This is a genomic window from Candidatus Aeolococcus gillhamiae (assembly GCF_016464765.1).
Lineage (GTDB): Bacteria > Chloroflexota > Dormibacteria > Aeolococcales > Aeolococcaceae > Aeolococcus > Aeolococcus gillhamiae.
Window position 1 is genome coordinate 1 of sequence record NZ_JAEKNS010000100.1, and the last position, 55,604, is coordinate 55,604.

62 protein-coding genes and 1 tRNA gene (1 of these 63 running past the window's edge) are annotated in these 55,604 nt (G+C 69.7%); 22 read left to right on the forward strand and 41 right to left on the reverse strand.

The window, feature by feature from the left end; all coding sequences use genetic code 11:
- Window positions 1-264: 264 nt before the first annotated feature.
- From JF886_RS09465 to JF886_RS09475, 3 genes are read right to left on the reverse strand one after another with little or no spacing between them, the layout of a single operon-like run.
- Window positions 265-558, reverse strand: coding sequence for a hypothetical protein (locus JF886_RS09465; RefSeq protein WP_337311832.1), 294 nt, complete (start codon window positions 556-558; stop codon window positions 265-267).
- Complete coding sequence (dusB, locus tag JF886_RS09470; protein ID WP_337311834.1) at window positions 555-1,595, reverse strand: tRNA dihydrouridine synthase DusB; 1,041 nt, start codon at window positions 1,593-1,595, stop codon at window positions 555-557. Before dusB ends, JF886_RS09465 begins: the two co-directional genes overlap by 4 nt.
- 39 nt (window positions 1,596-1,634) lie before the next feature.
- The gene (locus tag JF886_RS09475; protein WP_337311836.1) at window positions 1,635-2,402 is read right to left on the reverse strand and encodes a type III pantothenate kinase; all 768 of its coding nucleotides are present in this window, start codon (window positions 2,400-2,402) and stop codon (window positions 1,635-1,637) included.
- A 53-nt stretch (window positions 2,403-2,455) separates the two neighbouring features.
- Between JF886_RS09475 and JF886_RS09480 the strand changes: the two genes are divergently transcribed.
- The 3 genes from JF886_RS09480 (at window position 2,456) to JF886_RS09490 (ending at window position 4,851) form a co-directional block, all read left to right on the forward strand.
- Window positions 2,456-3,313 (forward strand): ROK family protein, encoded by an 858-nt coding sequence (locus JF886_RS09480; RefSeq protein WP_337311838.1) that lies wholly within the window; start codon window positions 2,456-2,458, stop codon window positions 3,311-3,313.
- A 13-nt stretch (window positions 3,314-3,326) separates the two neighbouring features.
- The gene (locus tag JF886_RS09485; protein ID WP_337311841.1) at window positions 3,327-4,175 is read left to right on the forward strand and encodes a DegV family protein; all 849 of its coding nucleotides are present in this window, start codon (window positions 3,327-3,329) and stop codon (window positions 4,173-4,175) included.
- A gap of 148 nt (window positions 4,176-4,323) precedes the next feature.
- Window positions 4,324-4,851 (forward strand): cyclic nucleotide-binding domain-containing protein, encoded by a 528-nt coding sequence (locus JF886_RS09490; RefSeq protein WP_337311843.1) that lies wholly within the window; start codon window positions 4,324-4,326, stop codon window positions 4,849-4,851.
- Between the two features lie 5 nt (window positions 4,852-4,856).
- On the opposite strand, the gene JF886_RS09495 is transcribed toward JF886_RS09490, so the two are convergent.
- On the reverse strand, window positions 4,857-6,302 hold the full coding sequence (locus tag JF886_RS09495; protein ID WP_337311845.1) for a glycosyltransferase family 39 protein: 1,446 nt from the start codon (window positions 6,300-6,302) through the stop codon (window positions 4,857-4,859).
- 111 nt (window positions 6,303-6,413) lie between these two features.
- Between JF886_RS09495 and JF886_RS09500 the strand changes: the two genes are divergently transcribed.
- The gene (locus JF886_RS09500; RefSeq protein WP_337311847.1) at window positions 6,414-7,100 is read left to right on the forward strand and encodes a TetR/AcrR family transcriptional regulator; all 687 of its coding nucleotides are present in this window, start codon (window positions 6,414-6,416) and stop codon (window positions 7,098-7,100) included.
- Between the two features lie 48 nt (window positions 7,101-7,148).
- Window positions 7,149-7,520: a hypothetical protein gene (locus JF886_RS09505; RefSeq protein ID WP_337311849.1), complete on the forward strand. Its 372-nt coding sequence runs from the start codon at window positions 7,149-7,151 to the stop codon at window positions 7,518-7,520.
- Between the two features lie 3 nt (window positions 7,521-7,523).
- Here the strand turns inward: JF886_RS09505 and JF886_RS09510 are convergent, their stop codons facing one another.
- The 12 genes from JF886_RS09510 to JF886_RS09565 all read right to left on the reverse strand — a co-directional run bounded on the left by JF886_RS09510 (window position 7,524) and on the right by JF886_RS09565 (window position 20,922).
- A complete protein-coding gene (locus tag JF886_RS09510; protein ID WP_337311851.1) occupies window positions 7,524-8,957 on the reverse strand; it encodes a phytoene desaturase family protein in 1,434 nt (477 codons plus the stop codon).
- A gap of 8 nt (window positions 8,958-8,965) precedes the next feature.
- A complete protein-coding gene (locus tag JF886_RS09515) occupies window positions 8,966-9,736 on the reverse strand; it encodes a metallophosphoesterase (protein ID WP_337311853.1) in 771 nt (256 codons plus the stop codon).
- Window positions 9,737-9,751: 15 nt separating this feature from the next.
- On the reverse strand, window positions 9,752-11,326 hold the full coding sequence (gene argH / locus JF886_RS09520; RefSeq protein ID WP_337311855.1) for an argininosuccinate lyase: 1,575 nt from the start codon (window positions 11,324-11,326) through the stop codon (window positions 9,752-9,754).
- Complete coding sequence (locus tag JF886_RS09525) at window positions 11,326-12,582, reverse strand: argininosuccinate synthase (protein WP_337311857.1); 1,257 nt, start codon at window positions 12,580-12,582, stop codon at window positions 11,326-11,328. Before JF886_RS09525 ends, argH begins: the two co-directional genes overlap by 1 nt.
- Window positions 12,579-13,079, reverse strand: a complete 501-nt coding sequence (locus JF886_RS09530; RefSeq protein WP_337311859.1) for an arginine repressor — start codon at window positions 13,077-13,079, stop codon at window positions 12,579-12,581. Before JF886_RS09530 ends, JF886_RS09525 begins: the two co-directional genes overlap by 4 nt.
- Window positions 13,076-14,281 (reverse strand): acetylornithine transaminase, encoded by a 1,206-nt coding sequence (locus tag JF886_RS09535; RefSeq protein WP_337311861.1) that lies wholly within the window; start codon window positions 14,279-14,281, stop codon window positions 13,076-13,078. The genes JF886_RS09530 and JF886_RS09535 overlap by 4 nt, the downstream gene beginning before the upstream one ends.
- Window positions 14,278-15,150, reverse strand: a complete 873-nt coding sequence (argB, locus tag JF886_RS09540; protein WP_337311980.1) for an acetylglutamate kinase — start codon at window positions 15,148-15,150, stop codon at window positions 14,278-14,280. The genes JF886_RS09535 and argB overlap by 4 nt, the downstream gene beginning before the upstream one ends.
- 25 nt (window positions 15,151-15,175) lie before the next feature.
- Window positions 15,176-16,408, reverse strand: coding sequence for a bifunctional glutamate N-acetyltransferase/amino-acid acetyltransferase ArgJ (argJ, locus tag JF886_RS09545; protein WP_337311863.1), 1,233 nt, complete (start codon window positions 16,406-16,408; stop codon window positions 15,176-15,178).
- Window positions 16,399-17,424, reverse strand: coding sequence for an N-acetyl-gamma-glutamyl-phosphate reductase (argC, locus tag JF886_RS09550; protein ID WP_337311864.1), 1,026 nt, complete (start codon window positions 17,422-17,424; stop codon window positions 16,399-16,401). The genes argJ and argC overlap by 10 nt, the downstream gene beginning before the upstream one ends.
- A 29-nt stretch (window positions 17,425-17,453) precedes the next feature.
- Complete coding sequence (locus JF886_RS09555; RefSeq protein WP_337311865.1) at window positions 17,454-19,421, reverse strand: glycoside hydrolase family 15 protein; 1,968 nt, start codon at window positions 19,419-19,421, stop codon at window positions 17,454-17,456.
- Window positions 19,394-19,927 carry a tetratricopeptide repeat protein gene (locus JF886_RS09560; protein WP_337311867.1) on the reverse strand — a complete coding sequence of 178 codons (534 nt, stop codon included), beginning with the start codon at window positions 19,925-19,927 and terminating at the stop codon, window positions 19,394-19,396. The genes JF886_RS09555 and JF886_RS09560 overlap by 28 nt, the downstream gene beginning before the upstream one ends.
- Before the next feature lie 104 nt (window positions 19,928-20,031).
- Entirely contained in the window at window positions 20,032-20,922 is an 891-nt protein-coding gene (locus JF886_RS09565) for a tetratricopeptide repeat protein (protein WP_337311869.1), read from the reverse strand.
- A 79-nt stretch (window positions 20,923-21,001) separates the two neighbouring features.
- Between JF886_RS09565 and JF886_RS09570 the strand changes: the two genes are divergently transcribed.
- The 4 genes from JF886_RS09570 (at window position 21,002) to JF886_RS09585 (ending at window position 22,905) form a co-directional block, all read left to right on the forward strand.
- Complete coding sequence (locus JF886_RS09570) at window positions 21,002-21,838, forward strand: ParA family protein (RefSeq protein WP_337311871.1); 837 nt, start codon at window positions 21,002-21,004, stop codon at window positions 21,836-21,838.
- Window positions 21,838-22,131, forward strand: coding sequence for a hypothetical protein (locus JF886_RS09575; RefSeq protein WP_337311873.1), 294 nt, complete (start codon window positions 21,838-21,840; stop codon window positions 22,129-22,131). The genes JF886_RS09570 and JF886_RS09575 overlap by 1 nt, the downstream gene beginning before the upstream one ends.
- Window positions 22,132-22,144: 13 nt before the next feature.
- Complete coding sequence (locus JF886_RS09580; protein WP_337311875.1) at window positions 22,145-22,501, forward strand: YdeI/OmpD-associated family protein; 357 nt, start codon at window positions 22,145-22,147, stop codon at window positions 22,499-22,501.
- 155 nt (window positions 22,502-22,656) lie between these two features.
- Window positions 22,657-22,905, forward strand: coding sequence for a hypothetical protein (locus JF886_RS09585; protein WP_502711423.1), 249 nt, complete (start codon window positions 22,657-22,659; stop codon window positions 22,903-22,905).
- Here JF886_RS09585 and JF886_RS09590 read toward each other — a convergent pair.
- Window positions 22,896-24,743, reverse strand: coding sequence for an AMP-dependent synthetase/ligase (locus JF886_RS09590; RefSeq protein ID WP_337311877.1), 1,848 nt, complete (start codon window positions 24,741-24,743; stop codon window positions 22,896-22,898). The genes JF886_RS09585 and JF886_RS09590 overlap by 10 nt on opposite strands.
- Before the next feature lie 90 nt (window positions 24,744-24,833).
- Between JF886_RS09590 and JF886_RS09595 the strand changes: the two genes are divergently transcribed.
- Entirely contained in the window at window positions 24,834-25,121 is a 288-nt protein-coding gene (locus tag JF886_RS09595; protein ID WP_337311879.1) for a DUF503 domain-containing protein, read from the forward strand.
- 67 nt (window positions 25,122-25,188) lie between these two features.
- Here the strand turns inward: JF886_RS09595 and JF886_RS09600 are convergent, their stop codons facing one another.
- Window positions 25,189-27,207 (reverse strand): S53 family peptidase, encoded by a 2,019-nt coding sequence (locus tag JF886_RS09600; RefSeq protein ID WP_337311881.1) that lies wholly within the window; start codon window positions 27,205-27,207, stop codon window positions 25,189-25,191.
- 212 nt (window positions 27,208-27,419) lie between these two features.
- On the opposite strand from JF886_RS09600, the gene JF886_RS09605 reads away from it, so the two are divergent.
- Both JF886_RS09605 and thrC read left to right on the forward strand, forming a co-directional pair.
- A complete protein-coding gene (locus tag JF886_RS09605; protein WP_337311883.1) occupies window positions 27,420-29,855 on the forward strand; it encodes a DEAD/DEAH box helicase in 2,436 nt (811 codons plus the stop codon).
- Window positions 29,856-30,036: 181 nt separating this feature from the next.
- Window positions 30,037-31,329, forward strand: a complete 1,293-nt coding sequence (gene thrC / locus JF886_RS09610; protein ID WP_337311885.1) for a threonine synthase — start codon at window positions 30,037-30,039, stop codon at window positions 31,327-31,329.
- Between the two features lie 6 nt (window positions 31,330-31,335).
- Here the strand turns inward: thrC and JF886_RS09615 are convergent, their stop codons facing one another.
- Both JF886_RS09615 and JF886_RS09620 read right to left on the reverse strand, forming a co-directional pair.
- Window positions 31,336-31,809, reverse strand: coding sequence for a DUF7768 domain-containing protein (locus JF886_RS09615; RefSeq protein ID WP_337311887.1), 474 nt, complete (start codon window positions 31,807-31,809; stop codon window positions 31,336-31,338).
- A gap of 97 nt (window positions 31,810-31,906) precedes the next feature.
- Window positions 31,907-32,560: a uracil-DNA glycosylase gene (locus tag JF886_RS09620; RefSeq protein ID WP_337311889.1), complete on the reverse strand. Its 654-nt coding sequence runs from the start codon at window positions 32,558-32,560 to the stop codon at window positions 31,907-31,909.
- Between the two features lie 115 nt (window positions 32,561-32,675).
- On the opposite strand from JF886_RS09620, the gene JF886_RS09625 reads away from it, so the two are divergent.
- The 3 genes from JF886_RS09625 (at window position 32,676) to JF886_RS09635 (ending at window position 34,076) form a co-directional block, all read left to right on the forward strand.
- Window positions 32,676-33,041 (forward strand): hypothetical protein, encoded by a 366-nt coding sequence (locus JF886_RS09625; RefSeq protein ID WP_337311891.1) that lies wholly within the window; start codon window positions 32,676-32,678, stop codon window positions 33,039-33,041.
- Window positions 33,042-33,063: 22 nt separating this feature from the next.
- Complete coding sequence (locus tag JF886_RS09630) at window positions 33,064-33,945, forward strand: protein kinase family protein (protein ID WP_337311893.1); 882 nt, start codon at window positions 33,064-33,066, stop codon at window positions 33,943-33,945.
- Window positions 33,946-34,000: 55 nt separating this feature from the next.
- Window positions 34,001-34,076 (forward strand) — tRNA-Arg (locus tag JF886_RS09635).
- 30 nt (window positions 34,077-34,106) lie between these two features.
- Here JF886_RS09635 and JF886_RS09640 read toward each other — a convergent pair.
- Window positions 34,107-34,334, reverse strand: a complete 228-nt coding sequence (locus JF886_RS09640) for a hypothetical protein (RefSeq protein WP_337311895.1) — start codon at window positions 34,332-34,334, stop codon at window positions 34,107-34,109.
- A gap of 49 nt (window positions 34,335-34,383) precedes the next feature.
- Window positions 34,384-34,695: a hypothetical protein gene (locus tag JF886_RS09645; protein WP_337311896.1), complete on the reverse strand. Its 312-nt coding sequence runs from the start codon at window positions 34,693-34,695 to the stop codon at window positions 34,384-34,386.
- A gap of 131 nt (window positions 34,696-34,826) precedes the next feature.
- Here JF886_RS09645 and JF886_RS09650 point away from each other — a divergent pair, with 131 nt between their 5' ends.
- The gene (locus JF886_RS09650; RefSeq protein ID WP_337311898.1) at window positions 34,827-35,600 is read left to right on the forward strand and encodes a biotin--[acetyl-CoA-carboxylase] ligase; all 774 of its coding nucleotides are present in this window, start codon (window positions 34,827-34,829) and stop codon (window positions 35,598-35,600) included.
- A gap of 19 nt (window positions 35,601-35,619) precedes the next feature.
- On the opposite strand, the gene JF886_RS09655 is transcribed toward JF886_RS09650, so the two are convergent.
- The 16 genes from JF886_RS09655 to JF886_RS09730 form a co-directional block, all read right to left on the reverse strand.
- The gene (locus JF886_RS09655; protein WP_337311900.1) at window positions 35,620-36,120 is read right to left on the reverse strand and encodes a cupredoxin domain-containing protein; all 501 of its coding nucleotides are present in this window, start codon (window positions 36,118-36,120) and stop codon (window positions 35,620-35,622) included.
- Between the two features lie 115 nt (window positions 36,121-36,235).
- A complete protein-coding gene (locus tag JF886_RS09660) occupies window positions 36,236-37,075 on the reverse strand; it encodes a cytochrome c oxidase assembly protein (RefSeq protein ID WP_337311902.1) in 840 nt (279 codons plus the stop codon).
- A 46-nt stretch (window positions 37,076-37,121) separates the two neighbouring features.
- The gene (locus JF886_RS09665; RefSeq protein ID WP_337311903.1) at window positions 37,122-37,394 is read right to left on the reverse strand and encodes a hypothetical protein; all 273 of its coding nucleotides are present in this window, start codon (window positions 37,392-37,394) and stop codon (window positions 37,122-37,124) included.
- A 146-nt stretch (window positions 37,395-37,540) separates the two neighbouring features.
- On the reverse strand, window positions 37,541-38,458 hold the full coding sequence (locus tag JF886_RS09670; RefSeq protein WP_337311905.1) for a heme o synthase: 918 nt from the start codon (window positions 38,456-38,458) through the stop codon (window positions 37,541-37,543).
- The gene (locus tag JF886_RS09675; protein ID WP_337311906.1) at window positions 38,455-39,414 is read right to left on the reverse strand and encodes a COX15/CtaA family protein; all 960 of its coding nucleotides are present in this window, start codon (window positions 39,412-39,414) and stop codon (window positions 38,455-38,457) included. The genes JF886_RS09670 and JF886_RS09675 overlap by 4 nt, the downstream gene beginning before the upstream one ends.
- Window positions 39,411-41,066 (reverse strand): cytochrome c oxidase subunit I, encoded by a 1,656-nt coding sequence (gene ctaD, locus JF886_RS09680; RefSeq protein WP_337311908.1) that lies wholly within the window; start codon window positions 41,064-41,066, stop codon window positions 39,411-39,413. Before ctaD ends, JF886_RS09675 begins: the two co-directional genes overlap by 4 nt.
- A gap of 40 nt (window positions 41,067-41,106) precedes the next feature.
- Window positions 41,107-41,925 carry a cytochrome c oxidase subunit II gene (locus JF886_RS09685; protein WP_337311909.1) on the reverse strand — a complete coding sequence of 273 codons (819 nt, stop codon included), beginning with the start codon at window positions 41,923-41,925 and terminating at the stop codon, window positions 41,107-41,109.
- A 97-nt stretch (window positions 41,926-42,022) separates the two neighbouring features.
- Window positions 42,023-42,211 carry a hypothetical protein gene (locus JF886_RS09690; protein WP_337311911.1) on the reverse strand — a complete coding sequence of 63 codons (189 nt, stop codon included), beginning with the start codon at window positions 42,209-42,211 and terminating at the stop codon, window positions 42,023-42,025.
- Between the two features lie 8 nt (window positions 42,212-42,219).
- Entirely contained in the window at window positions 42,220-42,591 is a 372-nt protein-coding gene (locus JF886_RS09695) for a hypothetical protein (protein ID WP_337311913.1), read from the reverse strand.
- A gap of 11 nt (window positions 42,592-42,602) precedes the next feature.
- The gene (locus tag JF886_RS09700) at window positions 42,603-42,737 is read right to left on the reverse strand and encodes a hypothetical protein (protein ID WP_337311915.1); all 135 of its coding nucleotides are present in this window, start codon (window positions 42,735-42,737) and stop codon (window positions 42,603-42,605) included.
- 7 nt (window positions 42,738-42,744) lie between these two features.
- Complete coding sequence (locus JF886_RS09705) at window positions 42,745-42,867, reverse strand: hypothetical protein (protein ID WP_337311916.1); 123 nt, start codon at window positions 42,865-42,867, stop codon at window positions 42,745-42,747.
- A 14-nt stretch (window positions 42,868-42,881) separates the two neighbouring features.
- A complete protein-coding gene (locus JF886_RS09710; RefSeq protein ID WP_337311918.1) occupies window positions 42,882-43,883 on the reverse strand; it encodes a c-type cytochrome in 1,002 nt (333 codons plus the stop codon).
- Window positions 43,884-43,897: 14 nt separating this feature from the next.
- Window positions 43,898-44,410 (reverse strand): cytochrome b family protein, encoded by a 513-nt coding sequence (locus JF886_RS09715; RefSeq protein WP_337311920.1) that lies wholly within the window; start codon window positions 44,408-44,410, stop codon window positions 43,898-43,900.
- 84 nt (window positions 44,411-44,494) lie between these two features.
- Window positions 44,495-45,226 carry a cytochrome b N-terminal domain-containing protein gene (locus JF886_RS09720; protein ID WP_337311922.1) on the reverse strand — a complete coding sequence of 244 codons (732 nt, stop codon included), beginning with the start codon at window positions 45,224-45,226 and terminating at the stop codon, window positions 44,495-44,497.
- Window positions 45,227-45,266: 40 nt separating this feature from the next.
- Window positions 45,267-45,929 carry a QcrA and Rieske domain-containing protein gene (locus tag JF886_RS09725; RefSeq protein WP_337311924.1) on the reverse strand — a complete coding sequence of 221 codons (663 nt, stop codon included), beginning with the start codon at window positions 45,927-45,929 and terminating at the stop codon, window positions 45,267-45,269.
- 66 nt (window positions 45,930-45,995) lie between these two features.
- Window positions 45,996-46,133: a hypothetical protein gene (locus JF886_RS09730; RefSeq protein WP_337311926.1), complete on the reverse strand. Its 138-nt coding sequence runs from the start codon at window positions 46,131-46,133 to the stop codon at window positions 45,996-45,998.
- Between the two features lie 119 nt (window positions 46,134-46,252).
- Between JF886_RS09730 and JF886_RS09735 the strand changes: the two genes are divergently transcribed.
- Window positions 46,253-46,753 carry a hypothetical protein gene (locus tag JF886_RS09735; RefSeq protein WP_337311929.1) on the forward strand — a complete coding sequence of 167 codons (501 nt, stop codon included), beginning with the start codon at window positions 46,253-46,255 and terminating at the stop codon, window positions 46,751-46,753.
- Here JF886_RS09735 and JF886_RS09740 read toward each other — a convergent pair.
- On the reverse strand, window positions 46,746-47,171 hold the full coding sequence (locus tag JF886_RS09740; RefSeq protein ID WP_337311931.1) for a hypothetical protein: 426 nt from the start codon (window positions 47,169-47,171) through the stop codon (window positions 46,746-46,748). The genes JF886_RS09735 and JF886_RS09740 overlap by 8 nt on opposite strands.
- 101 nt (window positions 47,172-47,272) lie before the next feature.
- Between JF886_RS09740 and JF886_RS09745 the strand changes: the two genes are divergently transcribed.
- From JF886_RS09745 to accA, 3 genes are read left to right on the forward strand one after another with little or no spacing between them, the layout of a single operon-like run.
- Complete coding sequence (locus JF886_RS09745; protein WP_337311933.1) at window positions 47,273-48,298, forward strand: beta-ketoacyl-ACP synthase III; 1,026 nt, start codon at window positions 47,273-47,275, stop codon at window positions 48,296-48,298.
- Window positions 48,274-49,146, forward strand: a complete 873-nt coding sequence (locus JF886_RS09750) for an acetyl-CoA carboxylase carboxyltransferase subunit beta (RefSeq protein ID WP_337311935.1) — start codon at window positions 48,274-48,276, stop codon at window positions 49,144-49,146. Before JF886_RS09745 ends, JF886_RS09750 begins: the two co-directional genes overlap by 25 nt.
- Window positions 49,143-49,961 carry a carboxyltransferase subunit alpha gene (gene accA, locus JF886_RS09755; RefSeq protein WP_337311937.1) on the forward strand — a complete coding sequence of 273 codons (819 nt, stop codon included), beginning with the start codon at window positions 49,143-49,145 and terminating at the stop codon, window positions 49,959-49,961. The genes JF886_RS09750 and accA overlap by 4 nt, the downstream gene beginning before the upstream one ends.
- A 91-nt stretch (window positions 49,962-50,052) precedes the next feature.
- Here accA and JF886_RS09760 read toward each other — a convergent pair whose 3' ends face one another.
- Window positions 50,053-51,723, reverse strand: a complete 1,671-nt coding sequence (locus JF886_RS09760) for a DHA2 family efflux MFS transporter permease subunit (protein ID WP_337311939.1) — start codon at window positions 51,721-51,723, stop codon at window positions 50,053-50,055.
- A gap of 58 nt (window positions 51,724-51,781) precedes the next feature.
- Entirely contained in the window at window positions 51,782-53,308 is a 1,527-nt protein-coding gene (locus JF886_RS09765) for a GGDEF domain-containing protein (protein WP_337311941.1), read from the reverse strand.
- A 237-nt stretch (window positions 53,309-53,545) separates the two neighbouring features.
- Between JF886_RS09765 and JF886_RS09770 the strand changes: the two genes are divergently transcribed.
- Complete coding sequence (locus JF886_RS09770) at window positions 53,546-54,691, forward strand: metallophosphoesterase family protein (RefSeq protein ID WP_337311943.1); 1,146 nt, start codon at window positions 53,546-53,548, stop codon at window positions 54,689-54,691.
- Window positions 54,688-55,604 carry the 5' portion of an ATP-binding protein gene (locus JF886_RS09775; protein WP_337311945.1) on the forward strand. It continues 1,918 nt past the right edge of the window, so only the first 917 of its 2,835 coding nucleotides appear in the window; the start codon lies at window positions 54,688-54,690; its stop codon lies beyond the right edge, outside the window. The genes JF886_RS09770 and JF886_RS09775 overlap by 4 nt, the downstream gene beginning before the upstream one ends.

A 55,604-nucleotide genomic window follows, 5' to 3' on the forward strand; every position in this document is an offset into this window, starting at 1 on the left:
CGCGGCGCGCCGACGGTACTTGTTAGGGCCATGGTCCGCATCTGGCCTGTGTCGTGGCTGTTTTCTGGTTCTTGCATCCCGCGCGCTTGCTTCTTGTGGTGCTGGTTCGTCTGCATTACCTGAAGGGGTGGGGGACGTCGCGGAGAGAGCATTGCGCAGCAGCGAGGAGACCGCGTGGGCGAAGTCCACGGGCTCCGAAGCGCCCGCGAGCACCAGCGACCGGAGCGATGTCCCCATCCCCCTGGCTTTGATGCGATCCGGGTGCTATGCGCAGTTGCAGCCAGACGACGCCACCGCGACGACCCACAGCACTGCTGCGAACACCCAGACTGCGTACGCCGCGCTCATCCACACGCTCTGCATGTTGCGGTTGGCGATGCGCGTGGCGACCGTCAGGAGCACTGCCAGCAACGCGACCGACGTGGCCAGCACAAGCAGGTGCGCCCACAGCGGTGCGGACAGCAGTGCGCCGAGGACCACCGCGACCAGCGGTGGGAGGCCCAGCGGGATGACCCACCAGGGGAGCTCCACCGGAGCACCGAGGCGGGAGTCGCTCACCCTTCTCCGCTGGTAAACACGGGGCGGTACCAACCCTGCGGGCCGAGGCCGGCGACAACCGCGCGCTCGAAGATGGTGTCGAGCATGTCGAGGCTGTCGAGGTCCTGGACCATGGCGCGCAGCCGCGCCGCGCCGTTGCAGCCCTTGATCGACCAGGCGACGTACTTGCGGCCGATGCGCAGCGCGCGCTGCGGGCCGTGATAGGCAACCAGCATGCCGAGATGGCGCCGGCACAGCGCGATGCGCGCGGCGAAGTCGAGGTCGTCGAGGAGCTCGCCGGTGGCGAGGAGGTGGCTGGCCTGACGGACGAGCCAGAAGTTGCCGAGCATGCCGCGGGCGATGACCACCCCGTCGACGACGCCGCTGCGGATGCGGCGCTCGATCAGGCGCAAGTCCTCGACGTCGCCGCTGCCGATCACCGGGATGTCGACGGCGTCCTTGACGCGGGCGATCTCGAGCCAGTCGGCCTCACCGGCGTAGCCCTGGCAGCGGGTCCGTCCGTGCACCGTGATGGCGGTGACCCCGACGTCGGCGAGAGCGCGGGCCAGCTCGGGCGCGTTGATGGTCTGGGCGTCCCAGCCGAGTCGCATCTTGGCCGTGACCGGGACATCGACGGCGTCCACCATGGCGCGGAGCACGGCGGCGGTGGCGCGCACGTCGCGCGCCAGGGCGGCGCCGCTGCCGCGACCGACCACCTTCTTCACCGGGCAGCCGAGGTTGACGTCGACGGTGACCGCGCCACGCTCGACGCACACCTGGGCGGCCGCCGCCATCACCGCCGGGTCGCAGCCGACCAGCTGCGCGCCGGCAGGCGCCACGCCGGCGGGGAAGTCGAGCAGCTGCAGGCTGGCCTCCTGGCTGCGCACCACCGCTTCTGAGGCGACCATCTCCGTGCACACGAGCCCGGCGCCGAGCTCGACGGCGAGCTCGCGGCAGGGGGCGTCTGTGATCCCCACCATCGGCGCGATCAGCACCGGGGAGCTCAGTTCCAGGGAGCCGACGCGCAGTGCTGGACGAACGGGAGCGGCGAGAGCCATGGTCGTCTGATCTTACGGGCAGTGCGTTGGCGCGCCCGTTCAGTCGGCGTTGAGCTCGTGGATGAGGCGCAGGCCGACCAGGGTCAGGTGCGGATCCACCGCCTCGATCTCCGGGATCAGCGGTGCGAACAGTTCGGCGAGGCCGCCGGTGGCGATGACCCGCGCCTTGGCGCCAATCTCCTCGCGCATCCGCGCCACGATCCCCTGGACGAGCCCGACGTAGCCGTACACGAAGCCGGACTGCATCGAGGCCGCGGGGCTGCGCCCGATGACCGAGGTGGGGGCGGCCAGCTCCACGCGGTTGAGCTTGGATGCCCGGCTCACCAGGGCCTCGAGGCTGATCAGGATCCCCGGGGCCATCGCCCCGCCCAGGTAATCCCCGGCTGCGGAGATGGCGTCGAACGTGGTGGCGGTGCCGAAGTCGAGCAGGATCGCCGGAGCGCCGTAGAGGTGACGGCCGGCGAGCGCGTTGGCGATGCGGTCGGCTCCGACCAGGCGAGGATCCTCGTACTTGATGCTGACCCCGGTGCGGATGCCGGGCCCCACCACCAGCGGCGTGCAGCCGAAGTACACCCGCGACATCTCCTCGACCGAACGCGCCAGCGGGGGGACGACATTGGCGACGGCGACGGCGTCGATGTCGCCAATCTCGATGCCGCGGCGGCGCAGCAGGTCGGTGGCATCGAGCCCGAGCTCGTCGCCCGTCGAGCGCTCGTTGGTGTGCAGCCGGAAGTCCGCGACCAGGCGGTCTCCATCGAAGACGCCGACGACGACGTTGGTGTTGCCGACGTCGACCGCTAGCAGCATGGCTGCGGACGGTATCGCAAAGGCGACGGGGCACTCCACTAACGTTGCCTCGCATGATCGGGCTGATTGACGTTGGCGGCACCAAGCTTCTTGCCGCTGTCGCCGCCGGAGACGACGCGATCGAGACGCCTGTACGGCGAGCGACTCCCCGCGACGGAGACGTGATCGCGGTGCTCGCGCAGATGCTCGACGAGGTGCGTGACGGCCAACGACTGGAGGCGATCGCCGCTGCCGTGCCCGGTCCGCTCGACCGCAACCGCGGCGCGCTTCTCAAGCCTCCGGGGCTGTCAGTGGCTTGGCACGGCCTCGAGCTTGCTGCCGGGTTGAGCGAGCGGTTTGGCTGCGCGGTGCGCCTCGAGAACGACGCCAACTGCGCCGCCCTCGCCGAGGCGCACCTCGGTGCTGGGCGCGGAGCGACGACGCTCGTCTACTACACCGTGTCGACCGGGATCGGCAGTGGCGTGGTCCGCGGCGGCAGGCTGGAGACCGGCGGGCAGGACACCGAGGGTGGTCACCAGGTGCTCTGGCCGCGGCCCGCGGGCGGGCCGCCCTGCGAGTGCGGCGGGGTCGGCTGCCTCGAGGCCATCGCCAGCGGCCGCGCCATCGCCCGCCGGTTCGGCCGACGCGGCGAGGAGATCGAGGACCAGGCGGTGTGGGACGAGGTCGGTGAATGGCTGGGCCTGGCGGCGGTCAACGCGACCGCTCTGCTGGCCTGCGATCGCGTCGTCTTCGGTGGTGGTGTGGCGAGCTCGCGCTGGCCGCGGATCGAGCCGGCCATCCTGGCCACCGTCGAGCGCCAACTCAAGCTGCAGGACGCGCCCGTAATTCGGGTCGCTGAGCTCGGCGAGGACCGCAACCTTGCCGGCGCTCTGCTGCTCCTGCGTCCATCCGAGCAAGCGCCGCCGCACTAGCTACCCTTGCGCAGTGAGCTCGGTTCACCTCGCCGCCGACAGCACCTGCGACCTCCCGCCGGCGGATGCGGAACGCATCGGGCTGCGCATCATCCCGCTCAAGGTGATCATCGGCGAGGAGGTCTTCGCCGACGGGCGGGACATCGACGCGGCCACCCTGTACTCGCGGATGCGCCACTCCTCGGTGGTGCCACGTACCTCGCAGCCGACCCCGGCAGAGTTCGAAGTCGTGTTCAGCGAGCTCGGCGGGAACGGCAGCGCCATCTTCTGCTCCACCATCTCGGCGGCGATGAGCGGCACGTACAGCGCTGCCGTCCAGGCCACTGAGGCGCTCCCGGGCCTCCACGTCCACGTTTTCGACACCCGTACGGTGGGCCCCGGCCACCGCATGCTGGTCAACGCGGTGGTCGCGGCTGCCGCGGGCGGTGCCGACGCCGGCGAGCTCGAACAGGTAGCCGCCGAGGTCGCCGCCTCGATGCGGCTCGTCTTCACCGTGGAGAGCCTGGAGTACCTGCGCCGGGGTGGGCGGATCGGCGGGGCCCGCGCGCTCCTCGGCTCGGTTCTCAACATCAAGCCGATCCTCGAGGTGCGCGACGGCACCGTCGAGCCCCTGGACAGGGTTCGCACCTTCCCGAGGGCGCTCGACCGCCTGGTCGAAGAGGTGGGCCGGTCGGCCGCCGAATGGGGCGGCCACGCCCGGGTGATGGTGGCCCACGCCGACCAGCGCGAGATGGGGGCGGAGGTCGCGCGCCGAGCCGGCGAGGCCGCCGGCGAGCACGCCGAGCTCATCGACGTGGGCCCGGTGATCGGGTGCCACGGCGGCCCGGGCGCCATCGGCGTGGCCTTCCACCGCCCCATCTGACCGCTGCCCCGGCCCGGGGACGCCTCCCTCGCGCCCTGCGGAGATCCTTGCGCGAGCCGCATCTTTGGAAGCGAATGTACGTCCGAGTTGCCTATTGGTCGGTTGACCAACTAAACTCTCGGCAGACAGGAACCAGGAGGTGTTCCCGATGAAGATGAGAACCCGCAAAGCCAGAAACAACCGGTCCGAAGAAATGATGTCGTCGACTTCGGAGTGGGTCCCCGTCGCCTGGCGCACAGTCGACCTGGCCGCCGCGCTCGCCGGAGCGCCGCTGTTCGACGGCTGCGCCGAGCGCGAGGTGGCCAGTGCCCTGACCGAGTTCGACGACGTTCGCTTCCCGAGCGGCCGCCGCATCGTCATCGAGGGTCCACGCGGCAGCGACTTCTTCGTGGTGGTCACGGGCACGGCCGCCGTGCTGGTGGACGGCTGGCGCGTGGCCACGCTGGGACCCGGGGATTTCTTCGGCGAGATCGCGATCCTTGGGGATGGGGTGCGGTCAGCCTCTGTGCGCGCCGAGGCGCCGCCGCACTGCTTGGTGCTGCCCAACGGCAAGCTCGAACAGCTGATCCTCGACCACCCTCAGGTCGGCATCAACCTGATCCGTGCCGTGATTGGACGCTTCCGCAACGTGTCCGGTCGCCGCCAGCCCCCGGCCGCCGAGCTTGCCAGCGCTTGACCGCGTCAGCGCCGGTATGCGGTGACGCAGACGTCGACCCAGCAGCGCGTCGAGCGTGCGGAGTATCCGGCCGGGATCGAACCCCCGCTCTCCGATGAGCGGTACACGCGGTAGATCGTCCCGCCCGCGTTGACGACATCGGGCGGTGGCGTGGTGACCACGGTGGTGGGCGCGTACGCCGCGGTGCCCCAGTACCAGGCCACATTGGTCGCCACCACGTGCGTGCGCGCGCGCACGAACGCGTCCTCGTAGTAGGCGAGCAGCAGGTACTGGCTCGGCGTGGCGTCGACGAGGTCGTGCGCTGTGACCCGCGCCTGCAGGAAGGCGACGGCCGATGGTGTGTCGGGATGGTCGTCCGCGATGCTCAAGCCGACCGACGCGGCAGCGATGGCGCACAGGCAGACCACGAGCAGGCCGCGGACGCGGATCAACGCGAAGCCGCCACCCACCACTGCGAACAGCGGGCCCCACACCACGCTCGCGTAGCGCCCGTCGAGCACCGGCTTCCAGGCGCTGAGCACCATCATCATCAGCACCGCCCCGGCCCCGCACGCTACCAGGAACAGCGCCGCACGCCGGCCCTCGGGAGAGAGCTGGCGATGGCAGAAGACGAGCCAGGCGCAGCCGATGAGCACGCCCGCGCCGGCAGCGAATCCCTGCAGCGCCAGCAGGCTCACCTTGGCGGGGATCCAGGGGTCGACGGGCGGGCCGGAGAAGAACGGCAGGAAGACGCCGACAACCGAGAGAAAGCCCAGGCGTGTCACCCAAAAGGCGTCGCCGACGTGGGCGAACTGGACGCGGGCCACGACCAGCCATGGCAGCAGGGTGAGGAAGGCCACACCACCGGCCAGACAAGCGCTGCGCGCGGTGCGCCACCCGGCGCGCAACACCACGAGCACCGCGACGACCTGCGCGGCCACCGCGAACACCGCGAAGTACTGCGTGTACAGGGCCAGGACCGTGACCGCCGCATACGCCGCCCAGCGCACGAGCGACGGGCGCTCCACGGCGCGCCACACCAGCAGGGTCGAAGCCATCACCAGCGTGGTCACCAGCGCGTACATCCGCGCATCGCGGGCGCTGAGCACCAGCGCCGGGGTGATCGCGCAGAGGATCGCCGTGACGATGCCGCCGCGTTCGCGGGCGACGCGCCGGCCCAGGGCGGCGCCGAGCGGGATGGCCGCGGCACCGGCAAGCGCGGCAACCAGGCGGAGCGCGGTCGGTCCCGACCACAGTGCCGACACGGCGTGATCGAGGAGGTAGGCGAGTGGGGGGGCCGAGTCCGACCGCACGGCGTCGAGCATCTGCCCGAGCGGGCGCTGCACCACCACGGCGGTGAATGCCTCGTCACGCCACAGCGGCTGGTGGCCCAGGAAAAGGAGGCGCCCGGCCAGGCCGAACAGCGTGATCAGCGTAACCTGGCCGGCGTAGCCGGCCAACCGGCTGGGCATCGGTCGCCGAGTATGAGCACCACGGGCCGGCGTCGCGATCGTGCGGAGGCGGTGCAAGCCGGCAGGGACTAGGATTGGATGGGCGTTCAACAGATTGAGGAGGTTGGTGGGATGGCGGCTGTCGTGCTCCAGCCCGGCGAGGAACCGGGCCGCCGCGGCGAGATCATCCGGGCCGCGGCCAGGGTTCTCGGCCGCATGGGGTATTCGGACAGCTCGATCAAGCAAATCGCGCTCGAAGCCGGGGTAGCGCCGGGGCTGGTCCACTATTACTTCACCTCGAAGGAGGAGCTGCTCGTCGCGGTGGTGCACGACCTGGAGCGCGAGATGGTCTCCGACTGGCAGTCGGCCGTCGACGGCATCGACGACCCGCTGGAGCGCATCGTCGCCGCCCTCGACCACACCGCAGTGCGCGCCTCCGAACACCCCGAGTTCTTCCGGCTCCTGTTCGACCTCTACGTGGTCGGCCTCAACAACCCCGCCATCCGCGAGCGCTGCGCGGAGCTGTGGACGCGCTTCGTCGACGACATCGAGGCGGAGGTCCGCCAGGTGCTTGCCAAGCTGCCCGCGCCCGGCAGCGTCCCACCCCGCGACCTTGCCGAGGCGATCGGGGGCGCCATCGACGGCATCGCGCTCGCCGGGCTGGTTCGCGACGCCAGCCCCCTGGCCGTGTACGGGGCGCTGAAGGCGATGCTGCTCTCCCTTGTGGTGACCGCGTACGTGAACGCGGGGATGGACCCGCCGGTGGCGCGGATGCGCGCGCTCCTCGATCGCGCCGGGACGCTGGCCGCCGCGGAGTAGCCGTTGCGCGCAGGCGTGGACATGGGTCCCGCCTGCCACCATCTGGGCATGTCACCGGGTCATCTCGCCTGTCCCAACAACTGTCCCGAGGGGCGGTTCGAGGCGCTCAACGCGCCGCTGTTCGTCGATCGCACCGGCCGGTACGCGGGTCATGACGGCACTCGCGCGACGTACGTGTGCGCCGTCTGTCAGAGCGTCGCCGTCGACGTTGCCGCGGCCGCCCGCGAGATGCGCCGCAACCGCGATGAGCGGGTGGTCACCCTCACCTGCCCGTCGTGCGGCATGCGCATGCTGCCCCCCGAAGACGACCCGCTCGCCTCCCTCGTCGAATGTCCGGCGTGCGAGACGCGCTTCGAGGTCGAAGAGGGCACGGCGCGGTTGCACGGCGGCCCGGAGGAGGACGGCGAGGACGTCGACTGAGCGCTAGGGTGCGCTCGGCTTGCGCAGAGCGCGCAGCGCCGACTGCGCCGCCCACCAGCCGCACATGCCGTGCACGCCACCGCCCGGCGGAGTGGCGGCGCTGCAGATGAAGACGCGCGGGTTGGGTGTGCTGTACGGATCGACTCGGGGAGCTGGGCGCGTGAACATCTGGCCGAGGCTGAACAGGCCACCGTTGATGTCGCCGCCGACGAGGTTGGCGTCGTACGCCTCGAGGGCGGCCGTGTCCATGGTGTGCCGGCCGATCACGCGGTCGCGGAAACCCGGGGCGAAGCGCTCCACCTGGGCCTCGATCCTGGTGGTCATGTCGACGCGCGAACCATTGGGCACATGACCGTACGCCCACGCCGTGTGACCGCCGCCGGGCGCGCGCGAAGCATCGAACAAGGACGGTTGCACAAGGATCACGAAGGGCCGCTCGGGGTGACCGCCGCCCGCCACCGTGCTCTCTGAGCCGACCACCTCGTCGAGGCTGCCACCGAGGTGCACGGTAGCGGCGCGTGCGCACCGCTCATCGCGCCATGGGATGGGCGCGGCCAGCGCCCAGTCGAGCTTGAAGAGACCGGGACCGTAGCGGTAGCGGCGCAGACGCCGGCGGTACCGAGGCGGGAGCGCGTCGACGCAGATCGCCTCGATGCTGCGCGGCACCAGGTCAAGCAGCTGAACGCGGGATGGCGGCAGCTGGCGCAGCGAGGTGACGCGACGGCCCGTCTCGATGGTGCCGCCCAGCGACCGCACACGGTCGGCCAGAGCGACGGAGACATTGCCCGAGCCGCCGCGAACCACCGGCCAGCCGACCGAGTGCCCGACCATGCCCAGCACCAGGCCGATGCTGGCGCTGGCAGGGCTGTTCAACGACATCATGGAGTGCCCGGACATGCCGGCGAACAGGGCACGCGCGCGGTCCCCGCGAAACAGGCTGCGCGCCAGCAGCGACGCGGGCAGCAAGGCGGGAGCGCCAAAGGCGCCCACAATCAAGGGGTGGCGTGGCGGTCGCAGCGGGCCGAGGAACTGGTCGAGAAGGTCGGGCGCGTGTTCTGTGAGCCGCGTGAAGGCACGCCGATAGCTGGTCTCATCCCGTCCCAGGCCGGCGGCGGTGTCGCCGACCGACCGCTCGAGGACCACCGCGTCGTCGCCGTCGAGCGGATGCGCCAGCACCGCCGGCGAGTGCACGAACTCGACGCCGTCCGCGCCCGCAAGGTCGCGGAAGAATCGTGATGAGGTGCCGAAGGTCAGCACCGCGGCGCCGACGTCGTGATGAAACCCGGGAAGGGTCAGCTCGGCGGTGCGGCAGGCGCCCCCGACATCGTCCGACGCCTCGACGACGTGGACAGAAAACCCTTGCTCGGCCAGGGTGATGGCGGCGGCGAGTCCGTTCGGTCCGGCGCCGACGACGACCGCGTCATACCGGGTGGTCACGACACGGTTCAGCGTTCCAGCGCGGGCAGCAGCCCGACAGTGGCGCTGATGGGCCCGAAGAGCTCGCCCTCCTCGCGGTTCCAGTACCGCGAGAAGCGGCCGTCGAAGCCCCAGAGCCGACCATCATGGTCGACGCTCGGCGCGTCCTCCCAATGCGGGGTGTGACCGTGCACGAGCCGGCGAGCGCCGAAGTGCTCGAGGTACACATCGAGTCGCCGGCGTTCCAGGAACGCGCGCCGTCCGAAGAGCGTTCGCACCGCGGTGAACACGCCGCCCGGCGTTGCCAGCCAGGCCCGCGCCGTGTCGTTGACGTCGTCGACGGTCGCGCCGAAGTCGGCGTACAGGTCGTCGTCTGTGTGCTGCACCAGCGTGCCGTCGGCAAGCAGGATCAGGAACGGCTGGTTGCGCAGCCATGCCTCGAGGTCGGGATCGGCGGAGACCTCCTCGAGGTCCGCCCAGTCACCTCTGCGGTGCAGCCACAGCGCCTCAAGCTCGGCGGGGTCGCGGAGTCGCCAGGGCTCGGGGGGCTCCACGCCGCGGCGGCGCTCCAGCACGGCGAGCAGGAAGAGGTCGTGGTTGCCGAGCACCGAGCGGCTGTTGCGTCGTGATCGGGCCAGTCGCGCGGCAGCCGCGCCGCCGCCGCGACCCGGCCGGCCGCCCTGGAAGAAGTCGCCGAGGAACATCGTGTCGACGTCGTCCTCGGGGTACGGCTGCAGCGCGTCCTCGAGGCGTTCGACGTCCCCCTGGACATCTCCGACGATGAGAAGGGGACGGCTCATCCATCGAGGATAGCGTCAACCCTTCGACTTCTCCCGGCGGGGGCTGCGACGCGCCGGCTCACGGCCGGCCGTGGCGGCGGTTCCGACCGCGGCGCCCACCTCCTTGGCGGCGACCGGCTGGCGCGCCAGGACGGTCACCACCCGGCGGGTCTTGGCGACCAGGGTGGCGGCGCGGACCAGCTGGCGCGAGACCATTCGCGGGCCCGGCGCGCCGGGGAGCTCGCGGCGGCGCAGTGCGGTATCGACGTCGAAGAGGTCGACGATGTCGTCCTGCGCGAGCTCGGTCATCTCGCGCCACTCCGCGGCCGAGATGTCGCGAAGCGTGCGACCCTCGTCGACGGTTCGCCGGACCGCAGCGCCCACCAGCTGATGCGCGGCGCGAAAGGGCATGCCGCGCACCACCAGGTACTCGGCGACGTCGGTGGCGAGAAGGCCTGGGTCGGACGCGGCCTCGCGCATCTCCCGGCGCTTGAAGCGCAGCACGCGCACGACGTCGGTCACCGCCGCCAGGCTCGTCATGGTGGTGTCGACAGCGTCGAACAGCGCCGTCTTGTCCTCCTGCAGGTCGCGGTTGTAGGCGAGCGGCAGTCCCTTGAGAAGGATCAGAACGGCGGAGAGGTCGGCGATGGTGCGGGCGGTGCGCCCGCGGACGAGCTCGAGGACGTCGGGGTTCTTCTTCTGCGGCATCAGCGACGAGCCGGTGGCGTGGCTGTCGGGCAGCTCGGCGAAGTTGTACTCGCTCGACGTCCAGAGCACGACCTCCTCGGCGAACCGGGACAGGTGCACCATGATCAGCGCGCACGCCGCGGTCAGCTCGACGACGAAGTCGCGGTCGGAGACGGCGTCGAGGCTGTTGGCGCTGATGCTCGCGAAGCTCAGCTCCTCGGCCACCGCACGACGATCCAGCGGGAGCGTGGTGCCGGCTAGCGCACCACTGCCCAGCGGGAGCACGTCGCAGCGGTCGTGCACGTCCTCGAGGCGGCCGACGTCGCGCTGCAACATCTCCACGTAGGCGAGTAGGTGGTGCGCGAGGGAGACCACCTGGGCGCGCTGCCCGTGGGTGTACCCCGGCATCACCGTGGCACGATTCTGCTGGGCGCGGCGGGCGAACGCCTCCTGCAGGGTGGCGATGAACAGCATCAGCTCGCGACAGATGCGCTTGGCGTAGAGGCGCAGGTCGGTGACCACCTGGTCGTTGCGGCTGCGCCCGGTGTGCAGCCGCCCCGCCACCTCGCCGGCGATGCCGAACAGGCGGCGCTCGATGGCGGCGTGGATGTCCTCATCGCCGGGCTCGATGACGAACTCGTTGCGGTCGAACTCGCGGCGAATCTCGCGCAGGCCCGTTTCGATGGTTCGAGCGTCGGGGGCGCTCACCAAACCGACGCTGCGCAGCATGTGCAGGTGGGCGAGGGAGGTGTCCAGGTCCTCGGCGTAGAGGCGGCGGTCGACGGCGATGCCGATCGTGTACTCCTCGACGCGCCGCGAGGTGCTTGAGCCGAGCCGCCCCGACCACATTTTCGCCGCCGTCGAGGGCGGGGGCGTGGCGTCGGCACCTGCGCCGGCCCCGACGATGCGGATGCCGCGAGCCATCAGCGTGCCCGCCGAACCTGTCGCGGCAGCGACAGCGGGGCCAGGTCCTCGAGCGCTCCCTGCACGCGCGCCTGGGTGCGCAGCGAGAGACCGAAGAGCTCGATGAAGCCACGTGCGGCGGCGTGGTCGAACACGTCGTCGGTGCGGTCGTACGTCGCCAATGAGGTGCTGTACAGCGAACGTAGCGCCCGCCTGCCGGTCACCGTGACCACGCCGCGCGCGCAGCGAACCCTGACGTCGCCGGTGACGTGCTCCTGCGTCGAGGCGACGAAGGCGGCGAGCGCGTTGCGCAGCCCACCGAACCAGAGGCCGTCGTACACCAGGCGTGCCCATTCACCGCTGAGCTGGCGCTTGAGATGAGCAACGTCGCGCGGAAGGGCGACGGTCTCCAGGGCGGCGTGCGCCGCGTGCAGCAGCACCGCGGCGGGTGCCTCGTACACCTCTCGCGACTTGATGCCGACCAGCCGGTTCTCCACGTGGTCGATGCGGCCCACGCCGTTGCGCCCGGCGATCGTGTTGAGGCCCAGCACGAGCTCCTCTGCCGCGAGTGACTCGCCGTCGACGCGTACCGGGATGCCGAGCGCGAAGCCGATGGTCAGCTCCTCACCGGCGGAATCGCACGTGGCCGGGTTCGCGGTCCACGCGAAGACCTCCTCCGGTGGTTCCCTCCAGGGGTCCTCGAGCGGGCCGCACTCGACACTTCGTCCCCACAGGTTGGCGTCGACGCTGAACGGCGACTCGAACGTCGCGGGGACGTCGATGCCGTGCGCGGCCGCGTAGGCGATCTCGTCGCTGCGACCCATGTCCCAGTCACGGACCGGCGCGACCACCTCAAGCTCGGGTGCCAGCGCCGCGGTGGCCACGTCGAAGCGGACCTGGTCGTTGCCCTTTCCCGTGCAGCCGTGCGCAACCGCCACCGCGCCCTCCTCGCGCGCCACCTCGACGAGAAGCTTGGCGATCAGCGGGCGCGCCAGCGCGGTCGCCAGCGGATAAACACCCTCGTACAGAGCGCCGGCGGAAAGGGTGGGAAAGACGAAGTGCTCGACGAACACGCGGCGGGCGTCGACGACGTGCGCAGCAACCGCGCCGGCGCGCAGCGCCCGCGCAGTGATATCGGCGGCGTCGCGACCGTCGCCGCCGAGATCGGCGGTCAGGGTCACCACCTCGTAGCCCAGCTGCTCGCGCAGCCAGCGCACCGCCACAGAGGTGTCGAGCCCCCCGCTGTAGGCCAGCACGCAGCGGCGCGGCGCGCTCACTCCACCCCCTCGCTGATGGTGCGCAGCGTGGCCAGCAGGCGCTGTGCCGCCGGCCGCGAGCGCGCGATCAGCAGCACGGTGTCGTCGCCTGCGACGGTGCCGGCGAGCTCGTCGAAACGCGCGCTGTCGATGGCGACGGCCACGAGCGATGCGCTGCCGGGCTGGGCATGCACGATGCCGAGCAGGTCGATGAACTCGATCCCGTGGGTGTGCTCGACGAGTGCGTTGTGCAGCCGCTGCCGGGCGGCACGCTCGTCCACCTCGGCGCCGGTCTGCGCGTAGCGTGAGCCGCCCTCGCCGGGCACGCGAAGCAGTCCCAGCTCGCGGATGTCGCGGCTGACCGTCGCCTGGGTGACGTCGAGGTGCCGCCCCGCCAGCGCGGTGACCAGCTCCTCCTGGGTGCGGATGGTGCGCGTGCGCACGAGCTCCAGAATGGCACGCTGGCGGGAGCGCTTGGCGGCACCGTTGCCGGCGACGCGTCCGGCCACGCCGGTCATGCGCCGCCCTCTGTGCGCGCGATGGCGAACGCCTCGCGCAAACGGCGCAGCCCCTCGTCGATCTCGGCCTCCGAGATGGTCAGGGCGGGCAGGAGGCGCAGCACGCTGTCACCAATGGCGTTGACGATCACGCCGCAGTCGAGCGCCGCTCGCCCCGCGCGCGACGCCACGGGTTCCTCGAGGACCACGGCGAGCATGAGGCCGCGACCGCGCACCGCGGCCACGGGAACGCCGTCGGCGCGCAGCGACAGCAGCGACTCGCGCAGGTACTCGCCGATGCGCGCGGCCCGCTCCACCAGGTGCTCCTCCTCGATCGTCCGCAGCACTGCGCACGCCGCCGCCGACGCCAGCGGGTTGCCCCCGAACGTGGTGCCGTGGTCGCCGGGCTCGAGAACGTCGGCGCGCGGCGACGCGAGCACCGCGGCGACCGGGACGCCGCCGCCGAGCCCCTTGGCGACGGTCATGACGTCGGGCACCACGCCCGCGTGCTGGTGCGCCCACCACCGGCCGGTACGGCCCATGCCACTCTGCACCTCGTCGACCATGAAGAGCAGGTCGCGCTCGTCGCAGAGCGCCCTCACCCTGGCGACGAGGTCGTCCTCCACGGGAACCACGCCGCTCTCACCCTGGATAGGCTCGAGGAGGACGGCGGCGATGCCGTCGTCGACGGTGGCGCTGATCGCATCGAGGTTGGCGTCGACGTGGACGAACCCGGCGGGCAGCGGCTCGAACGGCTCGCGGTACCGCTTGTTCCCGGTGGCGGCGAGGGCGCCGAGCGTTCGTCCGTGGAATGCACCCGTCAGCGCGACGATGCCGGTGGCGCCACCGCGGTGCCGCCGTCCCCACTTACGGGCCAGCTTGATGGCCGCCTCGTTGGCCTCGGCACCGCTGTTGCAGAGGAAGACGCGGCCCTCGAACGCGGTGGCGATGAGCCGTTCGGCGAGCTCGACCTGCGGCGCGGTGTAGTAGAGGTTGCTGGTGTGGATCAGGACAGTGGCCTGCTCGGTCAGCGCGCGTGTGACCGCCGGGTGGGAATGGCCGAGCACGTTGACCCCGATCCCGCCGACGAGGTCGATGAGCTCGCGCCCGTCGGCGTCGCGCACCCAGGCGCCGTGCGCGGAGACGATCTCCAGCGGCTGGCGTGCATAAGTGTGCATGAGCGCGGCGTCGGCGCGATCGCGGAGCACGTCGAGCGAGCTCACCGGTCGTCCACCGCCACCACCCCGGGGCCGAACATGGTGCCGACCCCTTCGGGGGTGAGCAACTCGAGGAGAAGCGCGTGGGGCACGCGCCCGTCGATGATATGCGTCGCCTCGACACCGTCGAGCGCGCGGAGGGCGGCCTTGACCTTGGGCAGCATCCCGCCGGTGATGACCCCATCGGCGGCGAGCGCGGTGGCGCGCTCGCGGTCGAGCTCGCTCAGTAGGGTTCCGTCCCGATCGTGAACGCCGTCCACGTCGGTGAGCAGGATGAGCTTGGTGGCACGAAGGGCGACCGCCAGCTCCGCAGCCACCGTGTCGGCGTTGACGTTGTATCCCTCGCCGTCGTAGCCGAGCCCGATGGAGGCGACCACAGGGATCCGGCCCTGGTCGAGGATCGACAGGATGGGCTCGACGTTGACGTGGTCCACCTCGCCGACGCGGCCGAGGTCCTCCCCGGATTCGCTGCGCGCCGGACGCACCAGCAGGGTCGGTCCGTCCTCGCCGGAGAGCCCGATGGCGCTGCCGCCGAGGCGATGGATCCGCGACACAAGGTCGGGGCCCACCTTGCCGGTGAGCACCATCTTCACCACCTCCATGGTGGCCTCGTCGGTCACGCGCAACCCGTTGACGAAGCGCGGCGTCATGCCCATGCGCTCCTGCAGGCTGCTGATCTCGGGCCCGCCGCCGTGCACGAGGACCGGCCTCATGCCCACGAAGCGAAGCAGCACGATGTCCTGGAGCACGGCGTCGATGTCGGCACCGGCGGCGGCGGCACCGCCGAGCTTGATCACCATGGTGTGGCCGCTGAAGCGGCGGATGTAGGGAAGGGCGTCGATGAGCGTGTGCGCGCGCCGGAGTCGCTCGTCCATCCTCTCGATGCTCACAGCGTGGACCTCATGTCGTGTAGTCGGCGTTGATCCGGACGTATTCGGCGGAGAGATCGCAGCCCCAGGCGCGCGCGCTGCCCTCACCGGCGCCGAGCTCGATGTCGATGTCGATGCGGGGTCGCGTGAAGGCGGCGCGAACCGCGTCGAGGTTGACAGGAACCGGCTGGCCGGCGCCGAAGACCTCGATGCCGCCGATGGAGACGTGGCTGCGGTCGAGCGCGAAGCTGGCACCGCTGCGCCCGAGCGCGGCGACGATCCGTCCCCAGTTGGGATCGGCACCGTTCACGGCGCACTTGACGAGCGGGCTGAGCACCACAGTGCGGGCGGCGGCGCGAGCCTGCTCGTCGCTCTCCGCCCCCCGGACCGCGACGCAGATCGCCTTGGTGCCGCCCTCGGCGTCGGCGGCGAGCTGCTCCACCAAGGAGGTGCACACCTCCTCCACCGCCGCGCTGAGCGCAGCGAGCTGAGCCGATCCTGCGGCCAGGGTGGGGCCGCCTGCCTGCCCGTTGGCGAGCAGCAGCAAAGTGTCGTTAGTCGACGTGTCCCCGTCGATGCTGAGGCAGTTGAACGTGCGCGAGCACACGTCGGTGAGAACGCCCTGCAGGGCGTCGCGCTCGACGGCGGCGTCGGTGGTGAGGAAGGCGAGCAGCGTGGCCATGTCCGGGTGGATCATCCCGGCGCCCTTGGCCATGCCGCCGACGGTGCACAGGCGAGCGCCGACCAGCGCGTTGGCGACGGCGGTCTTGGGCACGGTGTCGGTGGTCATGATCGCCTGCGCCGCCCAGTCGCCACCGGTGGTGCTCAGCGCAGCCGCGGCGTCGCGCACGCCGGCGGCGACGCGGTCGGTGGGCAGGGGCCGGCCGATCACCCCGGTGCTGCAGACCAGCACCTCCGAAGGGTCGGCGTTGCAGCTGTCGGCCGCCGCGGTGGCCATGCGCAGCGCGTCGCGAAATCCCCGCGGGCCGGTGCACGCGTTGGCGTTGCCGCTGTTGACGACGATGGCGCGGATCGGGCCGTTGCGGCGCAAGGTGAGCTGGCTGATCACCACCGGCGCGGCCTTGACCAGGTTGCGGGTGAAGACGCCGGCGGCGGTGCAGGGACCGTCGCTGACGATGAGCGCCACGTCGAGGCGCTCGCGGTCACCGGTGCCCCGGATGTCGGCGGCGGCCGCGGACGCGCGGAACCCGAGCGGCGCGCACACGCCGGACCGCTGCGCGGGCAGCGGGCTGCTCACGGCCATGGCGAAGCCGTGGCGAGGCCGCTGGTCTCGGGCAGATCGAATCGCACGTTCATCGCCTGCACTCCCTGGCCGGCGGCGCCCTTGACGAGGTTGTCGATGGCCACTGTGACCACCATCGTGTCGCCCTGCGGGGTGCAGTTGACGGCGGCGACGTTGCTGCCGAGCACGCTCTTGGTCGGCGGCGGCCTCTCGTCGTAGCGCAGACATGGTTGCGCGTCGCAGAACTCGCGATACACGCCGCTGATGGCGTCGTGGCCAACCCCGAACCGGGGCTGCAGGTACACCGTGGCGAGGATGCCGCGGGTCATCGGCACCAGGTGGGGGACGAAGGTGAGCGACACCTCTGCGTCGGCCTCCAACCGCAGGCGGCCGAGGATCTCGCCACCGTGGCGGTGGCCGTCGACGCCGTAGGCGCGGACCGACTCGTTGACCTCCGCGAAGTGCACCCCCAGCGACGGCGATCGGCCCGCGCCGCTGACGCCACTCTTGGCGTCGACGATGACACGCGGCTCGACGAGCCCGGCGCGCAGCGCCGGCACGGTGGCGAGCAGAGCGGCCGTCGGATAGCACCCGGGCGCGGCGATCAGGTCGGCGGTGCGGAGACGTTCGCGAGCCAGCTCCACCAGGCCGTACACCGCACGCTCGCTGAGCTGCGGTGCGGGGTGCGCGGTGCCATACCAGCGCTGGTACTCGCCGGCGTCGGCGAGGCGGAAGTCCGCGCTCATGTCCACCACCACCACGCCGCCGTCGATCCATTGCTGGGCATGGGCGGCGGCCACCGTGTGCGGAAGCGCCGCGAAGACCACATCGACGGCGCCGGGATCCAGCCCGTCGCTCACCAGCAGGTCGACCCTGCTGCCCGGGACGGCGTCGGAGAATCGCCGGCCGGCCCAGCTGCGGCCGAGGAGCCGGACCACCTCGACGCCCGGGTGGGCAGCGAGCAGCGCGACGCACTGCATGCCGATGTACCCGGTGCAGCCGGCCACGGCGGCGCGAAGACGCTGGGAGGAGGCCACGGAGACGAGTGTAGACCCGCGATGTATATTTATGCAGGCCGGGATCGGGGCCAAGGCGCGACCGGGCGCCGGCCCGAGCGCGACCTGCGCGGCGGCGCCGCTGCTCCCCCCGTTCGCGCCCCGCGCAGGCCACGGACTCCAAGGGTCCGGTGGCGGGCGCGCTCGATGTTGACAGCGGCACCGATCAGGGCCATGTGGGTGAACGCCTGCGGGAAGTTGCCGAGGAACTCGCCGGTTCGGTTGTCGGCCTCCTCCGCGTAGAGCCCCAGCGGCGACGCCAGCGCGAGCAGCTTCTCGAGCCAGCGCTGCGCGTCCTCGAGACGACCGACGTGGGCGAGCGCGTCGGCGAGCCAGAACGAGCAGAGCAGGAAGCCGCCCTCGCCGCCCTCCAGGCCGTCCTCGGTGTTGGCCAGGTCGTAGCGGTGCACCAGGACACCGTCGCCGAGGTGGTCGCTGATCGCCTCGATGGTGCTGAGCAGCCGCGGGTCGGAGTCGCGCAGAAACCGCACCTGGGTCATGCGGAGGAGGGAGGCGTCGAGGTTCTCACTGTCCAGGACCTGGGTGAAGCTGCGGAGCCCGGTCGAGTAGCCGCGCTGAGTCACCGCGCGATGGATGTCACGGCGTGCCTTGCGCCAGCGCGCGGCGTCGTGGGCAAGGCCGAAGCGTCGGGCGATGCGCAGCCCGCGATCGACGGCGACCCAGCACATCATCTTGCTGTACGTGTAGTGAGAGTCGTGCCCGCGCACCTCCCATATCGAGGCGTCGGGCAGCTCCCAGCGATCGATGGCGAGGTCGACGACGGCGCGCAGCTCGTCCCAGAGGCTGCGGCTGATGCCGCCGCCGAAGCGTGCGAAGAGGTATGCGCTGTCGAGCAGCTCACCGTAGATGTCGAGCTGCAGCTGGTTGATGGCACCGTTGCCGATGCGCACCGGTGCCGAGTCACGATAGCCGCTCAACTGCTCGAGCTCCAGCTCGTCTGCATGGGGCACGCCGTCCAGCGTGTAGAGGTTGGCCACGTCAGTACCCCGGCGACCGAGACCGATGCGCATCAACCACGAGAAGAAGGCGTTGGCCTCCTCGACCATGCCCACCTGGAAGAACGCGTACAGCGTGAACGAGGCGTCGCGCAGCCACGTGAACCGGTAGTCCCAGTTCCTCTCGCCGCCGAGCTCCTCCGGCAGGCTGGTGGTGGGCGCAGCCACCATGGCGCCGGTCGGTGCGTAGGTCATCAGCTTCAGCGCCAGCGCTGAGCGCACCACCGGTCTCTGGTACGGGCCCTGGTAGTTGCAGCGATCGATCCACCGCCACCAGAACTCCTGTGTGATGCGGGTAAGGTCGCGGGCGTGCTCGACACTCCATTCGCGGTGCGCGTTGACGCAGGTGCCTCTGCGGTCGCTGCGCAGCGCCACCGCGATCTCGTCGCCTGCCCGCATCCGCCACCGCTCCGTCGCCCTGGTGAGGGGCACGGACGATTGCAGGCAGACGTGGAGGTCGGCGGTGTTGGCATGGAGGCGGAAGCCGCTGGCGTGGAAGCGTGTCCGCACGCTCGCGTACTCGGGAGCCGGCTTGAACTGGTGACGCATCGTCACCGTGCCGAAGAGGCATTCGGCAATGCGCACAACGCGCGGCTCGCGATGAGGACGGGCGTGGAGCTCGATGGTTTCGTCGTCCACCGGCATGAAGTCGGTCAGCACCACGGTGCCGCTGGCGGTCGAGAAGATCGTCTCCAGGATGTTGTTGCGGTCGCGATAGCGCTGCTCCACCCGGTACTCGTCGACCGGGCAGATCTGCCAGAAGCCGCCGCGCCGAGCATCGAGGATGCGGCCGAAGAGCGAGGGGTCGTCGAAGCGCGGTAGGCACAGCCAGTCGATGCTGCCGTCGGCGCCGACCAGGGCAGCGCTGCGGCAGTCGCCGATGAGTCCGTATGCGGCAATCGGCAGGTAGCCGCCGGTCCGTTCGAAGCCCGTGCTCACCGGGTGCGCCGCCAGCGCTGCCACCAGGGCAGAGGCGCCAGTCCGAGCAGCCCGGCGACCCGATCGAAGTCCGCTCGCGCGCCCCTGTGGTCACCGACTGCCCAGGCGGTCAGGCCCCGGTTGTACACGGCGATCGGATCGTCGGGAGCGAGCTCGACGGCACGGGCGGCGTGCCGTTGCGCCGCGCCGGGATCGCCGCCGGCGAGCAGGGTGGCCAGCGTCGTGTGGGCGCGCGCCGAGCCGTCATCGGCGTCGACCGCCGCCTGTGCCGCCGCCACGGCACCGCGGTCATCGCCGCGACTGGAGCGGACGGCCGCCGCCAGCAGCAGGCGGTCGGGATCGGCCGGCGCCTGGGCGAGCAGCGCCTCGGCCCGCTCGGACGCATCGGCGGCGTTGAGGTCGAACCCCCAGCGCTCCGCAAGCCGCGACTGGCTGCGGTCGTGGAGCGGCAGACGCAGTCGCTCTGCAGTCGTGGGGATCCTCGCCCGGGCGCCCCCGGTGGCGGGCGCGGCGCTCCCAGTGGACGGCATTGCGCCGCAGTGTAGCCGCGGCCGCGCGCCGCACCGGACAGCCACCAGGGCGGCCAGATGAGGTCGACGACGATGCAAGGACGCCTCCATGCCCGCCTAGAAGGCTAGTACTGGTCCTCCGGACGACCCTCCTCGTCGTCCGTGTCACCGTCGTCATCGGCCGCCGCCACCGTCGCAGGCTCGAACTCCGCGTCCAGCTCCTGCATCCCGACCAGCTCCTCGGACTCAGGGGTGGCTCCCGCAGGCGGCGCTCCATCGTCGTCGCCGTCTCCGAAGACCTCCTCGTCGACACCACGCTCCGACAGCAGTGAGTCCTTGGCGTAGGGCCGGAAGTCGTCACGGCGCGCGTTCCGCGAGACCGGGAACGACGACTTCCTGGAGTTCTCGGGGGCTTGGAAGATCTCCCGAACGATCAGCTCGATGCGCTCCTCCTCGACACGCGCGACGGCGGCTGAGTAGCGGTTGCCGGTCTCCATGAGCGGCCGGAGCCGATGGCTCAACTTCGATTCCACTGCGCCGAGAGCCACTCCCCGAGACGTCGCGGCGAGCAGCTGGGTGCCCGAGGGGATCAGCTCGACGGTGTCGCCCGGGGCCACCGCAACCCCCACCGCGTTGCCGCCCCGCGGGGGCGTCAGGGTGGTGCGCGCGCTCTTGCCCGGTTCCTCGCTGAAGAGGTCCACGTCAATGGCTCCTGACGCCGCGGCCGGGCGGGCACGCGCCTCGAGGAGCGCGCCGATGCGGCGGACCTGCTTCTGAGCGATCGGGTTGAGAGGGTTCAGCTCCAGGGACGACTGGTACGACTGCAGCGCCTCGCTGAGGTCGCCCAGCTCGCTCTTCGCCTTGCCGAGCCGGTTGTGTGTTTCCTCGTCGGCGCCATGGCGTTCGATGAGAGCCTCGTTGACTGCAACCGCGTCGGCCCAACGACTTTCAAGCGCCGCGGCGATCGCCTCTTCGACGTACAAGCCGCGAGGCTTGACGTGCTCTGCATCAGCCAATCACCAACTCCCCAAAACTCCCCAGACCGGTTCGCTATGATACCGGCTCAGTGCGGCGCTCCCGTTCGGTCCAATCCACATGACGCGGATCATCTCGATCGCGAACCAGAAGGGCGGCGTCGGCAAGACGACGACCGCGGTGAACCTGGCAGCTGCGCTCGCCGAGAAGGGTCCGCGCATCCTTGCCGTGGACCTCGACCCGCAAGGACACCTCACCATCAACATGGGTTGTAGGCGCCCCGACGATCTCGAGCTGTCGGTGTACAACGTGCTCACCGATCACCGTGTCGACGTCGCGGACGTGCGCTTGCGGTCCGACGCCATGAAGCTGGATTTCCTTCCCGCCAACATCGAGTTGAGCGGCGCCGAGCTGCAGCTGGTCACCGAGTTCGGCCGTGAGTCGGTGTTGAAGGACAAGCTGGAGCCGATCTTCGGCGAGTACGACTACATCGTCATCGACTGTCCACCGTCACTCGGATTGCTGTGCGTCAACGCGCTGGTCGCCTCCACCGACGTGATCATCCCCCTGCAGTGCGAGTACTTCGGCATGAAGGGCATGCAGCAGCTGCAGCGCACCATCGACCGCGTGCGCGCGAAGTTGAATCCGGAGCTGCGCATCGCCGGAATTCTGCCCACCATCTACAAGTCGCGCACGCTGCACAGCCAGGAGGTCCTCGAGTTGGTCCGTGAGCGGTACGGCGACGAGGTGTTCGACATCACCGTGGACTCGTCGATCCGTTTTGCGGAGACGCCGCTGGCCGCGCAGTCGATCCTCCAGTACGCGAGCGCCTCGCCCGGCGCGCGCGCCTACCGCGCCCTGGCCACCGCGGTGATGGCCCAGGACGAGCACGCCGCGAGTGGTGGGACCGCCAACGTCCGTGGCACCCCGGTACGGGCGCGGGCGAGCCGGGTGTGATGAAGGGATTCCGCCGCGCTCAGCTGCGCGGGTCCGAAGAGCTCTTCCGCACCACCGACGACCCGGCGCCGCAGCAGGAGGTGATGGCCGTCGAGGTCACCGCGGAGGTACGCCCCGTGCCCGCGTCGCCGGACCACAACCAGCGCTCGGTGCGGCTGAGCGACGACGAGATCGAGCTTCTCGCCGATGCGGTGCAGCACCTCAAGTTCCCCCATCAGCAGGGCGGCCGCCCGTCCATGGAGCGCTTCGAGCAGCTCGAGGCACTGCGCCACAAGCTGCTCTCCAACCTCTGACCGCGGGCGGGTCATGGAGGTGGGCGAGACGCTCCGCGTCGAGTCGATCGCAGACTGGCGCAGCTGGCTGGCCGAGAACTGTGCCGATCGACGCGAGATCTGGTTGATCAACGATCGCAAGGGACCGGAGCGGCGCACTCCCGACTACGAGGAGCTGCTCGACGAGGCGGTGTGCCATGGCTGGGTCGACGTGCTGGTGCGCGGGCTCGACGAGCGCCGCTACCTGACGCGATGGATGCCGCGACGGCCCGGGGGCAACTGGACTCCGACCAACCGTGAGCGCGCGCGCCGCCTCGTCGCCGCCGGCCGGATGAGCGACGCGGGTCTCGCCTCTCTCCCCGACGATCTCCGCGCAGAGCTCAACCAGTAGCTCGGGACACAAAGAAGAGGCGGCGACAGCGCTCTGCGACCGCCTCTCCCTGAAAGTCCCGCTCGGTCAGCTCCAACTGGCGTCGGCCCGTCGAATCCCGCGAGCCACGCCGGCCAGGCCTCGGGGGCCACCAACGCCATCCGTGAGCTGGCGGTGTGCTGGGCATCGCGGTGCTCGCCTCGGTGTTCACCGCCGCCGGCGGCTACGGCACTCCGGCTCTGTTCGTCGCCGGGCTGCGCCCCGCCGTGGTGGTCGGGGCCGTGGTGCTGGCCGGCGGCGCGCTAGCGGCGCTGCTGGTCCCGGGGCTGCGCGGCGGCCGCGAGACCACAGCTGCGCTCGCAGCACCTCCGCCGCGGGGGAGGCGACCGTCGCTGCCTGAGGACGAGGACGCCGATCAGTCCTGAGGTTTGCTGTAGAGCTCCTGGATCTGGTCGGCGTACTTCTCGGCGACGACCTTGCGCTTCACCTTGAGAGTGGGCGTCAGCTCCTCGTCGGGGCTGAAGTCCTTGGGCAGGACGGTGAATCGCTTCACCTGCTCGACGTGGCTGAGCTTGGCGTTGACGGCGTCGATGTGCCGCTGCAGCTCCTCGTGCAGCGCCGGGTGCTTGGCCAGCTTCTCGAGCTCGGTCGGCCAGCCCCGCTGCGAGGCGACCGCGGGAGCCTCGTCGGGATCGAGCGTCAGCAGCGCGGTCATGTACGGGCGCTTGTCGCCGATGGCGACGGCGTGTCCCACCAGCTGATGGGTACTGAGTCCGCCCTCGATGTTCCCCGGCGAGATGTTCTTGCCGCCAGCGGTGATGATGAGGTCCTTCTTGCGGTCGGTGATCCGCAGGTAGCCGTCGTTGTCGAACTCACCGACGTCGCCGGTCATCAGCCAGCCGTCGACCAGCGTGGCCTCCGTGGCCTCGCGGTTGTGCAGGTAGCCGGGGAAGACGACACCGCCGCGGACCAGGATCTCGCCGTCCTCGGCGATGCGCACCTCGTTGCCGGGGAACACCTCACCGACGGTGCCGATGCGCGATCGCCCGGGCCGGTTCAGGGTGGTCACCCCGGTGTTCTCGCTCTGGCCGTACACCTCGCAGATCTCCAGCCCGATGGAACGGAAGAAGCGCAGCACCTCGGGATCGATGGGGGCGGCGCCGCTGGCCAGGATGCGGACGTCGTCGAACCCGAGCAGGGCCCGCAGCTTGCTGAGCACGAGCCGGTCGGCGAGGCGATGGCGCCGCTCGAGGCCGGCCGGGATGGTCTCGCCACTCTCGCGACGATCCGACACCTTCCGGCCCGTCCGGATCGCCCAGCGCGCCAGGCTGCGCTGTGGCGCCGGGCTGGCGTCGATCTGTTTGTTGACCTGCGCGGCCATCTTCTCCCAGACACGCGGAACCCCGAAGAAGTGGGTCGGGCGCACCTCACGAAGCCGCGCCCCCAGGTTGGGGAGCCCATCGAGGAACCAGGTGGGGTTGCCGTAGCGGTAGGAGCGGAACTCGCTGACCATGCGCTCGGCGATGTGGGCCAGCGGGAGATAGCTGATCACACGGTCGTTCGGGCCCACCTCGACGAGGTCGGCGAGGCCGTCGGCCGAGGCCGCGATGTTGCGGTGGGTGAGCATCACCGCCTTGGGGGGCCCGGTGGTGCCGCTGGTGTAGATGAGCGTGACCACGTCATCCATCTCGGTCTGTGCGATGCGCTCGTCGATCTCGGGGGAGTGGCGCTCGAGGTGCTCATCACCGGCGCTGAGCGCCTGCTGCCAGGGGACCACGAAGCCGTCCGGCGACGGGTTCTCGACGCCCTCCATCACCACCACCCGGCGCAGATGGCGGAGCTGGTCGCGCTGCTCGAGCACGCGGGCGAGCAGGGCTTCGTTCTCGACGAAGACGACGCGGCTCTCGGAGTGGTTGAGGACGTACTGCGCCTGGTCGGCGCTCAGCGTCTGGTACACGGGTACCGGACAACCGCGGACCATGAGGATGGCCGCGTCGGCGGTGTGCCACTCGGCCCGGTTGTTGGCCCAGATGGCGACGTGGTCGCCGGCCTTGATCCCCTCGCCGATGAGGAAGGCGGCGAGGCGCCGCGCCCCCGCCCCGAACTGCCCCCAGGTGATCGCCACCCAACGGTCGCCGGCGCGCGTGTACATGGAGGGCATGTCGGCGCGCCCGCGCACCTGCGCGAGCAGGGCTTCGACGAGCGTCAGCTCCTCCGGGTTCGGCGCGGCAGCCTCGGACGCGACGGCGGCTTCGCTCGTCATCGACGCGCAGAATGACACAACGTACCGCAGGCGGTCCCGGCCCGGCCGGCGGCCGCCCCGCCGCCGTCCATCCCCCGCAGGAGCCCCGTTGTGGTCATCGGAACGTTGCAGATCACCATCCAGGTCCCGGAGAGCCAGTCGCTGAAGGACAAGCGAATGGTGGTGCGGTCGATCACCAGCCGGGTGCGGCAGACCTTCGCCGTCGCCGTCGCCGAGGTGGGCGACCAGGACACCTGGCAGACCGCCGTCGTCGGGGTGGCCTGCATCAGCAACAACGCCCGCCACGCCGACGAGATCTGCCAGAAGGTACTCGCCTACATCGAGAACGACGCCGACGGCGTGGTCAGCGGGTCGCGTTTCGAGCTCATCCACCTCTGACGAGTGGCTGTTGACGGACCGGAGCGGAGGCGCGCCACATTGGCGCACCCCCGCCGAGTTCCTCAGCTCAGCAGCAGAACCCTATGTCGGACAGGAAGTTGAGCCCGTACGGGGTCCCGATCCCGGTAACGTCGTCGTAGCCCGGGGTGGTCTGCAGGGTGCCGGTCTGGTCTGTGTAGCGCAGGTAGCGCGACGTTCCCGCGGTGGCGTCGATGCTGTTGTTGTAATTGACACGAACCACTGAGAAGACGTGCCTGGTCACGTCGTGGAACGCCCCGCCGCTGTGGGACGACGTCAGGTAGCCATTGGACTTGAGAGTCCCGTACAGCGCCGGGTTCGCAAACCCGATGGTCCGTCCGGATGCCTGGTCCGCCAGCGCCATCATCCCGGCGAAGAGCGGCGACGCCAGGCTCGTCCCACCGATGCGGAATTCACTGTAGTAGTTGCCGGCCGGGCGGCCCCCGGTGGCGGGAAACGCCTGCGTCTCCCCGATCAGCATCCCCGTCTGCGGGTCGGCATCCATGGCGACGTCCGGGACGACACGGTTGTTGCCGCCCCAGTACCCGGCGAGCGATGCCGGCACCACCCCCTGCTGGTACGAGGGCTCGTTGAAGACTGTGCTGGTGCCTCCACCCGCCCCGTACAAGTAGGCGGGCGCGGTCCAGGATCCGTTCACCAGCTTGCTCGAGGTGGTTCCCCACCCAGCTTCGAGGATGTAGTTGTTGGTGCTCCCGACCTGGAGACTTGTGCCGCCGACTGCCGTGACCCACGGGTCGCTGGCCGGGAAGTCGACAGTGCGAACCCCCGCATTAAGCAGCTCATCGCCGTTGTCGCCGGAGCTGAACTGGATCCCAATCCCCTGCGTGACCGCCTGCAGGAACGTATGGGTGTACGCCTTCTGGAGGTTGGGGGCGAGCTGGTCGATGTCGCCCAGGCCACCCCACGAGTTGCTGATGATCTGCACCAGTTGATGGTCGATCAGGTAATTCTCACGGTCGAGCAGCGCGGAGTCGTTGCAATCCATCCCGCCTGCATAGATGATCTTCGCGCGCGGCGCCATGCCGTGCACCGCCTCAACGTCGAGGGTCTCCTCGCCGTACCAGCCCTGAGCGCCGCACCCAGTGGGGTTCGAGGCTGATGGCGGAGCGGTCAGGTCGTAACGTCCGGCATTCACCTGCCTGAACTGTCCCGGTGCAAACGGCTGGTCGCCGTGCAGCTGAGCGTACGTGTTGGCATCGCTGAGTATCGTCGGAGCCGCGTACGCATCCACGATACCCACGGTGATCCCGGATCCGTCGATGCCGCTGCTGGTCGCGCCCGAGACACCATATGCGCCACGGAATTGCGATGGCACGTAGCCGCAGGGGACGTACGGCTTGCCGGTAGCCGGCGCGGGATCAGTGGTATCGATCTTCTGGGCCCAGTACACCGAGCAGGGTGGAGCGTTGACGAACGCCGGCGGCGGGCCGGGAAGGGTGTCGGCTGGTCTCACACCGGCTGAGCCCGCCCTGCTCGCGGATCCCGCCACGGCGGCTTCGTTGGCGTGATGCGGCGACGTCATGCCAACGCCGTCCGACAGCCCATCAACGCCCGCCACCAAGGCGGCGACGGACGCCGGCATCGTCGCCGGCGACGATGGAGCCACGCGGCGTGCGCCCTTGACCGCGAACACGCTGAGCTGGGTGTTGAACGCGTGGCTGATCGCGGCCACGCTGCCGGTGGCGCGGATGTACAGACGGTTGTCTGGTATTGACTGGATGCGAAGACCAGCAGCAGTGAGGTAACTGACAACGGTCTGCGTGGTCGCTTCGGTGGGCGAGAAGTTGGCGTGGAATGTGGAGGCACTGATGTATTGGCGGTACTGACCGCTGCCCGGGGTCGAGACCGCGCTGGCGAGACGTTCGAGCTGCGCTTCGTTGCGGGTGTTGAGCAGGACGGTGATGCTCCGCACCTGGTTGATGGCGGCGCCACCAAGACGGTGCTGCGCGGTCGCCCACGCGGGGGCCGTGGCCACGCTGGTGGGTGCGGCCGCCGATGCGCCCACTTGGCCAGCCCCGAGGCTGACGATCGACAGCGCCGTCGCCACGCACATGCCTGTGCGCGCGGTTCTTCCTATGCCTCGAACCATTCGATATCTCCCAGTGTGGCCAGAGCCACGTGTGACACGAGTGGCGTCATTCTGAAAGCGATGTACGGCCAGTGTCCATCACCTGTGGCTACCAAAATGGCACCGTCAGGCTGTCTGGTCAGCCAGACAGCGGGCCTGATCCAATCCAACCGTTGACCGATGATTGCCCTGTGACCACCGTGCCCCGCTCCACCGGAACCGACGAGATCGCCGACGCCATCGCCGCCTTCGAGGCGTCGCTGCCGTTTGCCCTCGATCCCTTTCAGCGGGAGGCCATCGAGAAGCTGGAGCGCACGCGCGGCGTCCTCGTGGCCGCGCCGACCAGCAGCGGCAAGACGCTCGTGGCCGAGTACCCGATGTGGCGCTCCCTGCTCGCCCCCGAGCACCTGCGCCGCCGCCACGCCCGGGTGATCTACACGTCGCCGCTCAAGGCGCTCTCCAACCAGAAGTACCACGACCTCGCCGAGCGCTACGGCGACGCCAATGTGGGCCTGGTCACCGGCGAGCACACCGTCAACGACGGAGCTCCACTGGTTGTGATGACCACCGAGATCCTCCGCAACGTTCTCTACGACGAGCCCGCGCGGCTGGACGCGGTGAGCGACGTGGTCCTCGACGAGATCCACTACATCGACGACCACCCCCGAGGCACCGTGTGGGAGGAGATCATCATCGAGACGCCCGCGCACGTCCGCCTCATCGGCCTGTCGGCGACCATCAGCAACGTCGACGAGGTGGCGGCGTGGATGCGCGGGCTGCGCGGTGACATCGCCACGGTGGTGCGTACCGAGAGGCCCGTCCCCCTGGAGATGTGGCTCTCGATCAGCAACCACCTCGAGCCGCTCTTCGACGCGGGCGGACGAGTGGCGCGGCGCACCCTCGACATGGCCGCCAACGAGTCGATGCACGAGGCACCCTTCCGCTACATGCGACGTGCTCCGGACAACGACCTCTTCCACGTCATCGACGAGCTGCGCCTGCGCTCGATGTTGCCGGCGATCTACTTCATCTTCTCCCGTCGCGGCTGCGCGGAGGCGTTGAGCCGCTGCGCCGTGCACGGGCTGGACCTCACCGACCGCGCCGAGAAGGAGGCGATCGACGCCCGGTACGGCGAGATCGTCCAGCGCATCGAGGACGCCGACGAGCGGCGCGTCTTCCGCCAGGCCATCGACCCGGTGATGCTCCGCCATGGGGTGGCCATGCACCACGCGGGGATGCTCCCCTCCGCCAAGGAGGCGGTAGAGCGCCTCTTCATCGAGGGGCTCGTCAAGGTGGTGTTCGCCACCGAGACGCTGTCGCTGGGGCTCAACATGCCGGCACGCGCTTGCGTGGTGTCGTCGTTCACCAAGTTCGACGGCACCGGCTTTCACTCGCTGACCGCTGGCGAGCTGACCCAGCTGATGGGACGGGCGGGGCGGCGCGGCATCGACGCCGTCGGACACGGCGTCATCCTCAAGGAGTCCGACGTGGACGTCCGCGACATCTACGAGGCCGCGATCGGTGGCGAGATGAGTGTCGACAGCAAGTTCGCGCCCACGTACACGATGGTGTTGAGCCTGCTGCGCACCCGGTCGGTCGAGCGCGCCGAGGAGCTGCTCGACAAATCATTCGGCCAGTACCAGAACGTGCAGCGTGCCGACCACTGGACCGAGAAGAGGCACAACCTCGAGGAACAGCTGGTCGACCGGCGCGGCCGGGTGTTCCGCCACCCCAGGGTTGCCTGCACGGAGCGCACTCTGGCCACCCATCTGAGCGTCGCCGCGGCGGTCGAGGAGCTGCAGGTCTCGGTGCGCCGTGTCAAGCGCGAGCACTGGCGTGACTCGCGGCGGGGCCGCCATGGTGGCCGCGGAGCGGATCCCGGGCAGCGCTTCGAGGCGATGCGGCGCGAGCTGCGCCAGCAGCAACAGAGGCTGCACAACTCGCCGTGCCGCAGCTGCCCGTACTTTGGCGAGCACCGCGCCCATCGCGCGGAGACCCGCGACATCGAGGAGACGCTGGAGGGGGGTGAGGCCGAGCTTGAGTGGGCTCGGCACCGCTACCGGCGCGAGTTCGGTGCTCTGCGCCGCGTGCTCCACGATGCCGGCTTCTTGGAGAACGACGCCCCCAACGAGCTCGGGCTGCTGGCGGCCTCGCTCTTCGGCGAGAACGCGCTGCTCATCGCCGACGCCATCGTTGCCGGTCACCTCGGCCCGCTCAGCCCACCCGAGCTCGCCGCGGCGCTGGTCACGCTGGTCGCCGAGGATCGTGGCCGCGAGCGCGCCCAACCGTCGCGACGCCATTTCCCGACCCCGCGCGTGGAGCTTGCCTACCGGCGTCTTCGTGGTTCGCTGCAGCGACTGGCTGCGCTCGAGCGCGAGCAGGGCCTGCAGACGTTGCGCCCCCTGTCGCTCGACTACATCAACGCCGCCCACCAGTGGGCATCGGGAGCGCCGCTGGCGGAGATCGAGACGCCCGCGGCCAACGACATCGGCGACGTCGTCAAGGCGATGAAGAACCTGTACTCGATGCTCCGCCAGATGGAGCAGGCACTCCGCGAGCATCCCCTGCATGCACGGGTGCGGCAGGCACGCGAGGCGATGGAGCGCGACCTGATCCGCCGCGTCTAGGCTGCGGGCGGCAAACTGGATGTGCAACGCAGCGTGGGCAGTCTGCTAGCATCGCCCGCATGCAGTCGCCTGCGGTGGTCGATACCGCTTCGATGATGATGATGCGCAGCGGAGGTTTCCGAACGTAGGCACATCGCGCTGCGTGCGGAGACCTCCCGGAAGTTCCCGGGAGGTTTTTTTTATGTCCCCTGTCGATTCGGTCGAGCTCGCGGGAACGACTGCGCCGATGCACGCCACCGCCGCCGTGACCGGGCTGCAGTGCCGCGGCTGTGGCCATGAGCAGCCCGCCACCGCGACCCACCTCTGCGAGCTCTGCTTCGGCCCGCTCGAGGTGACGTACGACTACGACGCCATCGCCGGCCGGGTGTCACGCCGCCGCATCGAGGCGGGGCCGCCGAGCCTGTGGCGTTACGCCGACCTGCTTCCGGTCGACGGTGGCGACGTCGTCACCCTCGGCGAGGGGTTCACCCCGCTGGTGCACGCCCGCACCCTCGGCGCCGAGCTCGGCCTGCGCCATCTCCATCTCAAGAACGACACGCAGAATCCCACCAACTCCTTCAAGGACCGGGTGGTGGCGATGGCCTTGAACTGGGCGCTGCAGAACGGCTTCCGCACCGTGGCCTGCGCGTCGACGGGCAACCTCGCCAACTCGCTGGCCGCGTACGCGGCGCGCGCCGGCCTGCGCGCGGTGATCTTCATCCCCGCCGACCTCGAGGCACCCAAGGTCGCGGCCACTGCTGTCTTCGGCGCCACCATCGTGCCGATCGCGGGCAGCTACGACGACGTCAACCGGCTCTGCGCGGAGCTCGCCGACGACCTCGACTGGGGCTTCTGCAACATCAACCTCCGCCCCTACTACAGCGAGGGCAGCAAGACGCTCACGTTCGAGACCGCCGAGCAACTCGGCTGGCGGCTTCCCGACGAGATCGTGATCCCGGTCGCCTCCGGCTGCCAGTTCGTCAAGCACCGCAAGGCGGCGGCTGAGCTGATCAACCTGGGGCTCGTCGACGCGCGCCAGTTGCCCCGCTTCACCGGTGCCCAGGCGCTCGGCTGCTCCCCGGTGGCGAGTGCCTTCGAGCGCGGCAGCGAGGTGGTGCAACCGGTCCGCCCCGACACGATCGCCCGGTCGATCGCCATCGGCAACCCGTCCGACGGGGCGGACGTGCTCCGCATCGCGTGGCGCACCGGCGGCGTGGTTGCCAGCGTCACCGAGGAGGAGATCGTCGAGGGCATCGAGCTGCTCGCCACCACCGAGGGGATCTTCACCGAGACCGCCGGCGGCGTGACCGTCGCCGTCCTCCGCAAGCTGGCCCGGGCGGGACGGTGGAGTGGCGACGAGACGGTGGCCGCGTACATCACCGGCCACGGACTCAAGACCCTGGACGCCGTCGCAGGCCGGCGAACCCTCGGCGATCCGGTCCAGCCCGCGCGCCGGGATGTCCGTGAGCGCCTGTCCGAGCTCGGACTGACCTAGCCCGCGCTACTCCTCGCGCAACATCGCCTCAGGAACACTGACCACCCTGTACGGCATGTCGGTGATGTCGTAGAAGCGCAGCGGCTTGCGCAGCCGCTTGGCGATGCCGATCTGCACCTTCACCCCCAGCGAGAGATTGCCGAACACCCACATCTGGTCGCAGCGCACGATGAGGTTGTTGAAGGCCTCTCGCACCGTCTCCTTGGGAACCGTGTGCAGGAGGTAGTAGTCGAAAAGCATGAACGGGGAGATTGGCACGCCTCCCTCGTCGAGCACGAACTTGGTGATGTGCTGACGCCAGTAGAAATTCTTGTTGCTGATGGCGCAATAGATCAGCTGCTTCGGCCGCCGCAGCGCGCGCTCGGCCTGTTCTGCAGGGCTGGCCTTGGGGCGCGGCGTGAAGATGCGCTCGAGGATGTCCTCAGCGTCCTTGCGGGCAGGCGCCTGCGCCGCCAGAGGCGCGGCATCGGTCTCGGGCACAGCCTGAATTACCTTTGTGGCAAAGCCGAAAACGGCCCGCGGATCATAGCACCGGTCTGCTGCCGTCGCGCTCAGGCCTCCTCTGCGACCCGACCTATCACGTCGAGGTTGAGGCCGCCCAGCCGGCGAGTTGGCGCAGCCGTCCCAGCGCCGCGTCGAGCAGGCGCATGTGCTGCGGGTCGTTGAGCCAGCGACTCTGACCCGACGGATGAGGCAGCGGAAGCAGGACCGGCGACCGCGCCGGGATGCCCGCGACCACCTCACCCTCCGTTGACCAGGCGCTGCCCACCACGCTGTCGAGGCGGCGACCTGGGAGGAAGCGGCTGTGTGCCAGACCGCCGATGCAGATGATCAGGGCCGGGTGGAGCAGCTCGAGATAGGCGTCGAGCCAGCCCCTGCACAGTGCCACCTCTGTGGCGGTGGGTCGTCGATCGCCGGCGTTGTTGGGCAGGCGACCGGGAAAGCAGGTGGTCATCGATGTCATGAACACGCGCTCGCGTACCTCATGCTCGCCCGCGAACCCGGCCTGCGCGAACCAGCGCATCAGCTGCATCCCGGCGCGCCCGGCAAATGGCCTGGTGACGTCGTCCTCCACCGGCCCGGGGGCCTGGCCCACGAGCATGAGTCGCTGCCCGGGGTGCCCGCTGAACACGGGGTGCGCGCGCGGCAGGTAGCCGGCGCCGACGCACCGGACGCAGGCTCGGTGATCGCGCTGGATCGCATTGATTGCATCGTTCGATGCTTCGCTCACCGGCCGAGTGTAGGAGCGAGGTAGAGGGGGGCCGGCGCTATGATCGTGGGGCCGCCAGCGCCCTGCTTCCGTCCCTCCCGGCGCGCCGCCCCCACCAACACCGCGCAGGACCGCAATGTCTGACGACCCCCCGCGTCCCGCCTCCGAACAGCAGTCGGACCCGCGCCCCGCGGCGGGCGCCCCCGCTTGGTGGGCGGCGCTGGGCCGGCCGGACCTCCCCTTGGACACCGCCGAGCCGGCGCCCCCGCTGCGCATGGCTCCGCCCGCGCACGCTCCCGCCTCGCCTCCCCGTGCCGGGCACATGATCCGCTGGCGCGCGTGGGCGTTCAACCTGGCGGTCCTCGCCGTGGCGGTGCTGATCATCTGCATGGGCATCGGGGTGCTCTCAGTGTCGGCGTTTCTCACCGCCGCGCTGCTGTTCGGCGTCCCGCTCACTGTCGCCGCAATCACCGTCACGGTCGTCGCACGGCGTTCGCGCTGAGCCTGCGCAGGGCACCACCGGGGTGAGCAGGCAACGCCGACCGGCTGGTGAGCGTGGCAGCGGGCGCGATGTCGCAATCACGGCGTACGCCGCCGAGATGCGCGCCGAGGCGGCCGCCGTCCGGCGGGTGTCACGGCGATTCAGCCAAGCGCTCGCCGAGGACGCGGCGACCGCGGGTGCACCCCGCGACGCGGACACCCTGCGCCGCCTGCGCAGCGAGACGGTCACCGGGATCGGTCGTGTCGTGTACTCATCGAACGCGGTCTTCGTCCTCGAGATGGAGGGGCCCGACCCCAACCGCCCAGACGAGCCGCTCCGGTCCATCTACAAGCCGGCGCGCGGCGAGCGACCGCTGTGGGACTTCCCTGCGCAGACGCTGCACATGCGCGAGGCGGCCGCCTACGTGGTCAGCGCGGCCCTTGACGACGGTGTGGTGCCGCCCACCACGCTGCGCGACGGTCCGCACGGGCCGGGATCGGTACAGCTGTTCGTGCACGGCCCCGACGACAGCACGCCGCCGCACGACGTGCTCGAGGAGCAGCTGCGCAGCGTGGCAGCGCTGGACGTCCTCATCAACAACGCCGACCGCAAGCGAGCCCATCTGCTGCTCGGCGACAACGGACACATCCACGGGATCGACAATGCGCTCAGCTTCCTCCCCTACCCCCGCCAGCGCACCGTTCTCATCGAGCTGGGCGGCCAGCCGCTTCCCGAGCCGGTGGCGCGCCGTGTGCACGATCTCGCAGCCGACGAGAGCCGTCGCTCGGCCCTGCGCGGGTCGCTTGGCCGCATCCTCGACCGCGACGAGGTGACCGCGTTCGAGGAACGTCTCGAGATGCTCGCCGCGACCCCGGTGTATCCCAGCCTCGACCCGTGGGATGGCCGTCCGTTCGAATGGTGGTGACTCGCCCTCCGGCCCGCCGCCGTCGTCGCCCTATACTCGTGCCTCGATCCCGCGGGCGCCCGTAGCTCAGTTGGATAGAGCACCGGCCTCCGGAGCCGGGTGCGGGGGTTCAAGTCCCTCCGGGCGTACCACCCTCTGCACCCGCCTGGGGGTTGGAGGCCTCAGCCGGGGTGCTCGAAGTGCCAGCTGGTGCAGCCGCGCTTGGCCCGCTTGCGGCAGGAGCAGGCGGCGCGAGGCCGGTTCCTGCGGCGCACCGCGGTGGGGTCAGCCGTGTACGCGACCAACGCCTCGAAACGCTCGGGACCGATGATCCCCTTGGCGAGGGCCCGGACGGCCCATGCGGGCGGGACCGGTGCCTCCCAGAACCCGCGGCGCGGCGGCTCGCTCATGCAGGGGAACTATAGAACGCCGGACAAAAAGGCCGGCGCGGCGGGCGATTCAGTCGATGTCGTCCGGGAACCTGATCATCAGGCCGTCCTGCACGTCATACAGGGCCTCCATCCAGTCGGGGATGGCGACACCGGCCGGCCTGCGCTCGCACAGGGGGTGGCCCTCGCCGCGGACAAAGGTGGCGACGCGCTGCCTGAGGTCCGCAGGGATCGCCTGCTCGTCGGCGAGGTTGAGCATCTCGAACTGGTTCAGCATGTCGTCGATGTCCCGGATCTTGTTGCGGCGCGCGTGTCGGGCTCTGATCTCGGACGTCCAGTAGTCCTCGAGCTCCTCGATCCGCGTGCAGGTCTCCTGGATCATTTCGCTTGCACCACAATGAAGATTGACGCGCCCACGCGCAACGGCGACGTGCTGGACGGAATCCTAGCACCGCCTCTGAGAAGGTCAAGCATTGACATGAGGCCGGCGATGTGATCGAGGATGCGGTGAGCGTGGCGGCCCTGGAAGGCTCAGGGAGAAAGGCTTTTCCCGGCTTCAGGCTGCGCGCGCTGGCCGCGACCACGAGCACCCAGGACGTGGTGCGGGCGGCGATCCGGGCGGGCGCGGCTCCGGGGTTCTGCTGCACCGCCGCGTTCCAGAGTTCTGGCCGGGGTCGTCAGCAGCGCCTGTGGACGGCGCCGCCCGGGTCAGCGCTGCTGGCGTCCGTCTTCGTGCGTGTGCGCCACCCCCGCCTCGGCGGGGTGTCGATCGCCGCCGGCCTCGCCCTCCGTGCCGCGATCGAATCCACCTCGGGCTGGGCGAGCCGGCTCAAATGGCCCAACGATCTGCTCGTGGGGGACCGGAAGCTGGCCGGGGTGCTCTGCGAGGTCGAGCCTGCCGTCGCCGCCGACGGCACCGCGGTGGTGATCGGCATGGGCGTCAACCTGACGGTGCCGTCGTTCCCGGTCGGCGTTGCCGGGATCAGCCTCAACGAGCTGGTCGACACGCCGCCGTCTCCCTACGCCCTGCTCGCCGCCACCGTCGGCGAGCTGGCCCAACGGCTGGGCACGTTGGAGTCGACCGGGATGAACGGGCTCCGGGGTGAGTGGATGGCGCACGCCGCCGGGATCGGCAGCGTGGTCACAGCGACCTCGGCGGCAGGGCTGGTGAGCGGTGTTGCCGAGGGCATCGATGACGACGGGGCCCTACTGCTGCGCGGTGACGCCGGGCAGGTGCGCGTGCTCGCGGGCGACGTGCACATCGTGGCGGGCGACTGGGAGAGCTGAGGCCCGGCCGGCCCTCGGACTACGGCGAGGGCGTGGGCGAGGCCGACGGGCTCACCGAAGCGCTCGACGAGCTGCTCGGCGATGCCGACGCGCTGGAGCCTCCGCCCGAGCCCGCTGTCACCGTGACCTGACCGTTCATCCCGTCGTGGATGGTGCAGCGGTAGGAGTAGGTACCGGGAACTGTGAACTTGACCTGCCATGTTTCGCCGGGGCCCAGCGAGCCGGGCGAGGTTAGGTCGCCGTTGGAGTCGAAGGTGACGTTGTGCGGGTTGCTGTCAGAAGCCACCGTCCACTGGATCACCTGGCCTGTGGTCACCGTGGTGGTCCCCGGGCTGAACTTGTCACTGGCGTTGGCGACGACCTTGGCCGCGGGCGCGCCCAGCCCGCTGCCGGCCGCCGAGCCCACCGCCGGTCCGCCACCGCCGCCGGCAGCCACCTCGGGCGGGCCGTTGCCGCATGCGCAGAGCGAGATGGCCAGGCCGACGCCTGCGGTGATCACGATCGAGCGCATCCGGGTCATGACGAGGTGTCCCTCCTGACGCCGCCGCACCCGCGGCCGGCAGATGCTCAGGCCGCGCTGCTTACCATGGAATGTTCCCCCAGATGGTAGGGGATGGTGCAGCCGTGGCGCCCCGTCACCCAAAGCCCCGCTGTGCTTCCTCCTCGTCTCTCGCAGGGTCCCCGAACACGCGCCAGAAAACCATCACCACGGCGGCGAAGTAGATGAGGTTGCCTGCCCCGAACATCACCACGCCGGCGATCTGCTGATCGCCGACCGGGGTCAGCCCCCAGAGCCGCGGGGCGCGCGCGTAGAAGTCGTAGAAGGGGTGCGGCGCGACGGTGAAGATCAGCCCGACGACGGTGGGCGGCACCCCCGACCCGACCAGCATGGCGATCTTCGCGAATGTCCCCACCCAGCGCTGCCGGTCGGCGCCGCGCATGGGATCGACGATCGGCCACCAGAAGATGATCCCGACCGCTATGAAGCTGAGGTGCTCGACGATGTGGATCGTCTCGGTGGTGAGGGTCGCGTCGTACAGCGCGGGGATGTGCCACACCAGCAGCACCATGCTGAAGATCACGGTGGCGCACCAGGGATTGACCAGCCCTCTCCAGGCACGACGCAACGGCCCGGGCGGGCCCGTGACCGGCGCGCGCATGCCGGCGACGCCGAGGATGCACAGGGGCGGCGCCACCATCATCAGCAGCAGGTGCTGGACCATGTGCAGGGAGAAGAGGTACTGGTCGCCGCCGGTGTCAATCGGTGACTGCAAGGCGATGAAGCCGACAAGCACGCCGGCCCCGAAGAACCAGGGGCGCAGCTGGGGCGAGCCCACCCATGAGCTGACATCGTCGTCGTCGCGGACCAGCCCGCGGCGCCAGGCGATGGCATACGCGGCCACCAGGGCCGCGAGGCCGAGGAGGACTGTCGGTTGCCACGACCAGTCGCGGAGGTCGAGATGTGCTGGCTCCACGACCGGTCAGCCTACTCCCGTCCGGCGTGGCCGCCGGACCGGCGGATCAGTGGCCCTCGACCGACTCGGGGAGCTCGTGGAACTCCGTGCGGGCGCCGCGGTACCAGGCCAGCAGGCTGGCGATCAGCCACACCAGGCCGATGCCCCACACCAGCGGGCCCACGGTGCCGCGCACCTGGTCGACGAACCCGATGAGGACGGTGGCGAGGGAGAGCGCCACCATGATCGGGACGACGCTCGGCGGAGGCAAGTGAACGCCGGCGTGCTCGCCGTGGCCGGTGTCGGCGGCCTCATGGGTGGGTAGGTTCTCGTCGGTCACCGCGCTGCCTACTTGACCGCGTTGAGGTACACGGCGGCCCACACGAAGGTGACCCCCAAGAGCACCACAAGAAGGATGACCATCGAGACCCCGCTTTGGATGTTCTTGCGGGCCAGCTTCTTGTCCACGTCAAGTCCCCTCTGTGGTCAGCCGACCACGCGGTCGACTGCCATGACCGCGAAGAGCAGCGCCAAGTACAGCATCGAATAGTAGAAGACGCGCCGCGCGGCGCGCGCGGACGGATCGCGGACGGCGATGACCGCGGCGGCCAGGAACAGCGCGTCGAGCACGCCGGCGCCGACCACGTAGACATACCCAAAGGAGTGGACCAGCGCCGGCATGATGGTCACCAACACCAGGATCACCGTGTACAGCAGGATCTGGCGCCGGGTCTCGCGCTCGCCGACGATCACCGGCAGCATCGGCACCGAGACGCTGGCGTAGTCACGGCGGATGAGCAGGGCCAGCGCCCAGAAATGAGGCGGGGTCCAGTAGAAGACGACGGCGAAGAGGAAAAGGGCGGTGAGGTTGAGGCTGCCCTGCACCGCTGCCCAGCCGACCAGCGGCGGGATGGCCCCGGCCGCGCCTCCGACGACGATGTTCTGCATCGACCTGCGCTTCAGCCACATGGTGTAGACGAAGACGTAGAAGAGCAGCCCGCCGATCGCCAGGACGGCGGCCAGGAGGTTGACGGCCACGGCGAGCAACGCGAACGCGACCACCCCCAGCGTGGTACCGAATGCCAGGGCGCTGCTCGGCTGGACGCGCCCGGCGGGGATGGGACGCGTCCGAGTGCGTCCCATGCTGGCGTCGATGTCACGATCGAACCAGCAGTTGATGGCGTGCGCCCCACCGGCGGCGAACCAGCCGCCCGTCACCGTCGCCGCGACCAGGCCGAATGACGGCAAGCCTCGCGCGGCCATGACCATCGCGAAGACAGTGGTGACCTCGAGGAGGACGACGACGCGCGGCTTGGTGAGCGCGATGTAGTCGCGGACCGTCTGCACGACGCGCTGACCCGTGCGCAGCCCGATGGGCGTCTCGACGCGAACCGCCACGCTCATGACGCGGCCACCCTGGCGGCCAACGACCGGTCCAGCCGGGTGCCGCCCGCGACCTCGGTCGAGGTGACGCCGCGCGCGATCACCGCAGAGACGACGACGCACGCCCACAACGCGCTGGCCAGGGCGAGGTGAATGCCGCGAACGGCCGCGGGAAGATGTTGGTCGACGAGCAGCGCGCCGGCTGCGACCTGGGCGACGATCAGCAGGGTGACGCTCAACGTCGCCAGGCGCAGAGCGCGGTCGCCGGGACGCGCGCGCCGCATCTTCACCATCGAATAACCGAGCAGCAGGACCACGATGGCCGCGACCACGCGGTGCAGGAGGTTGATGTCAGCGAACCGTCCCGCCGAGAACTGGAAGCCGTTGCCGCAGAGCGGCCAGCCCGCGCACGCGGCGCCGGCGCCCTGGTCGACGACCAGTGCACCCGAGAGCGCGAGGACGTACGTCGCGGCGACGGCGACGCCGGCGAGGCGCACGGTGCCCAGCGACGGGCGCGCGCGCGCCGAGCCTGCCGTCGCGGTGGTCACCGCGATCCACACCAGCGCTCCGAGCAGGAGAAGCGCGTTGGCGAGGTGGATCATGATCACGCCGCTGGGCAGGTTGAACTCGACGGTGATCGCCCCGAGCACGATCTGTGCGATGAAGAGGACCACGATCGCGGTCGCGCCGTTGCGCAACCAGCGCACGTTGCGGTAGCGCGTCCACACCACAACCGCGAGCGCGATCACCAGGCCGGTGGCGATCGCCGCGACCCAGCGGTGGGTGAACTCGATTAGCGCGGTGCGCTCCAGCGGTGGCAGCAGGCCGCCGTGGCACAGCGGCCATTGGTCCCTGTCACCACAGCCCAGCCCGCTGCCGCTGACGCGCACCACCCCGCCCATGACGACGAGCAGGTACGTCGCCAGCGCCGTCGCCACGGTGAGACGGCGCAGGGCCCGCGAGGGAGTCCAGGTCACGGACTGGCCGACGCGGCCTGGCGTGCCCGGCGCATGTCTCGAAGGGGACGGCTGCTGTGGACCTCGGGGATGACGTCGAAATTGTGGGCGGGTGGCGGCGACGAGGTCGCCCACTCCAGGGTGTTCCCCTCCCACGGGTCGGCAGTCGCCGTCTTGGGGGCACGCATACTGATCACGAAGTTGACCAGGAACACCGTGACGCTGATGGCGATGAGGAAGGCCCCGAAGGTCTCCAGGGAGTTGAGGTCACCCCAGCCGCGGTTGTCCTCGTAGGTGGCGATGCGCCGGGGCATGCCGAGCATCCCCAGCAGGTGCATGGGCATGAAGGTGAGGTTGAGGCCGATGATCATCAGCCAGAAGTGGAGCTTGCCGAGGCGTTCGCTGAGGAAGCGCCCGGTGACCTTCGGGAACCAGTAGTAGATGCCCGAGAAGACACCGAGCACGCTGCCGCCGAACAGGACGTAGTGGATGTGCCCGACCACCCAGTACGTGCCGTGTAGGATCCGGTCCACAGCGAGGCTGCCGAGGTAGACGCCGTCGATGCCACCGATCAGAAACATCAGTAAGAACCCGGCGGCGAACAGCATGGGCGTGTCGTGTCGGATGCTGCCACCCCACATGGTGGCCAGCCAGTTGAATATCTTGATCCCGGTCGGCACCCCGATGCAGAGCGTGGTGAACGCGAAGAACTCCTGCACGACGAGTGGCAGGCCGGTCACGAACATGTGGTGCACGAACACCACGAAACCGAGCACTGCGATGGCCACCATCGAGGCCGCCATAGCGCGGTAGCCGAAGATGGGCTTGCGCGAGAACACCGGGATGACCTCGCTGACGATCCCGAACGCCGGCAGAATCATGATGTACACCGCCGGGTGTGAGTAGAACCAGAAGATGAGCTGGTACAGCAGCGCGCTGCCTCCGTGGCTGACGCTGAAGAACGACGCGCCCACCTGGCGATCGAGCAGCACCATCGAGAGCACGCCTGCAAAGAAGGGCGAGGCCAGCACGATCAGCCCCTGGGTCACCTCCATCGCCCACACGAACAGCGGCAGCCTCGTCCAGGTCATCCCCGGGGCGCGCATGTTGTGGATGGTGACCAGGAAGTTGACACCGCCGAGCATCGAGCTGACCCCGAGGAGGTGCAGGCCGATGATCCAGAGGTCCTGGCCGACCTGCGGTGAGTAGGCGCGCTCCGTGAGCGGCACGTAGCCGGTCCAGCCGGCGGCACCGCTGCCGCCGAAGAGGAAACCGGAGTACATCACCAGCCCACCGAGCGGGATCAGCCAGAACGACAGCGCATTGACGCGCGGGAACGCCATGTCCCGCGCCCCGATCATCAGCGGGACGAAGTAATTCCCGAAACCGGAGAAGACCGGGATGATCCAGAGGAAGATCATGGTCGTCCCGTGCATGGTGAAGATCTGGTTGTACTGCGCTGGGGTGAGGAACTTGTTCTGTGGCTCGGCCAGCTGGATGCGCACCAGCAGGGCCATCGCACCACCCACCAGGAAGAAGAAGAAGGTGGTGTAGAGGTACATGATCGCGATCTTCTTGTGGTCGACCGTGGTGATCCAGCCGAGGACGCCGCGGCTCTTGTCCCACCGCGCGGCGAAACGGGCCTGCGGTACAGGCGTGCTGATCGCCGCCATCAGTTGTGTCCCCCATGAAGCTCGAGCTGGTGCAATGTGTTCATTTGGCGGTCTGCTGCAGCATCCACTGGTCGAACTGCGCGCGCGATTCGGAGATCACCTCGAGCAGCATGCTGGCGTGGCCGGTGCCGCACAGCTCGGTGCACTGCCCGTAGTAGTGGCCGGCCCGCGCCTGCAGCCACATGTGGTTGGTCTGTCCGGGCAGCGCGTTGATCTGACCGGCCAGGGAGGGCACGTAGAAGCTGTGGTTGACGCCGCATCCCTGGTCGGAGATGGCGTTGGCGAGGCTGTCGCCCGTGCTCAGCTTCTGTTGCATGGTGGCGGCTGCCTGGGCCGCGGCGGCGCTCGAGCCCGAGGCAGCGTATGGCTTGGTGATGCACGGGTGGTCGGTGGAGACCACCTGGAGGTCGACCGGGGTGTCGGCGGGCACGTGCAGGATCGTGAAGCTCTGCACGTCGTTGCCGCTGCTGGTGTGGCTCCCCGTGTAGTCGAACGTCCAGCTGAACTGCTGACCGATCACGGTGACCTGCATCACCGGAGCTGCGGCTGTGCTGGCCGGGGCGTCGTTGATGAAGCCCATCTGCGACACCGTCAGGCCGAACAGCGACATGAAGACGACGAGCGGCACGGCTGTCCAGAACAGCTCGAGGCGGGTGTTGCCGTGGAACTGCGACGGTTCGTCGTCGTCGTGCTTGCGACGGAAGCGGAACATGCTGTAGACCAGCATCACCACGGTGAAGAGGCCGAGCACGATGGACGCCAGCAGCACCCAGTTGAAGACGAACTTCATGCTGTCGGCAACCGGGCCGCCGGGGTGATACGGCGAGGTGTCGACGATCGTCGTGGCGAGTAGGTTCACCTGGACCGGCTCTCCGCATCACATCCGTCTGCGACGACAACGCGAGATGCCGGGATGATCGCACAGGCATCCCAAGCGCGGCAAACCGCGGCGGTGCTCATTTCTGCCATGGCCGGGTGACGGTTCGGATCTGCCGCTTCACGAGCTCGGTGATCTCGACGTTGGTGAGCGCCGCCCTGTCCCACTCCCCGCGATTGGCAGGCGGCTTGGCGGGATCGGGCAGGGTCTCCCCGAGCGATCCGGTGGGGCGCGGCCGCATCCGCCTGACGACGTCCAGCAGGCCCACTCACGGCCTCACAGGTGGAAATACCTGAGAAGTGGCGAGGCCTCGCCGGACAGCGAGATCTCGCGGGCTCCGGCGGTGGCGTCGACAGCAGCGCTCCCCCAGATGAAGAGGCCGTACACCAGCAGGCCGATGAAGACGACGATGGCGATCATCCCGAAGATCATCGCGAGGATGAGCCGGCCGTCGGCGATCCACTGCCGCCCCAGGGCGCTGCCGCCCAGGAAGAAGAGCACATCGGCCCCGAGGCATCCGACCGCCCACAGGAAATAGTACCGGGCCTTGGCCGCCTGACCGTTGTAGAGCTGGCCGGCGCCGGGGATGATCGAGAGTGCGGCCGCGATCCGCCAGTCCCGGCGGCGCGCGCTGGCCACTGCGCTCAACCCCACCTCGTTCAGCGGGTGAAGAATGATCGGTAGCAGTAGTACGCCGCCAGCACCAGCGTGGCGAACGCCCAGATGCTGACGAAGATGACGTCACCCCAGCCGGCGTCACCTGGATCGAAGTCGGCGAGCATGGGGGTGATCATTGTTTTCTCAGTGGGACTTGAAGTTCTCGAGGAAGTGCTCCCCGAGGATGATGATGGCGCATAGCCCGATGAGCACGGCGAACATGAGCATCGTGCCGAGCAGGTCGCGGGCGAGGGTGCGTCGTCTCATGGCGGCTGATCACCCTACGGCAGGGTGTTGTAGTTCTCCCAGTGGCGGATGAACTGGATCAGGATCTGGATCTGGTTCTCACTGAGGATCCGGCTGCCGGGCCTCTGCTTGTCGCGGGTGGGATCGTAGGTGAAGTCGGTCGCGGTCGATCCCCAGTTCGGCATGATGCTGCCGATGTGCTCGAAGTCGGTGAACCCGTACTCGATGCACCGGTAGTAGTAGTCCTCGTTGAAGTAGCCGAGGCGGTCCTGGTTGCTGAGCGGTGGCCCCTTGCCGCCCTCACCCTGCACGCCGTGGCAGGTGACGCAGTACTTGTAGTACAGCTGCGCGCCGGAGGTGAAGTCGTACTCGGGGTTGGCGATGAGGTTCTGGTGCGCGTCGGTCTGGTTGAGTGAGAGGCGGCTGCCGTTGTGGCAGACGATGCAGCCCACCTGGTCGATTCCCACCTTCTGAAGGGACGGGTTCGTCTGGGTGGGGTTCAGCGCCTTCGGATCCACAGCGGCTGGAAGCGGACCGGGCAGGACCGTGGTCGGGGTCACCGCATACCCCTGCTTGGCGTTGGTTGTCGCCCCGGTCACCGAATAGGGCGCGAAGCCCGTCCCGGTGATGCCGTACTGGGTGTAGTCCATCGCCGGTGCGAACCCCTTAGTGGCGCTGGGAACGCTGATCCCATTGGCGATGTAGGCGGGATGAACCAGCGTGTAGTGGTTTTGCGCCGCCACCGCCTGCGCGTTCGGCTGGTACTTCATGAAGTCCTGGGCCAGGCGCTGGGCGGCCAGCTCGGGGCCGATGGTGCCGATGTCCGGCACGTGACACGAGATGCAGCGCTCCACGCGGAAGGTGTCGCCGCGCTTGGCGTCAGCGAACGCCGGGAAGATCTGCTGTACCTGGATGTTGAAGCCGGTGTCGTTGTGGTCCGACTGGTAGCGCTGCTGGATGGCCAGGTAGTCGCGATCCTGGCTGTCGCGGATGGCCGCGATGCCCACCAGCGCGATCAGCAGCGCTGACAGGATCACGAAGACCCACCTGTTCATACCGCCGGCTTGACCCCGGGATGGCCAAGGATGCGCGTCCAGTCCCAGTTGAAGGCGAGGCCGCGGAAGAAGACACCGATCACCACGAAGCAGACGGCCAGGCAGAGGTAGATGGTGAACAGGGCGATGGCCACCTTGCGGTCCTGGGGGCGGCGACTCGGGTTGCGATCAAGGTACGGGGTCAGCAGCATGAAGATGATCACGAAGCTGGGGAAGGCCACTCCCGCCATGACGGGGGGAAAGCGCTCGAGCAGCTCCTGGAGGCCCAGGAAGTACCAGGGTGCCTTGGCCGGGTTTGGGGTGATCGCGGTGTTGGCGCGCTGGAGGAGCGGGGCGTTGACCTGGATCGACACGGCGAGCAGGAAGATGAACGCCGCCAGCCCGGCGAGGAACTCCTTCCAGACCAGCGCCGGGAAGGTGACCACGGTCTCCTCCTCCTCGCGGCGGCGCACCACCAGCGGCATCGCCGCCAGCTCGGGGCCCGTGCCGCGCGGACGAGGGGTGCGCACGGCCGGAGCCGCGGTTCGATCGAGTGGGACCGCCGCCCCCTCGCCTGGTGCGCCAGAGCCGTCACCAACAACCGTCGCCATCGCTTACAGGCCTCCCGTGAACCCGTCTTTGCGGACGCGCCAGAAGTGTATGACCATCAGGATGAACCCGATGAGGGGCAGGGCGACGACGTGTAAGACATAGAAGCGTATTAGCGCTCCCTGGCCGACGTTGCGGCCCCCGAGGAGCAGGTAGCGGGTGTACGGGCCGGCGATGGGCGCGTACTTGGCCATGTTGGTGCCGACGGTGATCGCCCACACGGCGAGCTGGTCCCAGGGCAGCAGGTAGCCCGAGAATGAGAGCAGCAGCGTGATCAGGAGCAGGAAGGTGCCGATCGCCCAGTTGAACTCGCGCGGCGGCTTGTATGACCCCTGGTAGAACACCCGGGCCATGTGCAGCCAGACCGTGATCACCATGCCGTGCGCGGCCCAGCGGTGCAGGTTGCGGATCACCAGGCCGAAGGTGGCGACGAACTGCAGGTCCTTGATGTTCTGGTAGGCCTGGTCCACCGACGGGATGTAATAGAACATCAGGAAGAGTCCGCTGATGGTCAGCAGGATGAAGAGAAAGAAGGAGAGGCCGCCGAGGCAGAGCGTGTAGCTGACCCGGATCGCCGACGTCTTGACGCGCACCGGATGGATGTGGAGGAAGAAGTTGGTGAGCGCCGTGCGTGCCGCGACCTTGTCGGTGGTGGGCAGGCCGTGCCGGAAGATGGACCCCCAGATCTGGGCCGCGAACGCGCGCAGAGGGTTGCCCTCGGTGGGACGGGCGCTCACCGCTCCTCCTCCATCGGTCCGCTCTCTCCGATCATCGCCGTCACACCCCGACCGTCTTGCCGTTGCTCTTGCCGGTCTTCGGATCCAGCCGCCACTTGGGCACGATGCTCTCGCCGGCCTGACGGTACACGGTGATGGCAGCCCGGTTCACGACGAAGTGGTTGTCCGGGGTGACCTGGATGTCCACCCAGTCCATGGGCCGCGGCGCCGGGCCGTAGAAGTTGGTCGAATCGATGTAGTAGCGGCTGCCGTGGCACGGGCAGGCCCAGCCGTTGCGCGTGGTGATCGCCCCGGCCTCGGCGGTGTAGTGCTGGGCGACGGTTTGCGAGCTGTCCGCGACCCCGGTGCCGCTGGTCACGTCGCTCACGTAGTTGGGCGTGCAGCCGAGGTGCGTGCACACCAGGTACACGGCGTAGATCCCGGTGGAATCGAGCACGATGGTGACCCGGTTGGCTGTGTCGCTCTGGACATTGACCTTGAGAGTCCCGTTGCCGGTGAGGTCGGAGACGGTGAAGCCGGTCTTGAACTGAGGCGGCGCCTCGAGCGTTGCCGCGGGGAACATGAACTTGAGCAGCTCGATGCCGCCGAACAGGGTGGCCCCCAACGCTCCCACCGAGCCGACCAGCAGCAGGAACTGCCGGCGCGTTGTCTCGACACGCGAGCGCATCCGGCCGCGGGGCGTGTCGTACGGGTTCAGCGCCATGAGAGCCTCAGGACGGGGAGAACGGCGACAGACGGGATTCTAGCGGCGGGCGGTTGAGCCACTGCGTCAGACGAACGGGTTGTTCGACGGCGGCGTGATGATGTTGGCGAAGACGATCGTGGAGATCATGATCACCACGAACGCCACGATGATGACCAGGCACCCGAAGTCGGAGCGGACAGCGAGGATGAAGCGTTCGACCATTTTTTCCCAAGACAGCCGACCTCGGACGCGACGGCGCACAGGATAAGCGACGGTAGAGGCGGCCTGCCTCTTGACGGGTTCGGGCACAATGCTGCGCCCGCTGCTACCGTCATCGCGCCATGAGCGACTGGCGCACCCTCGAGATCTATTCGACCTTCATCCAGGTCACCGGCGAGATGGAGATCGTCCGGCCTGACCGGGTCAGCGACGCCGTCAACCGCTTCGGGGACTTCCTGCACCTCCGCAACTGCCGGGCCGAGCCACTCTCGGTGAGCTACCCCATCCTCAGCCGCACGGAGCCCGTGGTCACGGTCGCCAAGGCAGGGGTGGTGCTGATCTGCCCGCTCGACGACGCCGGCGACGGCAACCCGGCGCTGTGGCGAGAGAAGGTCGCCCACCCGGCGTCGATCAACACCCAGGCCTTCTCGATGGTCGGCGACGTCCACGTGGAGCCGCGCCACACCCTGCAGGACCACCTCGAGCGCTTCCCCGGCGACTTCATCCCGGTGACCAACGTGTCCGCCCTGTGGGTGACCGCGATCAGCTCAGGGACCCACGCGGTCCAGCGTCAGTTCGCGCTGCTCAACCCCGCCGCGATCCTCAGCTTCTCGCTCAGATAACGAGCGTCTGGGCGGCTCTGCGCTTGCGCTGGACCGTCGACAGGGCGCCGATGAGCAGGCACATGACCGCGATGCCTGCGAAGCCGAGGCCCATGAACTCCTTGATGGCTTTCGTACCGACGGCCAGCGAGGTGCCGCTGTCGTCGAGGAACGCCTTCTCGGCTGGCGCTGCCCAGACCGTGGTGATGAACGACATGACCACCCACAGCGCGGCGATGAAGTACCAGATCGCCGCCGGGTTGGGGCTGCCACTCCGCGGCCGCGCCGCGAAGTAGAAGGCGGCCAGGCAGACAGCCTCCAGGCCCACGTAACCGTTGAAGAGGATGAACGAGAACCAGAAGCTGAGCTGCTGCGCGCCGGTGAGGCCGGCGAAGCCGTTGATCGCGAATGCGCTTCCGGAATCGGCGAGCACGTGCATCGCCCGCAAAGATACAACGAAGCCACGCGCCGGCGGGGAGCTCGGCGCCGCCGGCGGCAGCCCCGTAACTACCCGCCGACGGGTAGGCTTGTGTTCAGACGATGCCCACCGCCCCCCTCTCCCACGCCCTCAGGACCACGGCGACGGGCGGGACGGCCACCCCGGTGGCCCAGATTCTCTCCCTCGGCGCGTACATCCCTGACGGCGTGCTCACCAACGCCGACATGGAGGCGATGGTCGAGACCTCCGACTCCTGGATCGTCGAGCGCACCGGCATCCGCGAGCGCCGCCGCGTGGCGCCCGGGCAGACGGTCGCGGCTATGGGCGCGCGCGCGGCAGCCGAGGCCCTCGCACGGGCAGGCAATCCCGTCGTCGACGCGATCATCGTTGCAACCTGCAGCGCCGAGACCCGCCTCCCGTCAGTGGCCTGCCGCATCCAGCAGCGGCTCGGCCTCACCGGCATGCCCGCGTTCGATATCAACGCGGCATGCTCCGGTTTCGTGTACGCGCTGGCGCTTGCCGACTCGATGATCCGCAGCCACACGCTCGGCACTGTCCTGGTCGTGGCCAGCGAGGCCCTCACCCCGATGGTCGACTACACCGACCGCTCCACCTGCGTGCTCTTCGGCGACGGCGCCGCCGCCACCATTGTCGGGAGCGGGGCCGGCGACGGCGGCATCCGCGCGGTGCGCTGGGCGGCGGACGGCGGCGAGGCCGACCTCATCTACTTCGGCGCCCGTGAGGATGACCCCCAGGGGCCGAGCGCGATCCGGATGTCCGGCCGCGGCACCTTCCGCTTCGCGGTCGAGCGCCTCAGCGGGGCGGCCACGCAGCTCTGCGATGACGCCGGCTGGAGCCCCGACGACGTCGACTGGTTCATCCCCCACCAGGCCAACCTGCGCATCATCGAGGCCACGGCCAAGCGGCTTGGTGTTTCCATGGCTCGGGTAATCCTCAACGTCGAACGGGTGGGCAACACCAGCGCGGCATCGATCCCGCTGGCCATCCACGAGGCCGCCGCCGCCGGGCGTCTCCAGCCCGGCCAGAAGATCATCAGCGTGGCGTTCGGGAGCGGGGTCACCTGGGGCGGCGTGGCCCTCGAATGGACCGGCAACCCCTCCCTGTGACGGGAGGGCGTGAAGCGGCCCGCCCGCTCGCCGCTCCCGGTCCCAAGCTCCGCCCTGTCGCCCCCGCCGGCACGGTCGAATGCCGCAGCTGCGGGCGACGCTTCGTCGAGGCCCGCTTCGAGAAGCACCTCCGCGTGTGCCCGGCCTGCGGACGTCACGCCGTGGTTCCTGCGGTCACGCGCGCCGACCAGCTGGCCGACACCGGAACCCTGGACATCATCCGGATGCACATCGACGACCGCGACCCGCTCGGCTTCGACGACGGCGTCCCCTATCCCTCGCGAGTCGCCGAGGCGCGCGAGCGCACCAAGCTCGAGGAGACGTTCGTCATCGCCAGGGCCGGCATCGGTGCCGTCCCGGTGGTGCTCGCCTGCATGGATTTCGGCTTCCTCGGCGGCTCACTCGGTAGCGCCGCCGGCGAGCAGTTCGCGCGCGCCTGTGACCTCGCCGTTGCTGAGCAGCGCGCGCTGATCGCCGTCTGCACCTCGGGCGGGGCGCGCATGCAGGAGGGGATCGCCTCGCTGGCGCAGATGGCACGCTGCTCGGCGGGCGTGGTGGGCGTGGCGCGCGCCGGGCTCCCGTACGTCTCGGTGCTCGCCGACCCGTGCTTCGGAGGGGTCACCGCCTCCTTCGCCGTGCAGTCGGACGTGATCCTCGCCGAACCGCACGCGCGCATCGGTTTTGCGGGCGGCAGGGTCATCGAGCAGGCCAGCCACGATCGTCTGCCAGAGGGTTTTCAGACGTCAGAGTTCCTCCTCGCCCACGGCATGGTCGACGCGGTGGTCGAGCGCCGCGCCCTGCGCGACACCATCGAGCGGCTGCTGATCGGGTTCACGGCGCCGCGATGACTGTCACCACAGAGACCGCCGAGCGCGAGCGCGTCGCATTCGCAGCCGTCGAGCTGGCGCGCAACCCGGGACGTCCCCGCGCTCTGCAGGTGATCGCTGCAGCGTTCACGGAGTGGACGGAGCTGCGCGGTGACCGCCTCTTCGGCGACGACCGTGCCGTGGTCGGCGGCCCGGCGCTACTCGACGAGCGCTGGGTGATGGTCATCGGCCAGGAGAAGGGGACCGACGCGATCAGCCGTGCGGTGCACAACTTCGGCATGCCCCACCCCGAGGGATATCGCAAAGCACAGAGGCTGATGCGCACTGCCGAGAAGTTCGGTATGCCGGTGGTTTGCCTCGTGGACACGCCCGCGGCGCACGCCGGCGTCGGTGCCGAGGAGCGCGGCCAGGCCTGGGCGATCGCCCAGTCGCTGATCACCATGCTCGAGTTGCGCGTCCCGGTAGTGAGCGCAGTGCTCAGCGAGGGCGGCTCGGGGGGCGCGCTGGCGCTGGCCCTCGCCGATCGCGTGCTCGCGTTCGAGAACGCGGTCTACACGGTGGCTCCACCGGAGACCTGCGCCGCCATCCTCTACCGCGACGCCGGACAACGTGGCCGTGCAGCCGCGGCGCTGCGACCGGGAGTCGCCACCGCGCATGGCATCGGCCTCATCGACGAGTTGATCCCCGAACCGTCACCGGGCGCCCATGCCCACTCCTCCCTCTGCATCGCCGCGCTGCGCGGAGCCCTGGTGCGCCACCTCGACGAGCTCTGTGCCAAGGACGTCGACACACTTCTCATGGAGCGCACCGACCGGTATCGCCGCGCGGGAGACTGAAATCCCCTCAGCGCAGGCGACTTCACGTCGCCGGAGCTGAGACCTCTGAGTTGGGGGGTGCCCGAGGGGGGAACGCAGTTCCCCTCTCGCCCTAGGCGGCCATCTCCATGGCGGCGGCGTCGCTGGCCCCGCGCTCGGGCCGCTTCAGGAAGAAGGCCGGGACGATCCCGATTGCGGACAGGATTGCGATCAGTACGAAGGTGCGATCGAACGCATCGCTGAAGACGCTGCCCGCGTAGGCGTGGTTGAAGGCGTCCAGCGTGACGTTGCCCGTGCTCGGCAGCGTGCTCCCAGCGCTCTGCTGTGCGGACGACGCGACGACTCCCTGCTGCAGGACGCTGCAGTACTGCGCCGCGGTGAGACCTGACCTGTGCAGCGTGATGGCCGCGGCGTCGACGACGTTGGCCGCTGGCGCGCACGACGTCTGCTTCGCTGCGGTCCCGAACTGCGCGGCGAGCACGGTCACCAAGATGGCGATGCCCACCGACGATGAGACGCGCTGGAAGGTGTTGGTGATGCTCGAGGCGCGCGAGGTGTAGCGACGCGGCACGCGCGCCATCGCCGCCGCCATCGTCGGCATCATCGCGAAGCCCATGGCGAAGCCGCGCAGCATCAGCGCACTGATCACCAGCCAATTCGATGAGTCGTAATGAACCTGCGCGAGCACCACGCTGCCGACGGTGAGCAGCAGCAACCCGGTGGCGACCACCGGCTTGGGTCCGAGCCTGTCGGTGAGATACCCGCCGAGCGGCATCGACACCGCGGCCATCCCCGCCTGGGGCAGGAGCAGAAGGCCGGTCTCGATGGCGTCGTAGCCATGCACCTCCTGCAGGTAAAGCGGCAGCAGCAGCATGGTGCCGAACATGGCGGTGACCACGATGAAGCTGAGCACCATCGCCCACGAGAACGTGCGGTCGCGGAACAGCGAGAGCTGCAGCAACGGCTCGCGCGTGGTGAGCTGGCGCACGATGAAGATGCCCATCAGCACGACGCTGGCGACCAGCAGCGACACCACCAGCGCCGACGCCCAGCCGAGAGATGTGCTGCGGTCGACCGCGTACATCAGCGCGAGGATGGCGGGCACGCCGGTGATCAACCCGAGCGCGTCGAGCCGGAGTTTGGCCGTGCGGTGCGACTCGCGCAGGAACCGCGACGCCGCGATGAAGCCGATGATGCCGATGGGAACGTTGACGTAGAAGATCAGCCGCCAGGTGAAGTCCTGCACGAACCAACCGCCGAGGACCGGGCCGATGGCTGGCGCGATCAGCATGGGGACTCCGAAGATCCCCATCACCCTGCCCATGTTCTGCGGCCCCACGGCCTGCAGGATGATGGTCATGCCGATCGGCATCAGCATGCCTCCGCCCACGCCCTGGATGACGCGGAACAGGATCAGCTCGCCGAGATTCTGCGAGATGCCGCAGAGCATCGACGCCATCGTGAACGTGACGATGGTGATCAGGTACAGCCGCTTGGTTCCCCAGCGGTCGGTGGCCCAGCCGGTGAGCGGGATCACCGCACCCTGGGCGACCAGGTAACCGGTGACCACCCAGGCAATGTCGGTGTAGCTGCCCGCGTGCAGGTCGTGCTGCAGGGTGGGGATGGCGATGTTGACGATCGTCGAGTCGAGGATCGTCATGATGGTGCCGGTCAGCACGACGGCGAGAGCAACCCACTTGTAGTCGAACCGGCCGACCCGGGTGTTGGTGACGCGCACCTCGTCCTGGCCGGGCGGACGTTCGACCACCGTCGTCTCGGACATGGGGGTCACGATACCTGCTGCCGGTTCGCGCCAGCCCCGGCGGCCCGCTCGGTACCGGTCACCGGGCGCGCCAGCCCTCCGCCATTCCGGCGCGGTGTCCGGCCTTGACGCGGCGCATGGCGGCGTCGGCGTGCTGCAGAAGCCCGTCGACGTCGTCGGCGTCGTCGGGGAAGATCGCGACACCGCACGAAATGGTCACGCCCGCCCTGGTCAGCTCGGCGTCTTCGCGGACGCGCACCTCGAACGAGGTGCTGATGCGCAGCCCGACCGCGGACGCCTCGACGTCGTCGGCGCCGGGAAGAACGCAGACGAACTCGTCGCCACCGTAGCGCGCCGCCGAGTCCTCGCGGCGCAGCAGGTCATGGAAGACCTGCGCAAGAATGGTGAGCACACGGTCGCCGGCGGCGTGGCCGTACGTGTCGTTGACCGCCTTGAAACGGTCGAGGTCGCAGAACACCACCCCGAGCGGAGTGGTGCGCCGCCGTGCGCGCGCCACCTCCTGGTCCAGGGTGCGGGTGAGCTGGCGGTGATTGGCGAGGCCGGTGATGCTGTCGAGGTGGGCCTGGTCGAGCTCGCGCTCGTACCGCCGCGCGCGCTCGATGGCCCGCGCCGCCTCGCCGGCGAGGGCTGACACCACGGGGATCTCCTCCTCGCCCCAGACCAGCTCCTGGCGATGCGAGGTGAGCACGTAGACCCCGATCACCTCGTCCTCGATGATCAGCGGCGCCCCGATGGCGCAGAGGGGGACGCCTCGCCGCAGCTCCAGCACCTGCTCGCGCACCTGCTCGCCCAGGTTGGACTGGGCCATGTGCACGTCGTACGCCGTCGGCCAGAGCATCGGGCGGCTGGCCGAGAAGATACGCCCGGCCAACCCCTCACCGGGGGCGAGCGTGAAATCGAGGTTGTCGGCGTCGAGCGTGCCGACGCCGTCGGGTCCGAGGTAGAGCGACAGCGGCCGCAGCCGATCGGCAACGGCGTCGTAGAGGAGCACGGCCGCGTGAGTGACCATGGGGTAGGACTCGCGGCTGGTCTCGAGGACCGCGCGGGTGACCCCGAGGACGTCGATGGCGGTGCCCACGCGCTCCGCGGTGGCCGCGTGTGCGGAGTTGCGCAGCTTGTCCGATTCGGCGCTGGCCCCGGCGGCCTTCGCCTGGGCGATCACGATCAATTGCAGTGCGGTCATGAAAGCGATCGCAAAGAGGAGTGTCGGGACGTCGCTCTGCAGCCAGTGGAGCCAGACGGCGGCGAATGCACCGTCGACGAGCACTGTCGCCGCCAGCACCGCCCAGGCACGGGCACGCGGCGGCGCGCTGAGCTGAACCGCGGTGAAGAGCAGGACGGTGACCACGTCGAGGCGGTCGAAGTGCCCGGCGGCCAGCCCGACCATCAAGGCGGCGATGACGCCCAGGATCAGGCCGCGCCCGATCACGGCGAGGTCGCCGCCCATCCAGTCGTGACGACTCACCCGGCTCGCCGCGACGGCGTACACGGCCAGTCCGATGCCAAGGCCGATCTCGCCGCCCCGCTGGGCGGCGGGAAGCGACAGCGACAGCAGGCGCGCCAGGGCGGCCGCGAGCGCCAGCACGACCGCAAATCCAGCGGCACGGCGCGACGCAGCCGACGCTCTTCCCACGATGCCCTCTGAGCCATCCCTGCCGCGATTGCGGCATTCAATGAATGCCTATCTTTTCAGACGCGGAGTTGTGGGAGACCTTTCGTTACGGACTCGCGCAGGGCCGCTTGTAGGCTGCTGCCAGGCGTGATAGCGTTGCGCACACGAACTGACGTTCGCAGTCCAACCCGTCGCCGACGCCCCCCACGCATGAGCACCAGTCTTCTCCACATCGCTGATCTGCACCTCGATCGTGCCTTCGCCGGCATGGGCATCCAGGGGGAGCTGGCGATTCGTCGTCGTCTCGGCCTGCGCGAGGCCCTTCGGCGTGCCGGCCGCACCGCCCAGGACCGCGGCTGCACGGCCGTCACCATCGGCGGCGACCTCTATGAGCACGATCGCGCCGGCGCCGACACCGCCCAGTTCCTCGTCGACACGTTCGCGTCCTGGGCGCCGCTGCAGGTGCTGGTGGCGCCCGGCAACCACGATGCCCTCCTGGCCGGCTCGATCTACAGCCGCACCGACTGGCCCGGCAACGTGCACATCTTCGAGAGCAGCGAGCTGCGCCCCCATCACCTTGCCGACGGGCTGACCGTCTGGGGGCTGGCCCACCTCGAGCCGGCCTGGCAGGGCGATCCGCTGGCCTGCCCCCCGCCAGGCGGTGATGACGTCAACCTCGCCCTCTTCCACGGGGCCGAGCTGGGCTCACGGCCGGACGGCAAGTCGATCCACGGCCCGTTCCACGCCGCCGATGTGCGCGAGCGCGGGTTCGCCGCCGCGCTCTGCGGCCATTACCACCGGCGCCGGGTCGACGAAGCCTCGCGACTGCTCTACCCGGGCAGCCCGGAACCACTCACCTTCGATGAGTCCGAACCGCGCGGTCCTGTGCTTGTGACCATCGCCGGCGACGGCGCGGTGTCGTACGAGCCGATCGACGACAACCGGTGGACCGCGCGCACCGCAGTCGCCGATGTCTCCGGCGCGCGCAGCCTCGCCGACGTCGTCGACGCCGCCGCCGCGGCCGCCGCGGTGGCCTGCGCCGGGCTCGACCCCGAGCGAACCATGCTCCGCCTCGACCTGGTCGGGGAGATCGACCAGGCCGTCTCCACCGACAGCTTCACGGTCGAGACGTCGATCCGTGATGGGTCCGGGGCGGCCGGTGTGCGGGTGCGCGACCTCACCAGCCCGGCGCTGAGCGTGGCCGCGATCGCCGGCGACGCGACCGTGCGGGGAGCCTTCGCGCGCGCGCTGGCCGAGGCTGTCGCAGCGGCGGACGAGGCGGAGCGTGCCGTGCTCGACGACGCGCTGCGCTACGGCCTCCAGGCACTCGGCGGCGCCGAGATCGGACTGCGATGAGGCTCGAGCGGCTGGAGATCGGCGGTTTCGGACGCCTGCGCGACGTGGAGATCGACTTCCACCCGCGCATGACCGTGCTGCTCGGCGAGAACGAGTCGGGGAAGTCCACCGTCCACCGCGCGCTGCGCGCAGCGCTGTACGGCCTGGACGTGGGCGGTCCGGGACGGCCGACCGAGCGCAGCGACTGGACGCGCTGGACCCCGTGGAGCGGCGGCGAGTACTCGGTGGTGCTGACCTACGAGCTCGCCGGCGGCCGACGTCTGCGCGTCGCCCGACGGCTCGAGCAGCGCGAGCACACCTGCCAGGTGCACGAGATCGGCGGTGGCGACGTGACCGCCGAGGTGCGCGTCGGCCGGTCGGTGGCGCCGGGACAGTTGCACCTCGGCGTCGACGAGACCGTCTTCTGCGCCAGCGCGTGCGTCGGCGAGGACGGGCTGCGCCTCGGTGCCGGGGACACCCCGACGGCGCGGGCCGCAGTGGTGCAGGAGGCGATCGAACGGCTCGCCGACTCGGGCGACGAGACCACCGCCGCGCAGGCCCTGGCCGCCATCTCGGACGCGACAGCCCGGGTGGGCTCGGAGCGCCGCTCGGGCAGTCCCCTGGGTCGTGCGGTCAACCGACTCCGCCAGCTCGACGTGCAGGTCGACGACGCGCGACGCCGGCTGCGCTCCCTCGCAGCAGAAGAGGAGCGGTTGCGCTCGCTCGAAGGCGACGCGACGCGTGCCGACGAACGCCGAGCCGACGCGGAACGCCGCTGGCTGCTGGGGCGGCTCGCCGCCATCGACGCCCAGCGCGCCGACCTCGAGGCCGTTGACGCCGAGATGGTCCAGGTGGCAGCGGAGATCGAGGGCACCGCCCACCTCGCACGGTTCCCGCTGGAGCACGAGGACCGGGTGGCCGCCCTGGCCGCCGA

Coding starts and splice junctions, on each gene's coding strand:
- argJ (WP_337311863.1), bottom strand. CDS start 16,408: ATGGCCGTGAGCAGCCCGCTGCCCGCGCAGCGGTCCGGCGTGTGCGCG.
- thrC (WP_337311885.1), top strand. CDS start 30,037: ATGTCCCCTGTCGATTCGGTCGAGCTCGCGGGAACGACTGCGCCGATG.
- JF886_RS09580 (WP_337311875.1), top strand. CDS start 22,145: ATGGAGGTGGGCGAGACGCTCCGCGTCGAGTCGATCGCAGACTGGCGC.
- JF886_RS09625 (WP_337311891.1), top strand. CDS start 32,676: ATGTCTGACGACCCCCCGCGTCCCGCCTCCGAACAGCAGTCGGACCCG.
- JF886_RS09700 (WP_337311915.1), bottom strand. CDS start 42,737: ATGATCACCCCCATGCTCGCCGACTTCGATCCAGGTGACGCCGGCTGG.
- JF886_RS09500 (WP_337311847.1), top strand. CDS start 6,414: ATGGCGGCTGTCGTGCTCCAGCCCGGCGAGGAACCGGGCCGCCGCGGC.
- dusB (WP_337311834.1), bottom strand. CDS start 1,595: ATGGCTCTCGCCGCTCCCGTTCGTCCAGCACTGCGCGTCGGCTCCCTG.
- JF886_RS09530 (WP_337311859.1), bottom strand. CDS start 13,079: ATGACCGGCGTGGCCGGACGCGTCGCCGGCAACGGTGCCGCCAAGCGC.
- JF886_RS09575 (WP_337311873.1), top strand. CDS start 21,838: ATGAAGGGATTCCGCCGCGCTCAGCTGCGCGGGTCCGAAGAGCTCTTC.
- JF886_RS09560 (WP_337311867.1), bottom strand. CDS start 19,927: ATGCCGTCCACTGGGAGCGCCGCGCCCGCCACCGGGGGCGCCCGGGCG.
- JF886_RS09640 (WP_337311895.1), bottom strand. CDS start 34,334: ATGAGCGAGCCGCCGCGCCGCGGGTTCTGGGAGGCACCGGTCCCGCCC.
- JF886_RS09495 (WP_337311845.1), bottom strand. CDS start 6,302: ATGCCCAGCCGGTTGGCCGGCTACGCCGGCCAGGTTACGCTGATCACG.
- ctaD (WP_337311908.1), bottom strand. CDS start 41,066: ATGGCGGCGATCAGCACGCCTGTACCGCAGGCCCGTTTCGCCGCGCGG.
- JF886_RS09670 (WP_337311905.1), bottom strand. CDS start 38,458: ATGAGCGTGGCGGTTCGCGTCGAGACGCCCATCGGGCTGCGCACGGGT.
- JF886_RS09475 (WP_337311836.1), bottom strand. CDS start 2,402: ATGCTGCTAGCGGTCGACGTCGGCAACACCAACGTCGTCGTCGGCGTC.
- JF886_RS09725 (WP_337311924.1), bottom strand. CDS start 45,929: ATGGCGCTGAACCCGTACGACACGCCCCGCGGCCGGATGCGCTCGCGT.
- JF886_RS09705 (WP_337311916.1), bottom strand. CDS start 42,867: ATGAGACGACGCACCCTCGCCCGCGACCTGCTCGGCACGATGCTCATG.
- JF886_RS09770 (WP_337311943.1), top strand. CDS start 53,546: ATGAGCACCAGTCTTCTCCACATCGCTGATCTGCACCTCGATCGTGCC.
- JF886_RS09505 (WP_337311849.1), top strand. CDS start 7,149: ATGTCACCGGGTCATCTCGCCTGTCCCAACAACTGTCCCGAGGGGCGG.
- accA (WP_337311937.1), top strand. CDS start 49,143: ATGACTGTCACCACAGAGACCGCCGAGCGCGAGCGCGTCGCATTCGCA.
- JF886_RS09645 (WP_337311896.1), bottom strand. CDS start 34,695: ATGATCCAGGAGACCTGCACGCGGATCGAGGAGCTCGAGGACTACTGG.
- argH (WP_337311855.1), bottom strand. CDS start 11,326: ATGGCTCGCGGCATCCGCATCGTCGGGGCCGGCGCAGGTGCCGACGCC.
- JF886_RS09570 (WP_337311871.1), top strand. CDS start 21,002: ATGACGCGGATCATCTCGATCGCGAACCAGAAGGGCGGCGTCGGCAAG.
- JF886_RS09735 (WP_337311929.1), top strand. CDS start 46,253: ATGAGCGACTGGCGCACCCTCGAGATCTATTCGACCTTCATCCAGGTC.
- JF886_RS09740 (WP_337311931.1), bottom strand. CDS start 47,171: ATGCACGTGCTCGCCGATTCCGGAAGCGCATTCGCGATCAACGGCTTC.
- JF886_RS09490 (WP_337311843.1), top strand. CDS start 4,324: ATGAAGATGAGAACCCGCAAAGCCAGAAACAACCGGTCCGAAGAAATG.
- JF886_RS09750 (WP_337311935.1), top strand. CDS start 48,274: ATGGACCGGCAACCCCTCCCTGTGACGGGAGGGCGTGAAGCGGCCCGC.
- JF886_RS09515 (WP_337311853.1), bottom strand. CDS start 9,736: ATGAGCCGTCCCCTTCTCATCGTCGGAGATGTCCAGGGGGACGTCGAA.
- argB (WP_337311980.1), bottom strand. CDS start 15,150: ATGGACGAGCGACTCCGGCGCGCGCACACGCTCATCGACGCCCTTCCC.
- JF886_RS09745 (WP_337311933.1), top strand. CDS start 47,273: ATGCCCACCGCCCCCCTCTCCCACGCCCTCAGGACCACGGCGACGGGC.
- JF886_RS09760 (WP_337311939.1), bottom strand. CDS start 51,723: ATGTCCGAGACGACGGTGGTCGAACGTCCGCCCGGCCAGGACGAGGTG.
- JF886_RS09730 (WP_337311926.1), bottom strand. CDS start 46,133: ATGGTCGAACGCTTCATCCTCGCTGTCCGCTCCGACTTCGGGTGCCTG.
- JF886_RS09655 (WP_337311900.1), bottom strand. CDS start 36,120: ATGACCCGGATGCGCTCGATCGTGATCACCGCAGGCGTCGGCCTGGCC.
- JF886_RS09480 (WP_337311838.1), top strand. CDS start 2,456: ATGATCGGGCTGATTGACGTTGGCGGCACCAAGCTTCTTGCCGCTGTC.
- JF886_RS09590 (WP_337311877.1), bottom strand. CDS start 24,743: ATGACGAGCGAAGCCGCCGTCGCGTCCGAGGCTGCCGCGCCGAACCCG.